General features: G+C 63.6%; 55 protein-coding genes (1 of these 55 running past the window's edge). 26 read left to right on the forward strand and 29 right to left on the reverse strand.

Annotated elements, in window-relative coordinates; all coding sequences use genetic code 11:
• The 12 genes from AC3WRR_RS20900 to AC3WRR_RS20955 all read right to left on the reverse strand — a co-directional run.
• Positions 1-371, reverse strand: a 371-nt coding sequence (locus AC3WRR_RS20900) for a T6SS effector amidase Tae4 family protein (RefSeq protein ID WP_492298012.1), incomplete at its 3' end; no start/stop codon positions are given.
• Between the two features lie 580 nt (positions 372-951).
• Entirely contained in the window at positions 952-1,368 is a 417-nt protein-coding gene (locus AC3WRR_RS20905) for a PAAR domain-containing protein (RefSeq protein WP_492298014.1), read from the reverse strand.
• A gap of 292 nt (positions 1,369-1,660) precedes the next feature.
• A complete protein-coding gene (locus AC3WRR_RS20910; RefSeq protein ID WP_492298070.1) occupies positions 1,661-2,605 on the reverse strand; it encodes a branched-chain amino acid ABC transporter permease in 945 nt (314 codons plus the stop codon).
• A gap of 71 nt (positions 2,606-2,676) precedes the next feature.
• Positions 2,677-3,561, reverse strand: a complete 885-nt coding sequence (locus tag AC3WRR_RS20915) for a branched-chain amino acid ABC transporter permease (protein ID WP_010813253.1) — start codon at positions 3,559-3,561, stop codon at positions 2,677-2,679.
• A gap of 10 nt (positions 3,562-3,571) precedes the next feature.
• Positions 3,572-4,297, reverse strand: a complete 726-nt coding sequence (locus AC3WRR_RS20920) for an ABC transporter ATP-binding protein (RefSeq protein ID WP_492298016.1) — start codon at positions 4,295-4,297, stop codon at positions 3,572-3,574.
• 17 nt (positions 4,298-4,314) lie between these two features.
• Complete coding sequence (locus AC3WRR_RS20925) at positions 4,315-5,088, reverse strand: ABC transporter ATP-binding protein (RefSeq protein ID WP_439672436.1); 774 nt, start codon at positions 5,086-5,088, stop codon at positions 4,315-4,317.
• 49 nt (positions 5,089-5,137) lie between these two features.
• The gene (locus AC3WRR_RS20930; RefSeq protein ID WP_492298017.1) at positions 5,138-5,827 is read right to left on the reverse strand and encodes a DUF2848 domain-containing protein; all 690 of its coding nucleotides are present in this window, start codon (positions 5,825-5,827) and stop codon (positions 5,138-5,140) included.
• A gap of 67 nt (positions 5,828-5,894) precedes the next feature.
• On the reverse strand, positions 5,895-7,121 hold the full coding sequence (locus tag AC3WRR_RS20935) for an ABC transporter substrate-binding protein (protein ID WP_011616637.1): 1,227 nt from the start codon (positions 7,119-7,121) through the stop codon (positions 5,895-5,897).
• Positions 7,122-7,168: 47 nt separating this feature from the next.
• The gene (locus AC3WRR_RS20940; protein WP_010812509.1) at positions 7,169-8,512 is read right to left on the reverse strand and encodes an amidase; all 1,344 of its coding nucleotides are present in this window, start codon (positions 8,510-8,512) and stop codon (positions 7,169-7,171) included.
• 2 nt (positions 8,513-8,514) lie between these two features.
• The gene (locus tag AC3WRR_RS20945; protein ID WP_492298019.1) at positions 8,515-8,895 is read right to left on the reverse strand and encodes a cupin domain-containing protein; all 381 of its coding nucleotides are present in this window, start codon (positions 8,893-8,895) and stop codon (positions 8,515-8,517) included.
• A 45-nt stretch (positions 8,896-8,940) separates the two neighbouring features.
• Positions 8,941-10,425, reverse strand: a complete 1,485-nt coding sequence (locus AC3WRR_RS20950) for a 4-hydroxyphenylacetate 3-hydroxylase family protein (protein WP_010812511.1) — start codon at positions 10,423-10,425, stop codon at positions 8,941-8,943.
• Positions 10,426-10,461: 36 nt separating this feature from the next.
• Positions 10,462-10,995 (reverse strand): flavin reductase family protein, encoded by a 534-nt coding sequence (locus AC3WRR_RS20955; RefSeq protein WP_492298021.1) that lies wholly within the window; start codon positions 10,993-10,995, stop codon positions 10,462-10,464.
• A gap of 369 nt (positions 10,996-11,364) precedes the next feature.
• Here AC3WRR_RS20955 and AC3WRR_RS20960 point away from each other — a divergent pair, with 369 nt between their 5' ends.
• On the forward strand, positions 11,365-12,588 hold the full coding sequence (locus tag AC3WRR_RS20960) for an IscS subfamily cysteine desulfurase (protein WP_492298023.1): 1,224 nt from the start codon (positions 11,365-11,367) through the stop codon (positions 12,586-12,588).
• On the opposite strand, the gene AC3WRR_RS20965 is transcribed toward AC3WRR_RS20960, so the two are convergent.
• Complete coding sequence (locus AC3WRR_RS20965) at positions 12,585-13,127, reverse strand: MarR family winged helix-turn-helix transcriptional regulator (RefSeq protein ID WP_010812514.1); 543 nt, start codon at positions 13,125-13,127, stop codon at positions 12,585-12,587. The two genes, AC3WRR_RS20960 and AC3WRR_RS20965, sit on opposite strands and share 4 nt — an antisense overlap.
• A gap of 108 nt (positions 13,128-13,235) precedes the next feature.
• Here AC3WRR_RS20965 and AC3WRR_RS20970 point away from each other — a divergent pair, with 108 nt between their 5' ends.
• Positions 13,236-13,817 carry a hypothetical protein gene (locus tag AC3WRR_RS20970; RefSeq protein ID WP_492298024.1) on the forward strand — a complete coding sequence of 194 codons (582 nt, stop codon included), beginning with the start codon at positions 13,236-13,238 and terminating at the stop codon, positions 13,815-13,817.
• A gap of 10 nt (positions 13,818-13,827) precedes the next feature.
• On the opposite strand, the gene AC3WRR_RS20975 is transcribed toward AC3WRR_RS20970, so the two are convergent.
• Both AC3WRR_RS20975 and AC3WRR_RS20980 read right to left on the reverse strand, forming a co-directional pair.
• Positions 13,828-15,000: a M20 aminoacylase family protein gene (locus AC3WRR_RS20975; protein WP_492298025.1), complete on the reverse strand. Its 1,173-nt coding sequence runs from the start codon at positions 14,998-15,000 to the stop codon at positions 13,828-13,830.
• A gap of 25 nt (positions 15,001-15,025) precedes the next feature.
• Entirely contained in the window at positions 15,026-16,369 is a 1,344-nt protein-coding gene (locus AC3WRR_RS20980; RefSeq protein WP_010812517.1) for a DUF3100 domain-containing protein, read from the reverse strand.
• 187 nt (positions 16,370-16,556) lie between these two features.
• Between AC3WRR_RS20980 and AC3WRR_RS20985 the strand changes: the two genes are divergently transcribed.
• Positions 16,557-17,477 carry a LysR family transcriptional regulator gene (locus AC3WRR_RS20985; RefSeq protein ID WP_010812518.1) on the forward strand — a complete coding sequence of 307 codons (921 nt, stop codon included), beginning with the start codon at positions 16,557-16,559 and terminating at the stop codon, positions 17,475-17,477.
• 18 nt (positions 17,478-17,495) lie between these two features.
• Here the strand turns inward: AC3WRR_RS20985 and AC3WRR_RS20990 are convergent, their stop codons facing one another.
• The gene (locus tag AC3WRR_RS20990; protein WP_492298027.1) at positions 17,496-18,731 is read right to left on the reverse strand and encodes a CaiB/BaiF CoA transferase family protein; all 1,236 of its coding nucleotides are present in this window, start codon (positions 18,729-18,731) and stop codon (positions 17,496-17,498) included.
• A 125-nt stretch (positions 18,732-18,856) separates the two neighbouring features.
• Between AC3WRR_RS20990 and AC3WRR_RS20995 the strand changes: the two genes are divergently transcribed.
• From AC3WRR_RS20995 to AC3WRR_RS21005, 3 genes are all read left to right on the forward strand, one after another.
• Positions 18,857-19,702 (forward strand): IclR family transcriptional regulator, encoded by an 846-nt coding sequence (locus AC3WRR_RS20995; RefSeq protein ID WP_371258387.1) that lies wholly within the window; start codon positions 18,857-18,859, stop codon positions 19,700-19,702.
• Between the two features lie 122 nt (positions 19,703-19,824).
• The gene (locus AC3WRR_RS21000; protein ID WP_492293976.1) at positions 19,825-20,823 is read left to right on the forward strand and encodes a Bug family tripartite tricarboxylate transporter substrate binding protein; all 999 of its coding nucleotides are present in this window, start codon (positions 19,825-19,827) and stop codon (positions 20,821-20,823) included.
• Positions 20,824-20,858: 35 nt separating this feature from the next.
• On the forward strand, positions 20,859-22,061 hold the full coding sequence (locus AC3WRR_RS21005; RefSeq protein WP_011616631.1) for an acyl-CoA dehydrogenase family protein: 1,203 nt from the start codon (positions 20,859-20,861) through the stop codon (positions 22,059-22,061).
• Between the two features lie 28 nt (positions 22,062-22,089).
• On the opposite strand, the gene AC3WRR_RS21010 is transcribed toward AC3WRR_RS21005, so the two are convergent.
• Positions 22,090-23,001 (reverse strand): LysR family transcriptional regulator, encoded by a 912-nt coding sequence (locus AC3WRR_RS21010; RefSeq protein ID WP_081225793.1) that lies wholly within the window; start codon positions 22,999-23,001, stop codon positions 22,090-22,092.
• A gap of 98 nt (positions 23,002-23,099) precedes the next feature.
• Between AC3WRR_RS21010 and AC3WRR_RS21015 the strand changes: the two genes are divergently transcribed.
• Together AC3WRR_RS21015 and AC3WRR_RS21020 are read left to right on the forward strand one after the other, a co-directional pair.
• Entirely contained in the window at positions 23,100-24,713 is a 1,614-nt protein-coding gene (locus AC3WRR_RS21015) for a sulfatase family protein (RefSeq protein WP_492298028.1), read from the forward strand.
• 62 nt (positions 24,714-24,775) lie between these two features.
• Positions 24,776-25,744, forward strand: coding sequence for a Bug family tripartite tricarboxylate transporter substrate binding protein (locus AC3WRR_RS21020; protein ID WP_052181699.1), 969 nt, complete (start codon positions 24,776-24,778; stop codon positions 25,742-25,744).
• A 17-nt stretch (positions 25,745-25,761) separates the two neighbouring features.
• Here the strand turns inward: AC3WRR_RS21020 and AC3WRR_RS21025 are convergent, their stop codons facing one another.
• The gene (locus AC3WRR_RS21025) at positions 25,762-26,691 is read right to left on the reverse strand and encodes a LysR substrate-binding domain-containing protein (protein ID WP_058698918.1); all 930 of its coding nucleotides are present in this window, start codon (positions 26,689-26,691) and stop codon (positions 25,762-25,764) included.
• Positions 26,692-26,845: 154 nt separating this feature from the next.
• On the opposite strand from AC3WRR_RS21025, the gene AC3WRR_RS21030 reads away from it, so the two are divergent.
• The 14 genes from AC3WRR_RS21030 (at position 26,846) to AC3WRR_RS21095 (ending at position 40,867) form a co-directional block, all read left to right on the forward strand.
• Positions 26,846-27,835, forward strand: a complete 990-nt coding sequence (locus tag AC3WRR_RS21030) for a Bug family tripartite tricarboxylate transporter substrate binding protein (RefSeq protein WP_011616627.1) — start codon at positions 26,846-26,848, stop codon at positions 27,833-27,835.
• A 101-nt stretch (positions 27,836-27,936) separates the two neighbouring features.
• Positions 27,937-29,232 (forward strand): hypothetical protein, encoded by a 1,296-nt coding sequence (locus AC3WRR_RS21035; protein WP_492298029.1) that lies wholly within the window; start codon positions 27,937-27,939, stop codon positions 29,230-29,232.
• A gap of 720 nt (positions 29,233-29,952) precedes the next feature.
• A complete protein-coding gene (gene cqsA / locus AC3WRR_RS21040; RefSeq protein WP_492298030.1) occupies positions 29,953-31,245 on the forward strand; it encodes an alpha-hydroxyketone-type quorum-sensing autoinducer synthase in 1,293 nt (430 codons plus the stop codon).
• Positions 31,246-31,253: 8 nt separating this feature from the next.
• Positions 31,254-32,582: a sensor histidine kinase gene (locus AC3WRR_RS21045; protein WP_010812530.1), complete on the forward strand. Its 1,329-nt coding sequence runs from the start codon at positions 31,254-31,256 to the stop codon at positions 32,580-32,582.
• Between the two features lie 465 nt (positions 32,583-33,047).
• Positions 33,048-34,073, forward strand: a complete 1,026-nt coding sequence (locus tag AC3WRR_RS21050) for an acetamidase/formamidase family protein (RefSeq protein WP_010812531.1) — start codon at positions 33,048-33,050, stop codon at positions 34,071-34,073.
• 32 nt (positions 34,074-34,105) lie between these two features.
• The gene (locus tag AC3WRR_RS21055) at positions 34,106-34,315 is read left to right on the forward strand and encodes a XapX domain-containing protein (protein ID WP_010812532.1); all 210 of its coding nucleotides are present in this window, start codon (positions 34,106-34,108) and stop codon (positions 34,313-34,315) included.
• Between the two features lie 32 nt (positions 34,316-34,347).
• Positions 34,348-34,539, forward strand: coding sequence for a DUF1427 family protein (locus AC3WRR_RS21060; protein WP_010812533.1), 192 nt, complete (start codon positions 34,348-34,350; stop codon positions 34,537-34,539).
• 97 nt (positions 34,540-34,636) lie between these two features.
• The gene (locus AC3WRR_RS21065; RefSeq protein WP_492298031.1) at positions 34,637-37,000 is read left to right on the forward strand and encodes an acetamidase/formamidase family protein; all 2,364 of its coding nucleotides are present in this window, start codon (positions 34,637-34,639) and stop codon (positions 36,998-37,000) included.
• Between the two features lie 284 nt (positions 37,001-37,284).
• Complete coding sequence (locus AC3WRR_RS21070; RefSeq protein WP_492298032.1) at positions 37,285-37,476, forward strand: hypothetical protein; 192 nt, start codon at positions 37,285-37,287, stop codon at positions 37,474-37,476.
• Positions 37,466-38,023, forward strand: a complete 558-nt coding sequence (locus tag AC3WRR_RS21075) for a PAAR domain-containing protein (RefSeq protein WP_492298033.1) — start codon at positions 37,466-37,468, stop codon at positions 38,021-38,023. The genes AC3WRR_RS21070 and AC3WRR_RS21075 overlap by 11 nt, the downstream gene beginning before the upstream one ends.
• A 1-nt stretch (position 38,024) precedes the next feature.
• Positions 38,025-38,912 carry a glycine zipper family protein gene (locus AC3WRR_RS21080; protein ID WP_492298034.1) on the forward strand — a complete coding sequence of 296 codons (888 nt, stop codon included), beginning with the start codon at positions 38,025-38,027 and terminating at the stop codon, positions 38,910-38,912.
• Between the two features lie 5 nt (positions 38,913-38,917).
• Positions 38,918-39,604, forward strand: coding sequence for a hypothetical protein (locus tag AC3WRR_RS21085; RefSeq protein ID WP_492298035.1), 687 nt, complete (start codon positions 38,918-38,920; stop codon positions 39,602-39,604).
• A 232-nt stretch (positions 39,605-39,836) separates the two neighbouring features.
• Positions 39,837-40,334, forward strand: coding sequence for a hypothetical protein (locus AC3WRR_RS21090; protein ID WP_492298037.1), 498 nt, complete (start codon positions 39,837-39,839; stop codon positions 40,332-40,334).
• Positions 40,335-40,645: 311 nt separating this feature from the next.
• Complete coding sequence (locus AC3WRR_RS21095; protein WP_041687977.1) at positions 40,646-40,867, forward strand: DUF1484 family protein; 222 nt, start codon at positions 40,646-40,648, stop codon at positions 40,865-40,867.
• 300 nt (positions 40,868-41,167) lie between these two features.
• Here the strand turns inward: AC3WRR_RS21095 and AC3WRR_RS21100 are convergent, their stop codons facing one another.
• Complete coding sequence (locus AC3WRR_RS21100; protein WP_439669675.1) at positions 41,168-42,847, reverse strand: DUF262 domain-containing protein; 1,680 nt, start codon at positions 42,845-42,847, stop codon at positions 41,168-41,170.
• Between the two features lie 499 nt (positions 42,848-43,346).
• Here AC3WRR_RS21100 and AC3WRR_RS21105 point away from each other — a divergent pair, with 499 nt between their 5' ends.
• Positions 43,347-44,126 (forward strand): hypothetical protein, encoded by a 780-nt coding sequence (locus AC3WRR_RS21105; RefSeq protein WP_439669674.1) that lies wholly within the window; start codon positions 43,347-43,349, stop codon positions 44,124-44,126.
• 130 nt (positions 44,127-44,256) lie between these two features.
• On the opposite strand, the gene AC3WRR_RS21110 is transcribed toward AC3WRR_RS21105, so the two are convergent.
• The 6 genes from AC3WRR_RS21110 to AC3WRR_RS21135 all read right to left on the reverse strand — a co-directional run bounded on the left by AC3WRR_RS21110 (position 44,257) and on the right by AC3WRR_RS21135 (position 49,343).
• Positions 44,257-44,658 carry a YybH family protein gene (locus AC3WRR_RS21110; protein ID WP_492298072.1) on the reverse strand — a complete coding sequence of 134 codons (402 nt, stop codon included), beginning with the start codon at positions 44,656-44,658 and terminating at the stop codon, positions 44,257-44,259.
• Between the two features lie 310 nt (positions 44,659-44,968).
• Positions 44,969-45,925, reverse strand: a complete 957-nt coding sequence (locus AC3WRR_RS21115; RefSeq protein ID WP_492298040.1) for a 2-hydroxyacid dehydrogenase — start codon at positions 45,923-45,925, stop codon at positions 44,969-44,971.
• 78 nt (positions 45,926-46,003) lie between these two features.
• The gene (locus AC3WRR_RS21120; RefSeq protein ID WP_454750891.1) at positions 46,004-46,465 is read right to left on the reverse strand and encodes a type II 3-dehydroquinate dehydratase; all 462 of its coding nucleotides are present in this window, start codon (positions 46,463-46,465) and stop codon (positions 46,004-46,006) included.
• 17 nt (positions 46,466-46,482) lie between these two features.
• Complete coding sequence (locus AC3WRR_RS21125) at positions 46,483-47,103, reverse strand: glutathione S-transferase (RefSeq protein WP_492298042.1); 621 nt, start codon at positions 47,101-47,103, stop codon at positions 46,483-46,485.
• A gap of 20 nt (positions 47,104-47,123) precedes the next feature.
• On the reverse strand, positions 47,124-48,101 hold the full coding sequence (locus AC3WRR_RS21130) for an NAD(P)H-quinone oxidoreductase (protein WP_439669670.1): 978 nt from the start codon (positions 48,099-48,101) through the stop codon (positions 47,124-47,126).
• A 93-nt stretch (positions 48,102-48,194) separates the two neighbouring features.
• Entirely contained in the window at positions 48,195-49,343 is a 1,149-nt protein-coding gene (locus AC3WRR_RS21135) for an ABC transporter ATP-binding protein (protein ID WP_492298074.1), read from the reverse strand.
• Between the two features lie 411 nt (positions 49,344-49,754).
• On the opposite strand from AC3WRR_RS21135, the gene AC3WRR_RS21140 reads away from it, so the two are divergent.
• Both AC3WRR_RS21140 and AC3WRR_RS21145 read left to right on the forward strand, forming a co-directional pair.
• Positions 49,755-51,008 (forward strand): flavin-containing monooxygenase, encoded by a 1,254-nt coding sequence (locus AC3WRR_RS21140; protein WP_439669669.1) that lies wholly within the window; start codon positions 49,755-49,757, stop codon positions 51,006-51,008.
• A 108-nt stretch (positions 51,009-51,116) separates the two neighbouring features.
• Positions 51,117-52,262 (forward strand): alpha-hydroxy acid oxidase, encoded by a 1,146-nt coding sequence (locus AC3WRR_RS21145; RefSeq protein WP_492298044.1) that lies wholly within the window; start codon positions 51,117-51,119, stop codon positions 52,260-52,262.
• A gap of 47 nt (positions 52,263-52,309) precedes the next feature.
• On the opposite strand, the gene argE is transcribed toward AC3WRR_RS21145, so the two are convergent.
• The 4 genes from argE to AC3WRR_RS21165 all read right to left on the reverse strand — a co-directional run bounded on the left by argE (position 52,310) and on the right by AC3WRR_RS21165 (position 55,723).
• Complete coding sequence (gene argE, locus AC3WRR_RS21150; protein ID WP_492298046.1) at positions 52,310-53,485, reverse strand: acetylornithine deacetylase; 1,176 nt, start codon at positions 53,483-53,485, stop codon at positions 52,310-52,312.
• 62 nt (positions 53,486-53,547) lie between these two features.
• On the reverse strand, positions 53,548-54,522 hold the full coding sequence (locus AC3WRR_RS21155; protein WP_354681834.1) for a LysR family transcriptional regulator: 975 nt from the start codon (positions 54,520-54,522) through the stop codon (positions 53,548-53,550).
• 109 nt (positions 54,523-54,631) lie between these two features.
• The gene (locus AC3WRR_RS21160; protein WP_454750895.1) at positions 54,632-55,303 is read right to left on the reverse strand and encodes a DUF1028 domain-containing protein; all 672 of its coding nucleotides are present in this window, start codon (positions 55,301-55,303) and stop codon (positions 54,632-54,634) included.
• Between the two features lie 6 nt (positions 55,304-55,309).
• A complete protein-coding gene (locus tag AC3WRR_RS21165; protein WP_010812548.1) occupies positions 55,310-55,723 on the reverse strand; it encodes a RidA family protein in 414 nt (137 codons plus the stop codon).
• A gap of 390 nt (positions 55,724-56,113) precedes the next feature.
• On the opposite strand from AC3WRR_RS21165, the gene AC3WRR_RS21170 reads away from it, so the two are divergent.
• Positions 56,114-56,555, forward strand: partial view of an ABC transporter substrate-binding protein gene (locus AC3WRR_RS21170; protein WP_037025618.1) — the beginning only. The gene runs 584 nt beyond the window's last position; the window shows 442 of its 1,026 coding nt (coding positions 1-442); it begins with the start codon at positions 56,114-56,116; its stop codon lies off the right edge, out of view.

Genomic DNA, 56,555 nt, shown 5'->3' on the forward strand with positions numbered 1-56,555 from the left:
ACCCAGTCCCACCCTGTAATATTCTCCGCCTTCCCTAGTCCGGCAAAAGGTTGCAACTTCAACCATTCCCCGAGTTCGTTTGCTCGCGTGGCAGTGACCTTCCCGTCTGCGGGAAGAATAATACGCCCGATACTCGGCTGCCCCGACAGCGGCTTCACAAGCTTCGATGAAAAGGACTTCATCTCGATGCCGACTCGATGAAGAGTAACACTCATACGGATCGTGCACTGATCGGAATAGGCCGGATTGTCGTATGGATTACCCGACGGATAATTTTCCCAGAGTTCCTGAAACGTTACCACCTTAAGCTGCACTTCCTTAATGGAGTTCGGTGTCGCGTTTGTTGTCACGATCGTTTTCTTATTGGGCATACCTCATACCTCTGTCTGTTTTGCTAGAGCGTCATCGCCCCAATAAATTGCGTACTCGTTGAGGTTCTTTGTATATATGCGAGGTAACTTGCGGCTTTCGTCTATACACCCGGAGAATGCCCGCCCGTCGGGCGTCGCGATGAAGTAGGGGTAGCCTTCCAAGGGTGTATTACCCGCTCGGACTCGGACTTGCTCGTCGTAGTCACCTGTCGCGGGCGAAGTCAGGTTCGAAGAGGCCAAGGACGCGGACGATGGCGGCGGCGGCGCATTGCGGCCTCCCCGGTTCACCTCAATAATGAAATCCATCCGCGAGTGGATGACAACCGGGTGAGTCGGGCACTTGCAATTGACTCGCGCACCAGTCACCAACATCTGTTTGCCATCTACATCGACGGCCGGATAACAGTCATTCATCACCGGCCCGCCCACCTTGCAGGCGGGGGCAGGTTGCATGGTCGCCTTCGACACCGACTATCAGGTCATGATGGAATATGCTGCGGCCCGTGGCGAAGAGTATGCCGCCCGAGCTTGTCTTGTCTCCGTTCCGGAGTGCGTAGCGAATATCCGGCATGACGGCCTCTTAGGCGCGCACGGAATAGTAGGCGGGATCGAGCAGGCCAAGGATAGACTTGTCTGCCGATTCGTGGAATTCCAGCGCCGTCACGGGACTGAACACAATGGTGTCCCCATTGCTCAGGGGGCTGCCGATGAGGGCCACCGGCACGCCTGCTGACTCGCACGCCTTGCCTGCGCCCGCCATAATCACCGCCGTACTGCCATCCTGGTAGGTCGCCACGTCGCCAACCCGGACGATGCGACGGCCATCGTAGCTTTGATTGCCGGAACCCGTCACGACTTCACCGCCGTTGGCGGTCTTCGCACCTTCGAATGCTGCAACGTAAATCTTCTTGGTTTTCCTGTCTTGCATCATTGATCCTCGGTTGGAAACGGCTGGTTTGCCGAATACCATTGAGCCGAAATCGGCAGTGGGGATCAATCAGACATGGCCTAAATTTGGGGATGATTTTTCAAAGGCTTTGCATGACGGCCGGGCGGTTTGAAGCCTATTGTTCGCGGGACGACCGCGACCGGCCTCCTGGCTGTGGGGCGCTCGGTGCGGCAGCCGCACGCTCGGCCTGCGCCCGCACTACCAGCTCCCCGATCGCCTGCGCGAGCCGCGTGTGGGCTCCCAGCCCCATCTTGTAGGCCGCATTGCGTGAGGGATACCCTCTCCCCGGCCCCTCTCCCGCAAGCGCGAGAGAGGAGAAACTCCTTGGACGGCTTTCACCTCATCCGGGTCCGCGCCCCAAACTCGCCACAATCCCCTTGCGGAAGGTCAGCACACATACGATGAAGATGATGCCCGTCACCATCGACACCGATTCACCGAGCCCGTTGAACCAGTCGATGTCCGTCACCGCCGCAAGGTAGCTGCCCAGTTCGCCCAGCTTGTTCTCCAGCGCGATCACAACAAACGCGCCGACGATCGGGCCGGTGAGTGTGCCGAGCCCCCCCAGCAGGGTCATCAGGATCACCATGCCGGACATCGACCAGTGCACGTCGGTCAGCGTCTCGAAGCCCAGCACCAGCGCCTTGATCGAGCCGGCCAGCCCCGACAGCGCCGCCGACAGCACGAAGGCCGTGAGCTTGAAGCGGTCGACGTCATAGCCCAGCGACACCGCGCGCGGCTCGTTCTCCTTGATCGCCTTCAGGATCTGGCCGAACGGCGAATGCACCGTGCGCACCATCAGCGCAAAGGCGGCCACGATGATCGCCAGCGCCACGTAGTACAGCGTCAGATCGTCCGACAGCGGCAGCACCCCGAACAGCTTGCCGCGCGGGATGCCCTGCAGGCCGTCCTCGCCGCCGGTGAACGGCGCCTGCAGGCAGATAAAGAACAGCATCTGCGCCAGCGCCAGCGTGATCATCGAGAAGTAGATGCCCTGTCGGCGGATGGCCAGCGAGCCCACCACGTAGCCGATCAGAGCGCCCGCACCGGTACCCAGGATCAGGCCGATTTCCGGGGTCACGCCCCAGACCTTCATGGCATGGCCGGCGGCGTAGCCAGCGCCGCCGAAGAAGGCCGCATGGCCGAACGACAGCAGCCCGGTATAGCCGATCAGCAGGTTGAAGGCACACGCAAACAGCGCAAAGCACATCACCTTGAGCACGAACACCGGATACGCACCGGCCAGCGGCGCGGCCAGCAGGCACGCCAGCACCACGCCGTACATCACCTGCTTTGGCAGGCGCCCCGCCGCCTGCTGCTGCCGCATGCCGATTGCGGCGATAGATTGTCCGCTCATCACTTCTCCTTTCCGAACAGCCCTGCCGGGCGCAACAACAGCACCACCACCATGATGACGAAGACAACAGTGGAAGATGCTTCCGGGTACAACACCTTGGCCAGCCCCTCGATCACGCCCAGCCCCAGGCCGGTCAGGATCGCGCCCATGATCGAGCCCATGCCGCCGATCACCACTACCGCGAACACGACGATGATCAGGTTCTGCCCCATCAGCGGCGATACCTGCATGACGGGCGCCGCCAGCACCCCGGCAAACGCGGCCAGCGCCACGCCGAAGCCATAGGTCAGCGTCACCATCCGCGGCACGTTGACGCCGAACGCCTCGACCACCTTGGCGTTCTCGGTGCCGGCGCGCAGGTAGGCGCCCAGCCTGGTCTTCTCGATCACGTACCACGTCGACAGGCAGACCGCCAGCGATGCCCCGACCACCCACACGCGGTAGTTGGGCAAGCGCATGAAGCCGAGGTCGGAGGCGCCCTGCAGCGCCTCGGGCGGTGCATAGGGCAGCCCGGACACGCCATAGACCGAGCGGAAGATGCCTTCGATCACCAGCGTGATGCCTAGCGTCAGCAGCAGGCCGTAGATATGGTCGAGCTTGTAGATCCAGCGCAGCATGGTCTTCTCGATCCCCACGCCCAGCGCGGCAACCGCCAGCGGCGACAACAGCAGCATCACCCAGTAGCTGAGGCCGGCATAGGCCATGCCGGCCCACGCCAGCACCGCACCCAGCATGAAGAGCGCGCCGTGCGCAAAGTTGATGACATTCAGCAGCCCGAAGATGACCGCCAGCCCCAGGCTCAGCATGGCGTAGAAGGCGCCGTTGACGAGCCCGAGCAACAACTGCGACAGCAGCGCCGGGAGCGGGATTTCAAACAGATTCATGAGTCGCTCCTTATACGCCCAGCAGTTCATGCAGCACCGGCATCCTGGCCTGCAGCTCACTGGCCGCGAAGCGCTCGACGATGCTGCCGTGCTCCATCACATAGAAGCGGTCCGCCAGCGGCGCGGCAAAGCGGAAGTTCTGCTCCACCATCACCACCGTGTACCCCTTCTGCTTGAGCATCAGGATCATGCGCGCAAGCGCCTGCACGATCACCGGTGCCAACCCTTCCGAGATTTCATCGAGCAGCAGCAGGTTGGCGCCGGTGCGCAGGATGCGCCCGACCGCCAGCATCTGCTGCTCGCCGCCGGAAAGACGCGTGCCCTGGCTCTGGCGGCGCTCCTTCAGGTTCGGGAACATCTCGTAGATATCGGATTCGCTCATGCCCTTGCTGGTGTCGGCGCCTTTCAGCACCGGCGGCAGCGTCAGGTTCTCTTCGCATGAGAGGCTGGAGAAGATCGCCCGCTCTTCGGGGCAATAGCCAATGCCGTAGTGCGCGATCTTGTGCGTGGGCAGGCTGATGGTCTCGTAGCCATTGACCTTGATCGAGCCCTTGCGCGCGCCGGTCAGTCCCATGATCGCGCGCAGCGTGGTGGTGCGGCCAGCGCCGTTGCGGCCCAGCAGCGTGACCACTTCGCCGTGGTTCACGGTCAGGTCCACGCCGTGAAGGATGTGCGATTCGCCGTACCAGGCGTGCAGGCCCTTGATCTCGAGCGCGGGTGTGTTGGATGTCGTCATATCGTTCCCCGGCCCTCTCAGTGCGCGCCCTGCAGTTCCGCGTCGGCGGTGCCCATGTAGGCCTCCATCACGCGCGGGTCCCTGGACACTTCCGCATACGGGCCTTCGGCCAGGATCGCGCCACGCTGCAGCACCGTGATCTTGTCCGCGATCGACGAGACCACGCTCATGTTGTGCTCCACCATCAGGATGGTGCGGCCCGCCGAGACCTTCTTGATCAGCTGCGTGACGCGGTCCACGTCCTCGTGGCCCATGCCCTGGGTGGGTTCATCGAGCAGCATCAGCTCGGGCTCCATCGCCAGCGTGGTGGCGATCTCCAGCGCGCGCTTGCGCCCGTACGGCAGGTTCACCGTCAGCGTTTGCGCGAACTCGGTCAGACCGACCTGCTCGAGCAGCTCCATGGCGCGGTCGTTGAGCACATCGAGCGAGCGCTCGCTGCGCCAGAACTGGTAGGCCGTGCCCAGCTGCCGCTGCAGCCCGATGCGCACGTTCTCCATCACCGTCAGGTGCGGGAACACCGCCGAGATCTGGAACGAGCGGATCATGCCCCGCCGCGCGATTTGCGCGGGTTTTTCGCGGGTGATGTCGATGCCGTTGAAAAGAATGGTGCCGGTGGTCGGCTCCAGGAACTTGGTGAGCAGGTTGAAGCAAGTCGTCTTGCCTGCGCCGTTGGGGCCGATCAATGCATGGATCGACCCGCGGCGGACTTGCAGGTTGACATCGCTCACCGCGGTAAAGCCGCGGAAGGCCTTGCCGAGGTTGCGGGTCTCTAGTATCAGGTCGTGGTGCATGGCCTTGACTCCGTGGCGCTGCCGTTTCGGTTGGAATCGCGCGGCATGCTTAGCCCGCCACGGGCAGCGCCGCGACCGCGTAGGCGTGGCGCAGCATGCGCCCCAGCACCGGGTCTTCCAGCTCGATCTCGAAGCGCTCGGCCGGGCGGATGCCGCCGATCGCGGGCAGCGTGCCGCACAGCATGGCCGAGCCTTCGCCAAAGTCGCCGCCATGGCCGCTGAAGCGCTGCAGCAGGTCCGCAGGAGAGCGCATGGCGGTCACCGGACCTTCCTGGTACAGCACGCGCTCGCCGTCGATGGTGGCGTAGGAGCGCAGCATCAGCCGGTCCCAGTGGCCTTCCACCTCGGCAAGGCGCCACAAGGCCGGGGCGCAGGGCTTCTCGCACATCTGCTTGGACACGGTGATGCCGTAGGTCTCGGCTTCGCGGTCGGTATGGTCCGAGGCAATGCCCACCAGGATTTCATCGCCGTCCCGGACCAGCAGGAACTCGGCTTCCCCGCTGCTGGCCTCGCCACTGACCTGGATCTCCGGGGCCGGCCCCAGGCGTTGCGCAGCGACGCGATAGAACACCGGCGTATAGGGCGGGCGCTTCACGCCCAACTCCTCCAGTTCGCGGATATGGGCTTCCATGGCTTCGACGTCGCGCCCGGTCCATCCCGCCACGATGAGCTGATGGATGGTGACGGTGCGCTGCGACTTGCCCTGGCAGCTGTCGAGTTCAAAGGTAAGGGTCTGCATGATCGGTTGCTCTCTGCAATGGGGTGGAGTGCCGGCTGGAATGCCGGCCTCGATGAGGGATGTGGGCTTACTTCCTGACCAGCGGGCAAGTGCTTGCGCTGAGCGGGCGGAACGCTTCGCTCGCGGGAATCACGCTCTTGATCTTGTAGTAGTCCCAAGGGCGCTTGGACTCCTGCGGCCGCTTCACTTCGACCAGGTACATGTCGTGCACCATCAGGCCGTCGGCGCGGATCGTGCCGTTCTTCGCAAAGAAGTCATTGACCGGGGTCTCGCGCATGCGGGCCAGCACGGCATCGCTGTCGTCGGTTCGCGCGGCCTGGATCGCCTTCAGGTAATGCGTGGTCGACGAATACACGCCGGCATGCACCAGGGTCGGCATGCGCCCGGTCTTGTCGAAGAAGCGTTGCGACCAGGCGCGCGTGGCGTCGTCGCGATCCCAGTAGAACGATGTGGTCAGCGTCATGCCCTGCGCGGCTTGCAGCCCCAGGCTGTGGATATCGCTGATAAACATGTGCAGCCCGGCCAGCTTCTGCTTGCCCGCGGTGTTGATGCCGAAGTCCGCGGCGGTCTTGATCGCATTGACCGTGTCGGCGCCCGCGTTGGCCAGGCCGATCACCTTCGCGCCCGAGGACTGTCCCTGCAGCAGGTAGGACGACAGGTCGGCGGAGTTGATCGGATGCCTGGCCTTGCCCTTCAGGGTACCGCCGACACTGGACAGCGCCTCGGTGCCGTCCTTCTCCAGCGACGCGCCCAGGGCGTAGTCGACCGTCAGGAAGTACCAGCTGTGGTCGCCGCGCCGGGCCAGTGCCTTGACCGTGTTGGCGGCAAAGGCGTAGGTGTCGTACGAATACTGGATGGTGTAGGGCGAGCAGTCTTCATTGCTCAGGCGCGTGGTGCCGGCACCGCTGGCGATGACGATCTTGTGCTTGAGCTTGCCCAGGTTGGATACCGCCAGCGCGACCGAGGACGGCAGGGCGTCCTGGATCACGTCGACCTTCTGGTTGTCGAACCAGCCGCGCGCCAGCGTGGCGGCGACGTCGGTCTTGTTCTGGTGGTCGGCGCTGACCACCTGGATGGGGGCGCCCAGCACCTTGCCGCCGAAATCGTCCACGGCCATCTGCGCGGCCACCACCGAGCCCTTGCCGCCGATATCGGAAAAGATCGACGACATGTCGGTCAGCACACCGATCTTGACCACGCCGTCGCTGATGGGAGCCGGGTCGGCTGCAGAAGCAGTCGCCGCGAACAGGGTGGCGCAGGCCAGTACGGCGGCGCCGGTACGGATATCAGGCATTGTTGTCTCCACTGTAGTTATGGGTACTTCTGTACTGCTGCGGGGGCTCAACCCCGCTCGTGCCGCAATGCCCCCTCGATGCCCATGCCGATGGCCAGCAGCCTGCGGTCGGACAGGTGGCGCCCGAACAGCATCAGCCCCACCGGTGCGTCGCCCGGGCGATGGCACGGGACCGACAGCGCGCACAGGTCGAGCATGTTGGCGATGGCCGGGTTGCGCAGCAGCAGCCGGTTGGTGCTGAAGAAGGCTTCGTCGTCGTCCAGGTCCGCGATGCGCGGCGCCACGACCGGCACGGTGGGCAGGACCACGGCATCGAATCCCGCCAGCTCGGCATCGGCCTGCCGGCACAGCTCGCCCCGGCGCTGCAGCATGCGCAGGTAGTCGGCGGCACGCTGCCCGTCAGCCAGCCGGATGCGCGACAGCACGCGCGGGTCATATCGATCGGCCTGCTCAGCCAGCAGGCTGCCGTGCCAGGCACTGGCTTCCGCTGCGACCAGGCCGCCGTTCGCGCCGATGCCGGCCAGCTGGTCCCAGCTGTCGAAGCTCACGTCCTGCAGCAGCGCGCCCGCCGCGGACAGCCGGCGCAGCGTGCGGCTGAAGACCTCGGCCACCTCGTCCGACATGCCTTCCAGCACCAGGCCGGTGGGCACCGCCAGGCGTAGCCCTGCCAGCGGCGCCGGCCCCGCGGGCGGCACCTCGCCCGCCATCACGGCATCAACTGCGGCGCAGCACGCCACAGTGTTGGCCAGGCAGCCCACCGAGTCATAGCTGGGCGACAACGGCACCGTGCCCTGCAGCGGCACGCGCCGCGCCGTGGGCTTGAAGCCGGCGATGCCGCACAACGCGGCCGGGATCCGGCACGAACCGCCGGTGTCGGAGCCGATCGCGGCCAGGGCCATGCCGTCGGTCACCGACACCGCAGCCCCCGACGACGAGCCACCGGGAATGCGGCCCGCCTGCCGGTCGTAGGGATTGCGTGGCGTGCCGTAGTGCGGATTGATGCCGACGCCCGAGTAGGCGAACTCGGTCATATTGGTACGCCCGACAAACACCGCCCCCGCCGCACGCAAGCGCGCAATGACCGGCGCGTCGGCACTGGCCGCACGCTCCGGCAGCACACGTGCGCCGGCGCGAGTCACGTCGCCCTGCACGTCGAACAGGTCCTTCACGGACACCGGCACGCCCGCCAGCGGGCCGGCCACGCCCTGCTCGCGCAGCATGTCGCTGGCCTGGGCCTGCTTGCGCGCCGCCATGCTCACGCCATGCGGGAATACGCGCGCGCCCTCGCCGCCTGGATTGCAGATACGTTCGACGCATGACGCCAGCAGGGACAGCGCGTTGGCGCTGCCCGCGGCAAGCTGGCGCTGCGCGGTTGCGATAGTCGCTTCCATGATCAGGCCGGGTCGTAGTAGTGGATCTCCAGCAGCATGCAGCCGCCGTCTGACTTGAACGGGCCATGGAAGGCGCCGGGCGGGCGGCAGGCGTAGGTGTTGGGGACGAAGGCCTCGCCGCCCTTGCCATTGGCGTCGTTGCCGACGGTCAGGTCGCCGCTGAGCAGGTAGACCTCTTCCCAGTACTCATGCACGAAGGGCGAGGTGGTGAACACGCCGGGCTGGAAACGCAGCAGGCGCGTACGGCTGCCGCTGCGGCCGTTCTCGTCCAGCGAGCCGGACAGGATCTTCTGCTGGATACCCGACGGATAGCCGTGGGGGACCTCCCAGCCGGACTCCAGGTCCAGGGGGTGGAACTCGTCGTGAAGTTTGGTGATTGCCATGTCGATCTCAGTGTTCGATGCGGGAATTGGGAAAGGTGCGGAAAGTCAGGCGGCCTGCGGCAGCTTGGCCAGTTCGCTTTCAAGGGAATAGCTGCCGAGCATGTTGTCGACCAGGCCGGATGCGTTCTGCCAGTCGTAGGTGCGATAGGCATGCCCCTTGGTGACAAAGGTGGCGCCGGCATAGAACATCTCGTACTGGTTGTGGCGCGACGCAAACTCGGAGCCGACCGCGTCCCAGGCGAGCTTGAAGAACTTGACGCGCTCTTCCGGGCTGCACACCGGCGACTTCTGCGTCTTGGCGATGATCCCGGCGAGCGACGGATTGGCGAAATCCTCGATGCTCGACGGCAGCATGATCATGCCGCCGCCGGCCAGCTCGCGCAGCGTGGCCAGCACCTTGCCGTAGAGCTGCTGGGTCACCACCTGCGAGCCGTACAGCATGCTGCGGTCCGGCACGAAGTAGCCATGCTTGCCGACCTGGCCCTTGGCCTCCATGCCGTAGACCCAGGCCTCGACCATGCCTGCTTCGGCGGCGAGCTGGCCCAGCATTTCCCTGACCTGCGGGAAGCTGTTGGTGCCGTTGATCTCGGTGATGCGGTGCGCCAGGCCCACCAGGAAACGCAGCTTCACCATCAGCCGCACCTGGCACTGGTAGTTCTGGTAGACGTGCGCCGGCGTGGCGTGGAATTGCCTGGCGCACAAGCCCACGTCGCCCGCGACGAAGATGCGCTCCCACGGCACCTTGACGTCGTCGAAATAGAGCACCGCGTCGTTCTCGTCAAAGCGGCTGGCCAGCGGGTTGTCGAACACCGAGGTGGCATTGGCTTCATACGACTTGCGCGACATCACCTTCAGGCCCTTGGTGTTCATCGGCACCGCGAAGGACAGCGCATACATCTCGTCGCCCTCGCGCAGCGGCTGGATGCAGCTGCAGAAGACCTCGTTGGCCATGATGCCGCTGGTCGCCAGCATCTTGGCGCCGCGCACGGTGATGCCCTCCGCGTCCTGGTCGACGATGCCCACCGCCAGGTACTTGTCTTCCTGCTCGTGCGCGGACTTGGACTGGTTGGCCTGCGGGTTGACGATCACATAGGTGAGGAACAGGTCGTTGTCGCGGGCATAGCGGTAGTAGTCGCGCAGCGCGCCGGCACGTGCCGGATCGGCCTGCTCGAAGACATCGATGCCCATGTACATGCCCGAGATGCAGGAAGCCACGTGGTCGGGCGAGCGGCCCATGAAGCCGTAGTGCAGTTCGGTCCAGGCTTCCAGCATCTGGCGGCGTTCGACCAGTTCGTTGTAGCTGGCCGGCAGCTCCCAGATCCGGCTGACGCGCCGGTCGGTGCCCGCCGGCTGGAAGGTCATCTTGTCGATATTGCCCGGCTGCGCCTGGAAGTCGTAGAGGTTGGCGTAGCTGCGGATCGAATTGCGGAAGGCCGGGTGGCTGGTGACATCTGTCACCCGCTTGCCGTCCAGGTACACCTCGCGGCCATCGCGCAGCATGGCGATGTGCTGGTTACCGGTCTTGATCATGTCGTTCTCCTGTGCTGACTGTCTGTTCTTGTGGATTCAGGCGGCGGCCGGGCTGTCTTCCAGTGCCCGGTACTTGCCGCCAAAGAAGATGAGGGGCCGGCCGTCCTGGCGGGCCTGGTGACGGACCACCCGCCCGATAAAGATCACGTGGTCGCCGCCGTCGTGCATGGCATAGGGCTCGCACTCGAAGGTGGCCAGCGCGTCCGGCAGCAGCACGTGGCTGTCCTCGTTGCGCTTGCTGAAACCGATGCCTTCCCACTTGCCGGAATTGGCCCTGGCGAAGCGGTTCGAGATATCCTGCTGCGCCTCGCCCAGCACGTTGACGGCATAGCGCCGCGCGCTGCGCAGGTCGCCCAGGCTCAGGCAGCGGCGGTCCACCGAGAACAGCACCAGCGGCGGGTCCAGCGATACCGAGTTGAACGACGCCACCGTGATGCCGACCGGCAGCCCTTCTTCGCGCGGCGCGGTAATCACGGCGACGCCTGTTGCAAACATCGCCAACGCATTTCTGAAGCGGCGCTGCGCTTCGGCGTCCACATTGACGCCCTGATCGACAGATGACTCAGCCATCACGACTCCTACGCAAGTGTTGTCACCAAACCTGTTATTTTGTTTATTTACCTTTGTAACTTAGGTTTTATTGAATGCTATAAAACAACGGCATTCAAGTTGGTGGAAACCCTAGAGTGCGGAGCCGGACAGCTCCCGAGGCGACTCAATGAAATCCGGAAACCGTTGCTGGACAAGTTTTTCCGGCTAGCGGACAGGTGGCGCCACGCGGCCTGAACTGCAGCTGTCCGCGCGTCAAGCAACCCTACCGGCAGCATGGCGCTGCCGCGAACGGCCGCTACCCGGTGCTAGACTCGGCCCCACTTTCCTTGACCAGCGGGTACGCTTTGCCCACGGTCGTCCCCACATCCGCCTCCAGGAATGAGCGCCATGCAATCCGAGCCGAACACCCTTCCGATCTACATGGACTACAGCGCGACGACACCGGTCGACACCCGGGTCGTCGAGAAGATGGTTCCCTACCTGCACCAGCAGTTCGGCAACCCCGCATCGCGCAGCCACTACTACGGCTGGCAGGCGGAAGAGGCGGTCGAGACCGCGCGCGCGCATGTGGCGGCGCTGCTGAATGCGGACCCGCGCGAGATCATCTGGACCTCCGGCGCGACCGAGGGCAACAACCTGGCGATCAAGGGCGCGGCGCATTTCTATCGCGGCAAGGGCAACCACATCATCACGGTCAAGACCGAGCACAAGGCGGTGCTCGATACCTGCCGCGAACTGGAGCGGCAGGGCTTTGAGGTGACCTATCTCGACGTCGGCACCGACGGCCTGGTCGACCTTGACGCGCTGCGCGCGGCCATGCGGCCGGACACCATCCTGGTGTCGGTGATGATGGTCAACAATGAGATCGGCGTGATCCACCCGGTCGCGCAGATCGGCGAGCTCTGCCGCGCAGCGGGGGTGGTGTTCCATTGCGATGCGGTGCAGGCCGCCGGCAAGATCGCCATCGACCTGGATACCCTGAAGATCGACCTGCTCACCGTGACGGCGCACAAGGTCTATGGCCCGAAAGGCATCGGCGCGCTCTACGTGCGGCGCAAGCCGCGTATCCGCATCGAAGCGCAGGTCCACGGCGGCGGGCATGAGCGCGGCATGCGCTCAGGCACCCTGCCAACGCACCAGATCGTGGGCATGGGCGAAGCCTTCAGGCTGGCAAAGCTGGAACTTGCGGAGGAAGCGCGCCGCGTGGGCGCGTTGCGCGACCGGTTGCTGGCGGGGCTGTCGCGGCTGGACGAGGTCTACGTCAACGGCAGCCTGGCGCACCGTATCCCGCACAACCTGAACATCAGCTTCAACTATGTCGAAGGCGAGTCCCTGATCATGGGCATCAAGGACGTGGCGGTGTCGTCGGGCTCGGCCTGCACCTCGGCTTCACTGGAGCCCTCGTTCGTGCTGCGGGCGCTGGGCCGCAGCGACGAGCTGGCACATAGCTCGATCCGCTTTACGCTTGGGCGCTACACCACCGAGGCAGAGGTGGACGAGGTCATCCGGCAGGTCAGCGAGACCGTTACCCGCCTGCGTGAACTGAGCCCGCTATGGGAGATGCACCAGGAGGGCATCGATGTCGGCACGGTGCAGTGGGCCGCGCACTAGCCTTTCTGCCGGCGCGCCTGCAGGTGTTCGAGATCCAGCGCGGCGCGATCGCCGTTGGCGACCAGCCGGTCGACCACCGAGCACAGCACCTTGAATTCGGTGCGGGAAACGCCGTCGAACAATACGTCGTTGATCTGCTGCTGCACCGGCAGCAGTTCATTGAGCAGACGGGTCCCGGCGGCGGTGATGGTCAGACGCATCTTGCGCTTGTCTTCGGGATGGGCCTTCTTGTCGATCAGCCCCAGCTTCTTGAGCTTGCCGGTCTCGATGGTGATGAACGGGCCGCTCAGGTGCAGATGGTCGGCGAGCTGGTTGACCGTCACCTCGCCTTGCTGCGACAGGTGCAGGATCGAGCGGATCAGCGAATACTGGACCCCCGTCAGGCCGATCAGGCTGCCAAAGCCGTCGCGCACGGACAGCAGGCGCGCGGCAAACGGCAGCAGGCCATTCACCAGGTGCCGGAATTCACGGTCCGAGCCGTCGACCAGGCACGCCGGATGCGTTACGGTCAGGTTCTTATTTGCAGGAGTCGTTGCCATCGGCGGTATGTCCACTTAGCTTTTGATACAAGCTTTGTGCCAAATTCTAACAAACTCGCCGCAACACCCTGGCCGCCCCGCCTTTCAACCCATACCCCCGAGTCCAGCATGAACACAATCCCGCTCGCCACCGCCAAAGCCCGGCTGGCCCAATACGTCGAGGCCAAGGACAACAACCGCCCGGCGCTGATCCACGAAGCCTTCGCTCCGGATGCGTCGCTGACCTTCTCGATCGATACCGACTCCATCAGCTTTCCGCCCAAGGCCGAAGGCGCGGATGCCATTGCCTCGACGCTGGTCAGCGAGTTTGCGAAGACGTTCGACCGCTGCCGGACCTACTACATCGGCGACGTTGCGGCCGCGCTGGACGGCAACGCCATGACGATCCCCTGGCTGGTGGTGATGCGGGAAACCGCGGCCAGCGCCTTGCGCGTCGGCAAGGGCCATTACCGCTGGGGCTTTGCCGCCGGCGATGACGGCACGTACCGTATCGCCAGCCTGCATATCCATATCGAACGGATGGACACGATCGCCGATCCCGGCGCGGTCACGCTGGCGGCCCTGCAGGCGGCGCTGCCCTATCCCTGGCTGCCGGCGCCGGTGCTGGCTGCCGCCATCGAAGCGCACACCGGCGCGCAGCCCGCGCCGGGCTTCCTGAACGTGTTCGCGCAAGCGGCCCGCAGGTCCTGACGGGCGCGGATCATCTGGCCGGCAATTGCTGCGCGACCAGCGCCACCCAATACGCCGCGCCCAGCGGCAGGATCCTGTCGTTGAAGTCATAGTAGGGATTGTGCAGGGGCGGGTCTTCCGCGCTCTCGCCGGCGCCGATGCCGATATAAGCGCCGGGGCGCTTTTCCAGCATGAAGGCGAAGTCCTCCGATCCCATTGCCGGCTTGATATCGGTCTTCACGTTGTCGGCGCCCACCAGTTGCGCGGCGGCGGCAATGGCGGCGTCGGTCTCGCCGGGGGTGTTGACCACGCCGGGGTAGCCGGGGCGGTAGTCAATCGCGATCCGCGCCTCGTGGGTCGTGCCCACGCCCTCGCAGATCTGCCGCATCGCCGTCTGCGTGCGATCCCGCACGGCGGGGTTCAGCGTGCGGATGGTGCCGCGCAGCACCACCGACTCAGGCAGCACGTTCCAGGTATCGCCGCCGTGGATCTGCGTGATGCTGACCACGACCGAATCGGTGGGATCGGTGCGGCGGCTGGCAATGGTCTGCAGCGCGGTGATCAGGTGCGCGGACACGACCACGGAATCGATGCCGTGGTGCGGCTGGGCGCCATGCGCGCCCTTGCCGGTGATGACGATCTCGAAGTTGTCCAGGAACGCGGTCATGGTGCCGGCGCGGATGGCGAACTTGCCGCGTGGCAACTGGGGGAAGTTGTGCATGCCATAGACGGCATCGGCCGGGAACTGGTCGAACAGGCCCTCTTCCACCATCACGCGGCCGCCGCCTTCATTCTCTTCGGCGGGCTGGAACACGAAATGCACCGTGCCGCGGAAGGCATCGCGGTTGCGCGACAGGTGCGCGGCCGCACCCAGCAGCATGGCGGTATGGCCGTCGTGGCCACAGGCGTGCATCTTGCCCGCGCAGGTGGAAGCGTGGGCGGCCTTGCCCAGCTCCTGCATGTTCAGCGCATCCAGGTCCGCGCGCAGCGCGATGCTGGGGCCGTCGCCGTTGCGCAGCGTGCCGACCACGCCCGTCGTCGCCAGTCCCCGCTGCACTTCGATGTCCATCAAACCCAGCGCCTGCGCCACGATGCCAGCGGTGCGGTGTTCTTCGAATGCGGTTTCCGGAACAGCGTGGATGTCGCGGCGCCAGGCCAGCATGTCCTGGCGGATGTCGTCGGCAATATCGGGGTCGCGGTACATGGGTAATCTCTGCTACGGGTGGGATTCAGTGGAAGAACTCGGCAATCAGCGTGGCGCCGAGGAAGGTGCCGGCCGTGGCCGTCAGCGACACCACCACGATGCGCCAGCCGAGCAGCCGGAACACCGGCAGGTCCTTGGCCACCGAGAAGCCCGCCAGCGCCAGCACCGGCGTGGTGAAGGTCATGAAGTTGAGTTTTTCCGTCATGGCGATGACGGCATCGGAGAACGGGAACATCCCCGGCACGCCGATCAGCGTGACCGCCACCGACATCGTCAGCAGCAGCGGCACGCGCGGGAACACGCGCTTGAGCAGGTCGCAGGCCGCCACAATGGCAATGGCTACCAGGATGCCCTTGAGCGATACCGGCAGCGGCACGTTGTATGACAGCTTGTTGCCGATCAGCACGCCGGCACCAACCAGGAACCAGCCCAGCGCGGCATCCCGCGCCGAGGTGCCATGCGCCAGCGCGCCATCGAGCTTGACGCCCCGCACCTCGCGCATGGCGTCACGGCGCGAGAAGCGGCCCAGTACCGGCTCCAGCTTGCCGTACAGCCACGAACATAGCGGCAGCGACAGGAACAGCGTGAAGTAGAAGCCGGCCACCGAGGTCAGCAGGTTCGACGCCGCGGCAATCGCCATGATCTCGGAAGCCTGCCCGGGGTGCTGCGCGACGATGGCGCCGACGGCTGCCGCCATCAGGCTGCCCGAGCCCACGCCGGCACCCATGGCCAGCGAACGCGGATCGAAGATGCCCAGGCTGCTGACAAACCCCGACAGCACCGCGATGAAGAGCGCGCCCAGCACGGTGCCGGTGATGTACTCGGCCAGCACGCCGCGGCCTTCCGGCGACGCCATGCCGTATTTCTCGCCGATGATGACGATATTGCCCTCGCGCCCGACCGAGAAGGTCGCGCCGACGGCCTCGCGCTTGATGCCCAGCAGCAAGGCCAGCGGCAGGCCCAGCGCCAGTGTCCCGAGCGCGTGCCCGAACTCCTGGAACAACAGCGCCCAGCCTGCGCCCTTGAGCTGCGGCAGCGCGCCGCCCACGGTCAGGCCGAGCTTCACCACGAACAGCAGCAGCCCGGCATTGAGCAGCCCGGTGGCAAGCGATTGCAGCGGCGCGTCGATGCGCACCGCGCGCGGCACGTTCCGGGCCGCGATGCCCCACGCCGCGGCCATCAGCAGCGCCCACAGCATCGGCATCAGCACGACCTTGCCGGGCCCCAGCTTGAACTGCACCGCGCCAATGGTTTCGGCAATCGCCACCACGACCAGCGTGACAACGGCCAGTCGTACCTTGCCACTGCCGGTGACGGCGGCAATCGGGGAAGCGGACGCAAGCGCCGGCTGGGCAATGGGGTTGGTCATCGGGTGTCTCCGCGGGAAGGCTGCTTATGTCGCACAAACGTGCTCTCTTCGGCATTCCGGTTCGATCTTGACCGCTTACCGAAGGATCGGGCTAGTATTCCGGCGCTTGAGCGTTTCATCAATGATCGTGATATGGGAAACTTGTTGCATTCAATGCAACGCTCAACCGGAGTGACACGTGCTTTCGATGGACGACAAACTTGACACGCGGCGCGTGCGTTACTTCATGCAGGTGCTCGACAGCGGCTCGGTCCGCGGCGCCGCCGAAGTCCTCGACATGGACCCCTCAGCCGTCAGCCGGGCCATCGCCGTGCTGGAGAAAGACTGCGGCACGCGCCTGCTGGAGCGGCACGGCCGCGGCGTGGTTGCCACCGAGGCGGGCGATCTGCTGGCCGCCTACGTGCGCAACCAGAACAACCAGAAGCAGCAGTTGCTGGCCGAACTCGACAGCATCCAGAAGGTGGCGCGCGGCCATATCGACATCGTGGCGGGCGAAGGTTTCGTCGAATGGCTGATGCGCCATAGCCTGCGCACCTTCATGCTGGCCCACCCGGGCATCACGGTGGACCTGTCGGTGGGCAGCACCGACGAGATCGTGCAGCGCATTGTCGATGGCAGCGCCCATATCGGGCTGGTGTTCCAGCCCCCCAAGGACGCGCGGCTGCGCTGCCACCACGCCCATCCGATGCCGATCCAGACCCAGGTGCTGGCCTCGCACCCGCTGGCGCAGCTGGGCCGGCCGCTGGACCTGCAGGACCTGCTGCCCTACCCCGGCGCCACCCTGCACCGGACCTTCGGCGTGCGCCAGCACATCGAGGCCGCAGAGATCAGCGAGGGCGTGCGCCTGCAGTCGCTGCTGACCACCTCGTCATTCAATGCGCTGGGGCACTTCGCGGCGGCGGGGCTTGGCTACGTCCTGTGTACGCGCCTGGCCTTGTGGAACCAGCTTAACGAGGCGCCCGTGGTGTCGCTGCCAATGAAAAACCCCCTGCTTTACCAGGGGGAAATCCAGACCGTGTCGCGCCAGGGCCGGGTGTTGTCGCCGCCGGCGGCACGGCTGTTGCGGCAGATCGTGGGGGACTTCTCGGCGCTGATGACTGGGGAGTGAGCCTTCGCGCCCGGTGTGTCAGACCACGCCCTCCGCCCGCAGCCGGACCAGCTCCTCATCCCCGATACCAAGCCGCCCATAGACCTCGGCATTGTGTTCGCCCACATCCGGCCCGGTACGCGGTGACGGCGGCGCATAGCCCGAGAATCGCGGCACCACGCATGGCGCCGGCACCGAGCCCAGGTCCGGATCGGGCAGCCGCACGATGGCCTGGCGAGCCGCCATCTGCGGGTCGTCGACGATATCGGCGATGCTGAATACCTTGCTGAATGGCACCTGGCACTGCTCCAGCCGGGCCGCCACGGCGGCATAGGGCTGCGCGGCAAACCATTCGGCAATGCTGCCGTCCAGCGCTTCGATATTGCGCACGCGCCCGGCGTTGGTGGCGTATTCCGGCGCCTGCGCCAGTTGCGGTGCGCCCATGGCCTCGGCCAGCCGGCGGAAGGTGGCGTCGGAGGAGGCCACTACCGTGACCCAGATCTCGTCCGCGGTGCGATACATATTGGACGGCGCCGCGTAGGTGGTGCGGTTGCCGGCGCGCTGGCGCACATGCCCCAACTGTTCATATTCGATGGCCAGCGGATCCAGCAGGCGGAACAACGCCTCGGTGGCGGCCAGGTCGATCTCGCGGCCGCGCTGGCCGGGCCTGGCGCGCTGCTCTGCCACCGCAGTGGCAATCGCAAACGCGCCGAACAGCCCGGCGATCATGTCCCCCATCGGGTAGTTCATATGCATCGGTCCGCTCTGCGCGGTGCCCGCCAGGTTGGTGAAGCCGCTCCTGGCTTCAAAGATGCGGGCAAAGCCGGGCCGCGCCGCATCGGGCCCGGTCTGGCCGAAGCCGGTCAGCCGCAGCACGATCAGCTTCGGGTTGGCCGCATGGAGGGTGTCGAGATCCAGCCCCCAGCGCGTGAGCGTGCCGGTGCGGAAGTTCTCGACCAGCACATCGAACTGGGGCAGCAAGCGCAGGAAGATCTCGCGGCCGCGCGGCGTGCGCACGTCGAGCGAGATGCCGCGCTTGCCGCGGTTGGTCACCTTCCAGTACAGGGCGTGGTCCTCGGTAACCGGTTCAAGCCCGCGCAGCGGATCGCTGCCGTCGGGCAGCTCCAGCTTGACCACATCGGCGCCCATGTCGGCACACAGCGTGGCGGAAAACGGGCCGGCCACCACGGTGGCCATGTCCAGGATGCGCAGTCCGGCCAGCGGGCCCGTGCAGTGTGCGTCTGGCGATACAGCGTGTGTGTCCTGGTCTTGCATGGCGGGCCTCCGGCGGCATTGGCGTCTGCTGCAAGGTGGCAGGCGGCTTGCCCGGATGCAAGCACGGTTTCGCTGTGCGGAACTGTCGTGCTACAACATTGACGCCCCCATTCCCGGATCCCAGCATGGAACCCAAGCAACCACCGCACAGCATGGACCGCAACCCGGAACACCTGCCCCTGCCCGGCCTGGCCAGCGAGGATGCACTGGCCACCGACCGCCAGTTCGCCACCAACCTGGCGCGCGGGCTGGAGGTGCTGCGTGCCTTCACGCCGTCCAGCCCGGTGCTGGGCAACCAGGACATCGTGGCGCGCACGGGGCTGCCCAAGGCGACGGTGTCGCGGCTGACCTACACGCTGGGGCTGCTCGGCTTCCTGAGCCGCGTGCCCGGCAACCAGAAGTACCGGCTGGGCGCCGGCGTGCTGGCGCTGGCCTACCCGATGCTGGCCGGGCTGGCGATCCGCCAGGTGGCGCGGCCTTATATGGAGGCCATTGCGCGGGAAACCGGCTGCACGGTGAACCTGGGCATGCGCGAGCGGCTGTCGGTGGTGTACGTGGACAGTTGCCGGCTGGATCCCGGCAACCTCTACCAGCCGGACATCGGCAGCACCCGGCCGCTGCTGGCCAGCGCGATCGGCCGCGCGATCTTGCTGGCCTGCAGCGCAGACGAGCGCACGGCGCTGCTGAACCGGCTGCGCGTGGACGATCCGGAGCGCTTCAACGTTGAGCGCCAGATGTGGGCGGACGACCAGAAGCATTTCCGCGCCCACGGCTACTGCCTGAGCCGCGGCGAGTGGCGGCCAGAGATCCACGCGATCGCGGCACCCGTGCGCCAGTCGCTGCACGAAGACCCGTTTGCGCTGAACTGCACCATCGCCGCATCGCGCAACCGCGACAACATGCTGGAGCGCGAGGTGGCGCCAAGGCTGCGCGAGGCGGTGCGGCAGATCGAACTGAGCTGCGCGCGCTAGCCGGCAGGACGCAGCAATGCACTCTGCCGGCGATGTCGCCGGCATGACAAGCGGCCCGCCAGAGGCCCGCATGAAACCGCGCCGCGGGAAATCCCCCGGCGCAGGCAACCCAAGGAGACAAGATGGATGCCATCCAACCGTTGCGCCGGCTCGCTGCCGGCATGCTGGCCTGCGCCGCGCTGATGCCGCTGCCAGTGCTGGCCGCCCCTGACAATGCGGCGCGCTTCCCGGACCACCCGATACGGATCATCGTGCCGTTCTCGGCGGGCGGTGTGGTCGACTCCGTCACCCGCATCACCGCGGAGAACATGGCCAAGGTACTGAAGCAGCCCGTCATCGTCGAGAACAAGACCGGCGCCGGCGGCGCCATCGGCGCGGACTTCGTCGCCCGGTCACCCGCCGACGGCTATACGCTGCTGGCGGTCAGCCCCAGCTATGTGGTCGGGCCGATGCTGAACCCGTCGATCCAGGGCAAGAGCGGCAAGGACTTCCGCGCGGTGGCGGGCATTGGTGCCGTACCCAACGTGATCGTGGTGCCGGCTTCGTCGCCGCTGCGCACACTGCCTGAACTGCTCGACGCCGCGCGCAGCAAGCCCGGCACGCTGACCTACGCCAGCGCGGGCGTCGGCACCTCGAACCATCTGTCGGCCGAACTGCTGGCGCAGATGACGCAAGTGAAGCTCACCCACGTGCCCTACAAGGGCCAGCCCGAGGCCATGAGCGACCTGCTGGGCGCGCGCGTCTCGATGATGGCGCTGACCTCGGCCATTGCCCGCCAGCAGGTGCAAAGCGGCAAGCTGCGCGCGCTGGCGGTGACTTCGGCAAAACGCTCAGCCGTGATGCCCGACGTGCCCACCGTGGCCGAGGCCGCGCGCCTGCCCGGCTATGAAGTGGGCGGGTGGTTCGGCCTGGTCGCGCCGCAGGGCACGCCGGACGCGGTGGTGCGCAAGCTGGCCGAGGCCGCCGCGCAGGCCACCGCGGACCCCGCCACGGCACGCCGCCTGGCCGAACTCGGCATGGACCTGGCACCGCAATCCACCGCCGCATTCGACCGCTTCCTGGACACGGAAACCAAGAAATGGACCGGCGTGCTGAAGACCGCCGGCATCACGGCACAGTAGCCGCACACGCTCATCCAACCTACCGGAAACATTCCATGATCCGCGACTCCGCCCGCCAGCAAGCGCTGCTTGCCGATATCCGCCGCTTCGTGCTCGAAACCTGCATCCCGCTAGAGGCGGAGATCGACCGCACCGATGTCATCCCCGAGCCCGTGGTCGAACAGATGCGCCGCCTCGGCCTGTTCGGCCACAGCATCCCCGAAGCGTACGGTGGCGCAGGGCTGACCACCGAGGAGCTGGCGTTGGTGAACATCGAGGTCTCGCAGGCCGCCACCGTGTTCCGTGCCCGCTTCGGCGGTAATACCGGGATCGCCTCCGAATCGCTGGTGGCCGACGGCACCGAAGCGCAGCGGCAGCGCTACCTGCCGCAACTGGCCTCCGGCAAGGTGACCGGCTGCTTTGCGCTGACCGAACCGGAAGCCGGCTCCGATGCGACATCACTGCAAACCACCGCAAGGCAAGACGGCGATCACTACGTGCTGAACGGCAGCAAGTGCTTTATCACCAATGCGCCGATCGCCGACCTGTTCACCGTGTTCGCCCGCACCAATCCCGATACACCGGGAGCCCATGGCATCAGCGCCTTCCTGATCGAGCGCGGCACCCCGGGCCTCAGCACCAGCGAACCGGAACGCAAGATGGGACAGCACGGCTCGCCGGTGGGCGATGTCTACCTGAAGGACTGCCGCGTGCCGGCCAGCGCCATCGTCGGCGGCAAACCCAATGTCGGCTTCAAGACGGCGATGAAGGCGCTCAACAAGCAGCGCATCAACCTGGCCGGCCTGTGCGTGGGGCCCGCCATCCGGCTGGTCGACGAGATGGTCCGCTACGCGGCGCAGCGCCGGCAGTTCGGCAAGCCGATCGCGGACTACCAGCTGGTGCAGCAGATGATCGCCGACAGCAATACGGAACTGCACGCCGCCCGCGCACTGGTGCTCGACACCGCGCGCAAGCGCGACGCCGGCGAGGACGTGACCATGGAGGCGTCGATGTGCAAGCTGTTCGCCTCCGAAATGTCCGGCCGCGTGGCCGACCGCGCGGTGCAGGTGTTCGGCGGCAGCGGGTATATGGCACGCACCGTGGCCGAGCGCTTCTATCGCGATGTGCGGTTGTTCCGGCTGTATGAAGGCACGACGCAGATCCACCAGCTCAATATTGCGCGCAGGACGATGGAGGCGCGTGGGGCGGCGCTGGAGGGGAGTGGGCCTGAGCCAGATGCGAGGCAACCGGCGCGGTAGCCGGATTGCGTCCTTGCTGACTATCTGACTATCCGTGCGCGCTGGCAGCCAGCGCGTCCATGAACGCCTGCCGCAGCGGCGTCTGCTCGGTGTCCCGGCGCCGGAGCACGCCGACCATGCCCTCGCGCCGGTATGGCAGCCGCAATATCGCCACCTGCCCCAGGCGACTGAAGAACGCTGCCATCCGGCCTGACATCACGGCCAGCAGTTCTCCCTGCTGCAGCAGCGACACGTTGGCAAGCAACGTCGCGCTCTCGATCCGCACGCATGGGGCGGGTTCGCCGGCCAGTGCCAGTTCGTAGTCCAGCTCGCGCCGGATCTGGCTGGTCACGGGCGGCCCCACCCAGGTATAGGCGCGCGTATCCGCCCACCCGACCTTGCGCTTGCGCGCGAGCGGATGCGTGGGGCCGGCGATCACGCGGATGGTCTCCGGATATAGCAGGTCGCAGCGCAGCTCGCCGTCGATGCCCTGCACTTCGGTACGCCCCATGACGAAGTCCAGCCGTCCTTCGCGCAGGGCCGGCAGCATGTCTTCGACGGTGCCCTCTGCCAGCGTCAGGTGGGCATCGGGAAAGCGCTCGCGGAACCGGCTGATCGCCGACGGCAGCAGGTCGACCGATACGGTTGGCGTCGCGCCGATCGCCAGTTGCCCAGCCGCGCCTTCTGCCATCACGCGAATGGTGGCCTGGGTGCGTTCGATCTCATTGAGGATGGTGCGGGCATGTACGACCAGCGCTTCGCAGAAGCGGGTCGGCACCAGGCCGCGCGAATGCCGCTCGAACAGCGCCACCCCCAGTTCACTCTCCAGCTCGGCCAGCCAGCGCGACAGGGCTGGCTGGGTCATGTTCAGGCGCGCAGCGGTACGGCTGACATTGCGGGTTTCATGTAGCGCCACCAGCACATGCAGCTGGCGGATACGCATCCGTTGGGTCCAGTCCATGGTATGAGTTTCAGGTTATAGCAGAGGTCATATTAATCATTTCAATGGAATCGCGGACGATGCAATAATTTTTCCATCCCCCGCAAGCCGCCATTGCCATGCCCCCGTCCAGCATTCCCGCCAGCGCCCGCCCCAATTTCCTGCTGTTCATCACCGACCAGCATCGCGCCGACCATCTCGGCATCTATGGCAACGCCGTGGTGCAGACGCCCAATATCGACCGGCTCGGCAGCCACGGCTGGGTGGCAGAGCGCTGCTATGTGGCCTCGCCGATCTGCATGCCGAACCGCGCATCGCTGATGACCGGGCGCATGCCGTCGGTACACGGCGCGCGCCACAATGGCATTCCCTTGCCGCTGTCACAGACGACGTTTGTCGAGCGGTTGCGCGATGCCGGCTATCGCACGGGGCTGGTCGGCAAATCGCATCTGCAGAACATGACCGGCCTTGCGCCCGTCTGGCCACGTCCCGGCGATCCGCGCACGGAGGGCGAAGCGCGCCGGCCTGAAAGCGGGCGCTTCGACCAGGAATGGGGACCGGCCTGGCGCGACGATCCTGACTTCGCCATGTCCCTGCCGTATTACGGCTTTGCCGACGTGCAGCTGGTGACCGACCATGGCGACACGGCCGGCGGGCATTACCGGCGCTGGCTGGAGCAGCGCCATCCCGAAGTAGCGCGCGCCTGCGGCCAGGAGCATGCCATCCCGACGCCTGGCTATGTGTTGGCCGAAGCGCGGCAGGCCTGGCGCACGCGCGTACCGGAAACGCTGTCGACCACGGCATGGATCGGCGATCGCACCATTGACCTGCTCGGGCAATACGCGCAGGAGGACGCCCCCTTCATGATCCAGTGTTCGTTTCCGGATCCCCATCACCCGTTCACGCCACCCGGCCGCTTCTGGGACATGTACCGGCCCGAGGACATGACCCTGCCGCCCTCGTTCGACGCCGATCCGGCGCTGGCGCCGCCGCATCTGCGCTGGATGCACGCGCAGCGCGACGCCGGCCGCGCCGTCAAGCATACGCCGGCGATGTTCGCCTGCACGGCGCGCGAGGCCCGCGAAGCGCTGGCGCTGAACTATGGCTCGATCGCGCATATCGACGACACCATCGGCCGCGTGATGGCGCACCTGGCCGCGCTCGGCCTGGATCGCAACACTGTGGTCCTGTTCACCAGCGACCATGGCGACTTCTTCGGCGATCACCAGTTGCTCTGGAAAGGACCGCTGCACTACCAGGGCCTGATCCGCACGCCGCTGATCTGGTCGGAACCCGCAGCGCGCACAGCCACCGATGCCCGCGCCGCGCGCAGCCAGGCACTGTGCTCGAGCATCGATATCGCGCCGTCGATCCTCGCGCGCGCGGGCTGCGCGCCCTACAACGGCATGCAAGGCCTGTCGCTGCTGCCCGCCATCGCCGGCGAGGCATTGCCGCGGGAAGCCCTGCTGATCGAGGAAGAGAACCAGCGCACCATGTTCGGCTTCCCGATGCGCACGCGCATGCGGACGCTGCAAACCGCGCGCTATCGGCTCAGTGTGTACGAAGGCGCGCCGTGGGGCGAACTCTACGACCTTGAAACCGACCCAACCGAATCGCACAACCTGTGGGATGCGCCAGCGCTGGCAAGCACGCGCCAGGCGCTGCTGCACCAGCTGCTGGTCACGATGATCTCGCACAGCGACGCCAGCCCCAATCCGACCGCGCTTGCCTGAATCGGGTCCGCCCGCGCCACCAGCGGCAGCACCCCATGACAACAATATCCACGGAGACAACCATGACACGCCGTCCCTTCAGAATACTGATCGCCGCAGCCATGCTGGCGGCCGCGGTCCCCGCCTGCGCGCAGGATGCCTACCCGGCCAAGCCGGTCCGCCTGATCGTCAACTTTCCTGCAGGTGGCCCGCTCGACACCGTGGCACGGCTCATTGCCGAGCGTGCCGGGCGCGACCTGAAGCAGCCGGTCGTGGTGGAGAACCGCTCCGGCGCCGGCGGCAACATCGGTGCCGAAGCCGTCGCGCATGCGACGCCGGACGGCTACACGTTGCTGATGTCGACTGACACCGTTGTCACCGTCAATCCGTTCGCCTATCGCAAGATGTCGTTCGACCCGGTCCGCGACCTGGAGCCGGTTGGCCTGGCCGGCACCTTCAATCAGGTGCTGGTCACGCATCCCGGCCTGAAAATCCGCGACCTGAAGCAGTTCCTGGCTGCCGGCAAGGACAAAGACCTGTCCTATGCATCGGCTGGCGTAGCATCGCCGGGCCATATTGTGTTCGAGATGCTGAAGGCACGCACGCAGATCCGGGGCACCCATGTCCCCTACAAGGGCAATGCGCCAGCGCTGAGCGACGTGCTCGCGGGTCAGGTACCGGCAGGATTCCTGGCCACGCCGACCGCCGTGCAATACATCAAGGGCGGCAAGCTGGTCGCGCTTGCGGTGTCCGGCCTCAAGCGCGACCCCTTGCTCCCGGACGTGCCGACGGTGGCAGAGACCGGCATCGCCAACTTCGATGCCGAGTTCGCCTTCGTCATGTTCCTGCCCTCAGGCACGCCCGCGGCCATCCGTGCGCGCTGGGAGCAGCAGCTCAAGACCGTCTTCGCGGACGCGGATTTCCAGAAGAAGCTGCTGGCACAGGGCGTGCGGCCGCAGACGAGCAACGGCGCGGCGGCAGCGCAATGGCTGGCCGCGGGGCGTACGCGCTGGGGCGAACTGATCCGCAAGCTCGGCGTGTCGCTGGACTGAGCGACTGCCCGGGGCCTTCAGCCCCGCCCCCGCCCCGCCTTCTCCGCCAGCGGCGAGCGCACGCGAAAATGCGCCGCCAGCAGCGCCGCGAATTCCTCCGCGATCTCCGATGGCGCGGAATGCCCGGAGAACGCCATGCGCACCTCCACCGGGCAGCGCGGTGCGAGCGGCACCACCCGCAAGCCGTGTCCGAATACAGCCGCGACATAGGGATTGACGATCCCTATGCCCGCCCCTTCGGCCGCCATCGTGCAGATCGTGCCTGAGTAAGTGGTCTCGATGGTCGCCGACGGCTCGACGCCGGCTTTTTGCATGAGCCGCTGCACCGCCAGGTGCAGCGCATCGTCTGCGTTCAGCAGGATCAGGAACTGCCCGCGCAAGTCGCGCACGCGAAGGGTGTCGCGCGCCGCCAGCGCGTGTTCCGGGTGCATGACGCACACCGCCCCCGACTGATGCACCACGTTGACATCCAGGTGCGGATGATCGATCTCGCTGGTGGTCAGCACCAGGTCGTACAGTCCATGCAGCAACCCTTCGCGCAACTGGTGCCCGCCGACCGTTTGCAGGCTGATATGCACGTCCGGGTGGCGCTCGGTGAACGGCCGGATCACCTTGGGCATCACCCCCAGCCCGAGTGAAGGCGTGCAACCGATACGCAGCACGCCGGTGCCGGACTTGCGCAGCACCGCCACGTCCTGTTCGATCCGCGCCAGCCCCTGGAAGTGGTTCTGCACCGTGTCGAACAGGCGCCGCGCTTCCTGCGTCGGCCGCAGCCGGCCCTTCTGGATATCGAACAGCTTCAGTTCAGTCGCCGCCTGCATCTGGGCCAGCAATCGGCTCACCGACGGCTGGGTCGTATGCAGCATGGCAGCGGCCGCGGTCGTGGTTCCGGTCAGCATGACCGCGCGGAACGCCTCGATCTGGCGGAAATTCAGGGGACGGGACATGGCATCGGCAAGGGACGGGCGCGTCGGGCAATGTATATCAAATCTGCATAGGGTGCATTGAACAAAGAATTATTCAGAATGCCAACCCCTCCTCTACACTCGCTTCGCATTGCCGCTTCCAAGACGGCAGGACCAGAACCCAAGGAGAAAGTTGATGAAGCGGCATTCACCCCGGAATGTTTGGAAACGCGCGATCGTTGCGGCCGTGCTGGCCATCGCCGGCACGGGCAGCGCGCTCGCCCAGCCGGGCTATCCGGACCACACGATCCGGATCATCGTGCCGTTCAGCGCCGGGGGCAGCTCGGACCTGCAGGCACGCATGCTGGCCGACCGGCTGGGCAAGCTCTACAAGCAATCGGTGGTGGTCGAGAACCGGCCCGGCGCCGGCGGCCATATCGGGGGCAAGGCCGTGGTCGATGCGGCGCCCGACGGCTACACGCTGCTGCTGGGCTCGCTGGGCCTGCATGCCACTTATGCCACCTTCAAGAAGCTGAACTACAACCCCGCCACCGACCTCAAGGTCGTGACGGTGCTGGCCGAGATGCCGCACGTGGTGGTGGTCAACCCGAAGCTGGCGGTGAACAACCTGCAGCAACTGGCCAGCCTGGCGCGCCAGCAGCCAGACACGCGGACCTTCGGCTCGGCCGGCGTCGGTTCCTCGGTGCACATGATGGGCGAGCTGTTCCGGCTCAATGCCAATGCCCCGATCACGCACGTGCCATACAAGGGCAGCTCCGCGGCCATGACGGATCTTCTCGGCGGCCAGATCGACATGATGTTCGAGAATCCGCCCACCACGCTGGCCTATATCCGCTCCGGCAAGCTCAAGGCGCTGGCGGTGACCGGCAAGACCCGCTCGGCCGCGCTGCCCGATGTGCCCACTGCCAGCGAAGCCGGCTACCCGTCGTTCGTGGCGACTTCCTGGACCACGGTTGCGGTTGGCGCCAGGGTGCCCGATGCGATCGCGGACAAGCTCAACGCCGATATCCGCCAGATCGTGGCCACGCCGGAGTTCCGGCAGGGACTGCAAGAGCAGGGCATGACCCCGGTGGCCAATACGCGCGATGCCGCGCAGAAGTTCGTCGCCGCGGAGAAAGTGCGCTGGGACCAGGTGATCCTGAAGGGCAGGATCAGCGCCGAATAAGCGGCTTCCATCCGCGCACGGACACGCCCCCTTCATGGCTGGCCGCGCGGCCAGCCATTGCCCCTTCCAGACTTCAGCTTCAACACGGACACACACGCTTCATGTCAACGGAACGCATCATTGCCAAGCCGCTGCCCTGCCGCCGCGTCGGCGCGGGCGAGCCTCATCACTTCTTCGGCTACTACAACAAGACCAACTGGGACCGCAGCGGCCGCTACCTGCTGGCGCAGCGCGTGCCGATGGCCGATGCCGACCTGACCCCCGACCTGGTTGCCGAGATCGGCTACTTCGACCTGCAGGACAACGACCGCTTCCATCGCGTGGGGGTAACTACCGCCTGGAACTGGCAGATGGGCTCGCAGCTGCAATGGCTGGATGGCGAAGCACAGCGCCAGCTTGTCTACAACTGCCGCACCCAGGACGCGAAGGCCTTCTATCCCAATCTGGGCGCCACCATCTTCAACCTCGACACCGGTGAAGCGCGCCAGTTGCCGATGCCGGTCTATGTGGTCGCGCCGGACAGCCGCTATGCACTGTGCGTGGACTACCGCCGCCTCTACGTCACGCACCAGACCATCGGCTACAGCGACCACGGCACCCAGCCCGCGCTGGACAATGCGCCCGCCGACGACGGCATCCACTACATGGACCTGCGCACCGGCCAGACGCGCCTGGTCGTGAGCTACGCTGATCTGCGCAACTTCAATCCGCGCGCCTCGATGGACAAGGCCATCCACTGGGTCAGCCACATCGAAATTAACCCGTCCTCATCGCGTGTGCTGCTGCTGCACCGCTGGACCGAACGGGTCGAGGACGAAACCTGCTTCCTGCACCGGCTGATCACGGTCAATCCGGACGGCAGCGACATGCGCTTGCTCGAATGCTCCGACCATCCGCTGCCGCAGCTTGCCGAAGATTTCGATCCGAACGCGGTCGGCACCTTCGACTATGAGAAGTCCGAGTACCAGATCTCCCATCCGCTCTGGCAAGACGATAGCAATATCATCGTGTGGGGACCGCACGCGGGCAGCATCCACTACCACCTCTACCACGACAGCCCCGGCGGCAAGGTTGAAGTCATCGGCGACGGCATCCTGACCGAGAACGGTCACATGACCTTCTCGCCCACCAACAAGCGCTGGCTGCTCAGCGACACCTATCCCGACGCGCACACCAACGAGCGCGTGCTGTTTCTCTTCGACATGGCGCAGGGCGTGCGCCATGACCTGGGCAGTTACTACACCAGCCCGGTCCTGAAGAAGGAAAACCGCTGCGACCTGCATCCACGCTGGAGCCGCGACGGGCGGCACGTGTGCATCGATTCGATCCACGACTCCGAGCGGCAGATGTATATCGTCGACGTTTCCGCGCTGATCGACGAGGCAGGCCAGGCGTAAGGCGCCCCCGACACAAGCGTCGCAGCACGCTGCTGCCCTGTACCCCTGCGCCAAAGGCACCAGCCTGGAAGCGCCATGGGCAGCGCCCTCTCTCCGAAGCCCCCCTCCCCCACACGCCGCCAGCCAGGTCACGCTGGCGGCAATTTCCGCCGGCCGCAACCTGCGTACCTGGCAGTCCCCTTGTCTCCCGCCCTCGGTGCCAAGTCCCATGTTGCCCCGCTTCCTGGCTATGGCGCGCTGCCGCAGCCGCCTGCCTGTAAACAGGGCGTGCAAAAAGGGCATTCTTCACCAAAACTGATGATGAGCATTCGGCAGTCCCGGGCCTGACAAGGTCCCGCCAAGCGCGAGTCACGCCCGGTCCGGCTTCAAGGACCGGCGCAACAGGTAGCGCAAGCATCACATAAGTGATGCTAAAGGCATTTTACAGTGAGAAATCGGCCTATCGGCCGGCGAAGGTGCGGCCACGACGCGGCTGTCTCAACCCGGCACCCCCCACTCCAAACGGACGTTGGATTGGTGGAAGTCCGGTCACAATCGCTGATTAAGGCTGGCACAGTGGTCGCTACGTCAACAGGACTCCCCCGACTTGTCAGCAATGGCACCTCGCCGGAAGGACTGGGTGCGGCCGCGTCGCGCGCGGACGGCAGCTTTTTGCCGCAACCGCCATGCAGAGCCTTGCCACCGATCTCACTGATTACCCGACCTGTAGAAGGAAAGCCGATGTTCTCCGAAGCCGAGCCTCCGCACTCGATGCGCCACGCCTCTCGCGCCAAAGCCCCCACTCTGCCGCCATGGATCACGGCGCGGATGGCACAACATTTCGACGAGCGGATGGGCAAGCTCTGGGGCGGCGATCATCTGCTTCACGGACGCACTCCCGGGCCCGATGCACTGCACCTGAGCAGCAACGACTATCTCTGCCTGCTCGGCGAGACCTCTCTGGTACAGGCGCAGGCGCGGGCCTTCCTCAATGAAGAGCCGGAGTTGCTGATGTCGTCCGTGTTCCAGCACGGCGACACCCCGCAGCGGCGCGTCGAGCGCAAGATCGCAGACCTGATGCAGGCCGAGGACGGGCTGATCGCCCAGTCCGGCTGGGCCGCCAACGTCGGCCTGGTGCAGTGCATTGCCGGCCCCGGCATTCCGGTCTATATCGACATGAACGGGCATGCCTCCCTGTGGGAGGGCATCATCGCCGCGGGCGCGCAGGCCGTGCCGGTGCGCCACAACGATTGCGAGCACGTGCGCCGCCAGCTTGAGCGCTTCGGCCCGGGCGTGATCATGGTGGACTCGGTCTACAGCACCACCGGCAGCGTGGCGCCGCTGGAGGACTATGTCGACCTGGCGGAGGCGTCTGGCTGCGTGCTGGTGGTGGACGAGTCGCACTCGCTCGGCACCCATGGGCCGTCTGGCGGCGGCCTGGTGCGCGCGCTCGGGCTGTCCGAGCGCGTACACTTCCGCACGGCCTCGCTGGCCAAGGCGTTTGCCGGCCGCGCCGGCTATGTTGCCTGTTCGACCGACTTCAAGGACTTCTTCGCGGTTGAGTCCCGGCCGGCCATTTTCAGTTCCGGGCTGCTGCGCCATGAGGTTGCGTGGTTCGATGCCGTGACGGATTTCGTCGCCACGGCGGATGAGCGCCGTGCGCGCCTGCACGCCATCACTCGCGACACCCGGGCTGCGATTGCCGAACTGGGCTACAACATCAGCGAAGGCTCCGAGCAGATCATCGGCCTGGAGGCGGGAAGCGAGCCGCAAGTCAAGGTGCTGCGCGATGCGCTGCAGAGCCGCGGGATCTTCGGCGCGGTATTCTGTGCGCCGGCAACACCGAAGAATCGGGCATTGATGCGACTTACGCTGCATGCGAAACTTGCCGCCAATGAAATCGACCGCCTGGTCGGCGTGCTCGCCAGCATCCGCGACGAAGTCCGGCTGGATGAATGGTCCTCGACGCGCCGGGCCCGGCGCAAGTCTCAAAATCCCACAAGCGGGCCGCTGGCAGGCTCCCGCGAGGAGTAGTCCTGGAGATGGATGCAAAGGTAGCGCAAGCGGAAGACGGCCGCACCTCACTTGCCGGCGTCGCCCGCGATGCGTGGCAGACCGTGTTCGAGACCGCCGCGCGGGCCACCCTGCTGGACGAGGAAAGCGTCATCCGGCTGCGCCGGATCCAGATGGTGGGGGCGCTGGGCGTGATCGGACACCCGCTGTACTACGTGATCTGGTCCTACATCTTCCCGCAGCCCTATGAAAACCTCTGGCTGCGCCTGGTCTGCACCGCGCTGTTCGTGCCGCTGCTGTTCGCCTCCGCCTTCTCGGACCGGCGCTGGCTGCCGCCCTATGCGCTCTTTGCCATTACCATAGGCCTGCCGTTCGCCTTTATCTTCTTCTACCTGGAGAATGGCGGCTCCATGGTGTGGGCCGAATCGGTCATCATCGCGGTGGTGATCCTGTATCACTTCAACACCGCGTTCGCGACCATTGCCTTGTTCTCAGGGGCCGCGGCAGCCATTGCGCTGTTCGTGCTGGCGGGCAACTCCATGGGCGGAATCCCGTGGGAGCCGGTACTGCTGCAGCTGCCGGTGATCGGCTTTGTCATCGCGGTGCTGGTGGTGATCAAGATGGACCGCCAGCTGCTGGCCGAACAGAAGCGGCGCGGGATGGCCGCCGCGCTGGCCACCGTCGCGCACGAACTGCGCACGCCGCTGACCAGCCTGGCCATGACTGCCAGGGGCCTCAAGGCGCGGCTGCCGGCGGCCCTGGACCAGGACACGCCGCAGCGCGACGGCCTGATGCAGGCCGTGGCCCGGATGGAATCAGACCTGGCCCATATCAGCAACAGCATTGAACTGCTGGTCGCCAACTCCAAGAACCCGGACAACGCCACGCAGGAGCTGTTCGAACTGGGCGGTGTGATCCGCGACGCTGTCGGCCGGTTTCCGTTCGAGCACAGCGACCTGGATCTGGTCACCGTCGACCTGCCTGGCCCCGCCTACGTGATGGGCAACGCCCAGTTGTTCGGGCTGGTCACGACCAACTTGCTGAAGAACGCGCTGGAAGCGACCAAGCGGGCCGGCAAGGGCACCATCCATATCCGCTGCGAGGTCCGGCCCGACGCCGTCCATGTGGTGTTCCGCGACACCGCCACGGGCGTGCCGCCGCAAGTGCTGGCCCGGATGTTCCAGCCCTTCTTCTCTTACCCGGCACATCGCGGCACCGGCATCGGACTGGCGTTTTGCCAGAAGGTGCTGAACAGCTGGGGGGCAAGCATCAGCTGCCGCTCCGAGGAGCACGTGTTCACCGAGTTCGATATGCGCTTTCCCCGCAAGGGGAAATGGCCCGAGGCGCCATCGCAATAGCAATAGCAGGCGCCGGCATTGCGCCGGCGCCGCACAGCGACTTACACCCCCCCCCGGCGGCCTTCAGCCCCGCAACCTGCGCGGCATCCATGCCCAGGGCCCCTGCCATCCTCAGCATCAGCCCCTGGCTCTGCCGGGCTTCCGCACTGTCAAGGCGTTGTCGACAATTCCATAGATCGTTGACACGATGTCAACCAGGAATTAACAGCCCGCCGCGACCCGGCATCGTGCAGCGGGTTTACCTTAGTACGCAGCAACACAAGAGTTTGGGGTGAATCGCCCTACTGCCCCGCAACGCCCTGTCCCTAGTATTGACTCACCGCGCGGCGCCTGCAGGACTGCCGCGCGGTACCAGGCATACCCCGCCTGCCACGCATAGCCAGTGTCCCTGATTACCTCATCGAATCCAGCCGCTCACCGGGTGAACGGCTGCGGACACGGCTGCAAGAAAACATAGGAGACAACATGCTGCACGACCTGCCCGCCCGCCCCGAGACCGTCCACTGGGGCTACTTCGATGCCGCCAAGGCGCCCGCCCTGACCGTGAAAAGCGGCGACCTCATCCGCGCCGAAGCGGTAACCCACCATGCCGGCGATGCCCCCGACCTGATGATGGACGACGCCATTCGCGAGATCTTCCGGGCGATTCCCCACGACGACCGCAACCCCGGCGTGCACATCATGACCGGCCCTATCTATGTCGAAGACGCCAAGCCCGGCGACGTGCTGGAGGTGCGCTACCTGCAGATGATTCCGCGCTTCCGTTTCGGGGCGAATGCCGCGGCGCACTGGGGCCAGCTGTACAAAGAGTTCGAGAAGGAGCGGGTCACCATCTATGAGCTGGACCAGCGCTCCAACACCGCGCATGCCCTGTACGCCTTCGACTACCCCGGCAAGATGACCATCCCCGGCAAGCTCGTGGATGAGCGGGAATGCTGCCGGCAGCCGGCGCTGGCCGGTGTGCGGGTTCCCGTGCGCCCGCACCTGGGCACCGCTGGCGTCGCGCCCGACGCGCGCGGCCGCGTCACCACCGTCGAGCCCGGCCTGCATGGCGGCAATATCGACAACTGGCGCATCGGCGCGGGCGCCACCATGTACTACCCGGTCCAGGTCGACGGCGCGCTGTTCTCGATCGGCGACCCGCATATCTCGCAAGGCGACGGCGAGATCAGCGGCACCGCCATCGAGGCCTCATTGAACGTCCTGTTCCAGGTCGTCCTGCGCAAGGACTTTCACTTCCCGTCGCCGCTGCTGGAAACGCCGGATTGCTGGGTCGTCCATGGCTTCCATGAAGACCTGGATGAAGCCGGCAAGAACGCGGCCCGCGACATGATCCACCTGCTGACCGAGCAACAGGGACTCTCGCGCGACGATGCCTATTCGCTCATGAGCGTCTCGGCTGACTTCGGCGTGACGCAGGTCGTCGATGGCACCCAGGGCATCCATTGCACCATGCCGCGCTCGATCTTCCCGCCCAAGGACAAGGGCTGAGCCGTCAACTCAATACAAAGGGAGAGCGCCACATGCAATACGTCTACATCGGACGCAACGAGCTGGTTGCACTGATTGTCGGCCTGGTCACCGGCACGCTGTATTCCTGGCTGAACCTGCCGATCCCCGCGCCAAACGTCACCGGCGGGATCTGCGCCATCCTCTTCACCTACATCGGCTATCTGATCGTGCACGCATGGCGCAGGACCATCGCCTTCGGGCGGCCGCCGGAAAGCCGCTGAATCACGCGCAACTCATGAGATTGGGGAATGACATGGTGGAAATTGCATTGGGCAGCACCGAGCTGCAGGCCGCAGCCGTTGGCTTGGTGACCGGCGTTATCTACACTGCGGTACGTGCACCGATACCGGCCCCGAACGTGCTCGGCGGGATCTTCGCCATCTTTGGCACGTTCGCGGGATTCGTACTGGTGGCCGCGATGCGGGGGCAGTTGCTGTTCGGCTAGCGGAGGGCCTGGCCTTCGCAGGAAATGCTTTGGATGCGCGGCGGACAGCAATGTCCGCCCGTTTTCGCTGTTGCAGCGTGATGCCAGGGAGGTTCAATTGCACCTTTTGCGTTTTTCCACCGAAGCCTATCCACACAACCGGCGCGGCGCAGCCTGGCGTGACGAACTCCGCGCCGCACGCCTGCATTGCGAAAGCCTGTGCGCCGATCACACCCTGCACGGCACGATCGAGTCGCGGACCACCCCCGCGGGCATCGAGCTGACCTGCATTGCATCGGTCCCCCAGACGCTGGCCATCACCAGCGGCGACGGCCGCGGCCTGATGCTGCTGATGCTGACCGAAGGCGAAGCGCACCTCGCTGCGCCGGAACTGCGTGAACCGCTGCGGCCGGGGCAGGTGGTCTGCGTGCCGGAACACGCCGCCCGCAGGCTGGCCCTGGCCACCAGCTTCCGCATGCTGATCGTGCATATCGGCCAGGCCTTGCTCAGCGCACGCATCACGGCCCCCTTGCCTCGCTCCGCGCTGGTGCTGAGCGGCGACTCGGCGGAACTGTTTGCCCGCCTGCTCCAGTCCATGGCGGCCAGCTTCGACACCATCGTGTCCGCAAACGCCAAGGCCATCCAGCCCTTCGACAACACCATCACCGCCTGCCTTGACGCCGCGCTGGCCGACAGCCAGCCCAGCGCACCGCCGGACATGACGCCCTCGCGCGCGGCCGTCTTTGCGCGCGTCTGCAGCCGCATCGACGCACGCCTTGCCGAGCCGGAACTCAGCCTCGCCGCCATCGCCGCGGACGAGCGCATGTCGGCCCGCTACCTGCAGAAGCTCTTCGAGAAATCCGGCAGCAGCTTTTCCGCCTACCTGCGCACCAGCCGGCTCGAGCGATGCCGGGCCGACTTGGCGAACCACCAGTACGACAAGCTCTCGGTCTCCGACATCTGCTATCGCTGGGGCTTCAACGACCCTTCGCACTTCAGCCACGCGTTTCGCGAACAGTTCGGGATCTCGCCCCGCGCCTACCGTGAGCAGACGGCGAACACGCCCGAGCATCGCCCACCGCAGAATGTCTCCCGCGGGCTTCCGGCCCATGCGAAACGTGCTCCCACCAGTCCTGGCGCGCCCGCGAACGATGGCTCTGCTGCGCGCCTGCAACCGGCGCCCACCATCGTCTCCATCACCCAGGCCCGCTCGCACGCCGCGCGCCCGGAAGGCCGGCACCACTGGCTGCAGGCCACGGACAAGACCGTGCACTGGGGCTATCTCAGCCACGACCTGCCGCCCGTGCTCGAGGTCATGCCCGGCGACACCGTCACCATCGAAACCCTGACGCAGCACGCCTCTGACGACCGGGAACGCATGATCGACGGCGACGCCGGCGCCGAAAGCGTCTTTCACTGGACCGCAGAGCAGAAGAACATCAACCGGCGCGGCGCAGGCCCCATCGACGCCTCGGTCTATGGCCGCGGCGCCGGCGAAGGCTTTGGCGTGCATATCTGCACCGGCCCGGTCGCGGTGCGCGGCGCCATGCCCGGCGATGTGCTGGAGGTGCGCATCCTGGACGTGCGCCCGCGCCCGTGCTGCAACCCGCGCTTTGCCGGCAGGGCCTTCGGCAGCAACGCCGCGACCTGGTGGGGCTTTCATTACCGCGACATGCTGACCGAGCCGCGCGAGCGCGAAGTGGTCACCGTCTTCGAGATCGATTGCGAACGCGCCGACAGCCGTGCGCGCGCGGTCTACAATTTCCGCTGGACGCCGCAGCGCGATCCGTTCGGCGTGCTGCACCCGACCATCGACTATCCCGGCGTGCCGGTCGACCACGACACCATCGCCAAGAACTACGACGTGCTGCGCGATATCGAGATACCGGTCCGCCCCCACTTCGGCGTCATCGCCGTGGCGCCGGCGCAGGACGGCCTGATCGACTCCATCCCGCCCTCCAGCTTCGCCGGCAACCTGGACAACTGGCGCGTCACCCGGGGCGCCAGCGTCTACCTCAGGGTAGCCGTGCCGGGCGCCCTGCTGTCGATTGGCGATCCCCATGCCTCGCAGGGAGACTCCGAGCTGTGCGGCACGGCCATCGAATGCTCGCTCACCGGTGACTTCCAGCTCATCCTGCACAAGAGCACCATGATCGATCGCGACGCTCCCTTCGCCGACCTGAGCTACCCGCTGGTGGAAACCGCCGACGAATGGATCCTGCATGGCTTCAGCTCACCCAACCACCTGGCTGAACTGGGCCAGATGGCGCAGAGCCATATCTACCTGAAGTCCACCCTGGACGACGCCATGCGCGACGCCTTCCGCAAGACACGCCGCTTCCTTATGTCGGTCAAGGGGCTGAGTGAAGACGAGGCGGTTGCGCTGATCTCTGTTGCAGTGGATTTTGGTATCACGCAGGTGGTGAATGGCAACTGGGGTGTGCATGCGATTATCAGGAAGTCGATGTTCAGCCGGAACTAGCAGGCTGTCGCTCGGCGCAAGACCTATATGCGTCTCCGACGCTGGCCGCGAGCGGCACCCTGCTGGGCTGTCCCGTGATCGACAGCGCAAGCGCCCCTGTTAACGCCGGCTCGCCGCCGATCATGTCTATTGCCTGCCCGCGCGAGAGATAGCCCCGGCCAGCGCACCGCCCAATCTGCAAATTCTTGCAAACATCGTCGCAAACTCAGAAGAGTCCGATTGATTTCCGTTTTTGTTTCTGATTCATTGGTACTCGGCAAAAAACCGATTTATCAGAAGGAAAAATGATGCAAGACGCAAAGACGAAAAAGATTTATGTCGCAGCATTTGAAGGCACCAAGAAAGCAGACGGCGGCGAAGTTCTTCACTGCTCCGGCCATTTCGCCTATGAGAGACGCACGCTGGTGCGGGCCGGCGACGTAGCGGCTTATCTGGATGGCAGCACGGCCTGCTTGAGGGGCTGCTATGCCAGATAATCGCTACGCGCTTCGAAACGGGGACAAGACCAGCACGGATGGCGTACTTATCGCCACAGGGCGCAGCGCATTCCACCATGCCACTACGATAGGTGTCGAGGGGGACTATGCAACCTGCCCGGCCTGCAAAGCTGGCGGGCCTGTGATGAATGACTGTTACCCGGCTTTCGACGTTGACGGGAAGCAGGTATTGGTTAGCGGTGCGCGCGTCCACTGCAAGTGCCCAACGAAACCAATCGTCCTGCCATCGCAAACAGACTTCATCATCGAAGTGAACGGGGGTGGCGGCGGAGGTAATGCACGATCCGAAGGATTTTCGCACACCAATAACTTCACGGAACGAGGAAGTTACGATGAGCAGTTCCGAATTGTGGACGAGGACGGGCGTCCTATCCCGGGCGTGCCGTACTACATCAAGGACCAGTCTGGTAACGAGTACAAGGGCGTATCCGATGAAGATGGTGATTGCCCTCGCGTCTACACGAACCGGCAGGAAGCCCTCCTTGTTGTAGTAGGAATTTCGGCTTTGGAACGCTGGGAAAAATAATATGCCATATCAGTATCAACACAACACCAATAGAAACGATGGCTCCCGCGTTGATGTGCTGGGCCATTACATGCCTGCCCGCGCATTCTTTTTCGCTGTCGTGGAGGAGCCTGGGAAAGATGGCTTCCTCGTCAGAAAAATATACGCATCAGCGGATGACAGATTCATTCAGAAGCTGAATCTGAGCGAGCAGCAAATAAAGGCCGAACTAGCCCCGGAAAAGTATGGAATTAGCGCGAGGTATCCGGAATCCAAGATTTCCGTGCCCCAGCATGTTCTTGGGATGAATAATTCAAAGTACATTTCGGCCAGCGCAAGCACGCTCTTCCCGGAAGGGTCTCCGCGGATGAGTGGTCGAAGTATCTTCATTGATGTTAATAGAGCGGTGAAGGCCGGCGCGCGAATCGTTGAGACGCACGAAATAATGGCGCTGCTTGAGGCATATGAGCTAAAGCATCCTCATCTTGCCGAGAAGATCGCGCTTTATGGCAGCTGGGCAAGAGACATTGACAAAGAGGTGCTGCTGCATGGCCGCCCCGTGCCGGCAAGCGCAGTATTTAACGAATCATCTCTCCGTTTCACTCTGGGGTTGACCAAAACGGCCAGAGTCGTTCAAGTGGTTGGAATATTCTTTACTGCGTATGATCTGACCGCAGCAGCACAGCAATCCGTGGAGGTCAAAAGTGCCAGACCCATTACGAAAGAAGTCATTCGACAAGCAGGCGGCTGGGGCGCAGCATGGGCCGGTGCGAAGATTGGAACTGCGGCTGGAGCTGCGGTAGGCATTGAGACAGGGCCAGGAGCCATAGTCACGGGGCTCGTCGGCGGCATCATCGGCGGAAGCCTGGGTTATTGGGGCGCGGATTGGGCTGTCGATCAAATGGAGTGAGAAAAGTGCTCAAAAAATTGCGCGACAAGTTGACTCACAGGCGTATCGCCGAGGAGCGGAATCGAGCCCTCCGAGCACGCTTCGGCCGCTCGCTGGAAGAATTGCAACGTTTATTTTCTCGTCCGCTAGATGCGATGCAAATACCAGTGACTGAAAAGAGGCCATCTAAGTACCCTGAAATTTCCAGCTTATTACCCGGAGCGGGCATAAATGCCTTTTACGCTCACTTTCAGCTGGAGTCGGATAAAGTGCATGGGTTTATCGAAGGCATAAAAACTGGATTCGATAAAATTGATGAGCACCTGTACACGAGACGCAGCGGCAATGAGGTTGGAGACTTTTTCATTTCCATTGCGCTCAACGATGAGTTTTCGGGATCGATAGTATCAATGATGACCAACGATGTTTCAGTATTTGGTCGCATAGCAGTGGCCAACTCCGGTCCACCGCCTCCGTGGGTCGCCTTTCCAGAGATTAGCGAACCGCTTAAGCTGGGATTCCTGCAAGGCGATATTGAATATTGGTGGGATAACTATTGGTCTCCATTCTGGGAATCCTTAACCGCCGAAGAGCGCGAGGCATATTTAGGAAGACGCGGAGCCACCGAAGAATGGAAGCGTTGCATTTGGCTTCATGGAAGGGAGGCACGTGAGCTACTGGAAAGCGCGCTGTCCGAGAAGGATCAGGGATAGCATGACCTTCCGGCATGTTCCTGAAGGTGCGTCCGCAATGCGAGCATTGCTCCCTGAATTTCATCAACCGATGACTGTCGAGCGCTTGATAAAGGGATTCATTTGAGAGGGGAGCAACCCCGCCGCCGGCCGGTCTTTCAGCAACCTGCCAGGCGCCCACACGCACGGCCGAACGCTGCCTGTCGGCCCCTATAGTATCCTCGCGGGTTCCCCGACCCGTACCACGAGATTGATGCACCACACCGACGACGCCCTTCCCGAGCACGAATCCACCGCCATCCACGAGCCCCGCCTCTGGCGCGACAAGGGCTGGACCGCCCGCGTCATCAAGAACGAGGACGGCGACGGCTGGGCAGTCGAAATGATCCGCGACGGCAGCGCCGAGCCCGCGCTGGTCGGTCCCTGGACCATGGGGCGAAACAAGGTCGATCCCAAGCCGCTGGATGCCACTGCGCACCAGACGCTGGTCAAGACGGCTTCAGAGGTTATCCGGCGGCATGAGCAGCAATTGCATGCGCAGCTCAACAAGCAGGTCAGCATCGAGTCTGAATCCGGCACTGTGATTGTGAAGCTCGCCATTACGCCGGATGAATTCGAGCCCTTTGGCACGCTCACGGCTGAGGATTCCTTCGGCGATGTGCTGGCGACTGTGAAGGTGCGGCCCGACTTTCGGCTGACGCGGGACAGCGCAGAGCGTTGGGCTGCTGGTGGGTTCGACAGGATTCGCTAGGCAACTGCCTGACAGCGAAGCGCCGGAAGATTGCGAATCGTCTGATCGCCACAGACGACAGAGATGGGAACACTAGAGCCATCACCGAGACAACGGTGATCGGGCGTACCAACCCGGATCTTTACAGACGGCCGTCTCATACGGCCAAGTTCGCGCGTCCACGTCTCCTCAGTTTTTGGCGGGCCGGGCGGGGCAGCCGAAAGGCTGGCCGGATTACTCTGTGAAGACCGGTTTGGTACCCCCGCTGTCTGGCCCGCCACCCTTCATTTTTATCCATCAGGCGGGTCTTCCAACTTTGATAGGAGTTCGCAATGGAAGAGCAAACCGCGTCGAAACAACAAACCGTCTTGATCGCCAATCCGGAAGATTGTCGCGAATCGCTGAATTGCATCAGTGCTGGATTGGACAGGGTGCTAGTGCTGTTGGAAGTGGAAAGCGAATGTTCGGATGCTTGCTTTGGTATCCGGTGTCTGGTGGCGATGATTAAGGCGAAGTTTGACCGGACGGCGGGGGAGATTTGTCCGGTGGAGTGATTAGTGGTGCTGATGTGGCCGGGGGTGTTGCTCCGGCGGGATGGGATAACCGCAGCTTCGGCTGCGGTTATTTTTCCAGGGATGGTACTTGGTCTGCTGCTTGGACTGAGGCATATCGGCCACCAGGCGGCATCCGGCAGCCCTGTCTGCGCAGGCAGTTTACGGACCATTGCAGGACACTCAGCGAGCGCGCGGCGATCGACTGTTCTGCGACCAAAGACAGTCGGCTTTTGCCGGATCGCAGTGCACTCGATCCGGACAGCGATATTCTCTAGGCTGTCTCCGTCCGCAAAACGAACTTTACTTCTTGACCGACCATACTTTCGCTGCAATCTCTGCCATCTGCGATTGCCTGTCCTCAATCGCAGACTGGTCCCATTTCTTATAAAGAGCTATCATTTTCGTAAAATGAAAATTAGACTTATCAAGTTCAGCTTTTTTTGTCTCGAAGCTCTCGTTCCCAATTGTACTGTTGATTTTTGACGACATAATCGCCAAATTACCGAGGCGGCGATGGTATGCCTTTGCATCATCAACGTTCCAATGCTTCAGCCATCCAGCCGACGGCGTAACCGGCAGCACATGTTCAAGGTTGACACGTGCAGTGTCTGTATTCGGCGTCAACTCTCCCGAAGAATTCTGGGAAGCGGTCTCAATTGCACGTAGATAATATCGAGCTAAAGCCTGTTTCGAAATGGATGTCACTTTGAACGCCGAAATAAAGGCAGAGTCAGTCGGCAACGTAGTGAACGTTCTTAATATTTCATCGATGGATGTTAGCTTGCCGTCTGCTACACCTTTCGCAGCATCGCTGTAAATACGCTCCAATGTACCACCACCAGCGCCCCCAACAATCTGAAATCTTACTGCCACAGCGACCAATCGCTTAAACGCCGCAGCAACCTTCTTCTTTTCGAATTTGTCCAGGATGGCCAGAAGAAGCGGACGAACTTGAACCATCCCAAGAAGATTTAGAGTGTGAACCGCATCTCTGGTTGCACTATCGTATCCAGACCATGATTCATGATCCGTATTGATCAACGCCGCATAAGTGCGAGCAGTATTACTCAAATCTGTTGAGAACTGAAGAGCAAGCTTTTTGCTTGTAATTCGCCTCTTAATAATACCAAATAAATCCTTTTCCCGGACCAGGCCGTACTTCGACATCGCAAAATGCCTGAGATAGGTAACGATTAGCGGATCCTCGGACGCACTTTCCAATACTGCTACCATCGATAGCCAGCGATTCTTTGTCTCCTCAATCTTATCTCCAGACCGATGAAAAAGATAATTCTTAAGCAGATCCGAAATTGCGAGTTCGAGCCCGCGATCATTAAGCGTCTCGAAGATCACGAACGCATTACTATCATCTGGCGCAGTCACCAAAATAACCTTCAGGTTTGCTTCCAGATAATCTAGCCACTCGTGCAGAGTTTCCTCGGAGTCCTTTGAGGATTGGCATAGATCGTCCACATACTGGTGCATGCATGCTGCTGCGGAGAGTAGCCGCTTATGAGACTGCCGCGGGAACCTCTCGGCCTCGATTGCCGAACGATCTTCAATTAGTTCTTGGTAGAGCTCGTTGTCCACCTCATTGAGAACAAGGCGCGGTTCTCGTTCCTTCGTCTTACGGTCCACACTGGCCAAGAAGTCGTTTCTAATGGACGTTTCGGCCTCGGTGTCATTATCTTGTCTAAATCTGTCGCGAATTGCTGAGATCAAAAGGCTCACTGTGGTTAGTCGCTGCTGACCATCAACCACTTCGAATCGACGGTCCACTGGACCGGTGACAACAATCGAGCCTAGAAAGTACTCTTTCTCGTCGCCTCTGATTGCCTCGCTAATGTCTGTGAGTAGCGCCTCAACATGTTCAGCCTCCCATGCGTAAGAACGCTGATATGCAGGCACGCGGAACCTGCGCGTTTTCAGTACATTACTAATTCCGTCAAGCTGGATACTGATTTCTTGGACTTGCGACATTTGCCCCCCCAGGTATCTTAAAGAAGATACGACGAACGAATGGTGCCTGATAGGGAGCAACTGACGCACCCCGACTTTCGTAGGGGGTCCTGCCGCCTGTGGGGCTGACGGCCCCCGCACAGAACAATAATGCCGCACATCGATCACGACCCAGTACCGTCCTGGCCTTAGAAAAGAAGCCTTCGCACTCAGAACTGCTTCGCTTGATCTAGCACACGCGTTGCGATATCTTGGTCCGCCGAATGACCACAACCATCAGGGCCCATGTATGCCGACGCCACAGTACATTGAGTTCGAAAGAAAAAGGCTGAAGATAACCGAAAATTCTGCGTGCTCGTTCCAAGGCAGAGACACCGCAAACCGTCTGTTACATGAGCAAGGGACTTCGGCATGGCATACGAGCGGATTCCCGAACAGGTTGCCCCCGTGGCCAGAGGCCTACAATCGGATGCGACTAGACATTCCGACAGTTAGAGTAATCTCTGACTCGCTTGAAGCAATGGGTGCACCCATATTACTTTCGGATGAGCACATCGCAGCAGCAAAGGCATTTGTACAGGAACTCTTTGACGAAGGCATGGATGGAGTGGCCGTCAAAGTCAGTCAATTCAATCATAGCGATGATGTCGAAGCCTTCTATCTCGCTTGTGACGTTGAGGACGGAGCGGTCTTTCTTCCGAAGTTCTTTCCTACTCCTGTAGAGCTAATTTCTCATGAGCTTGGGCATGCTGTACATCATATGCTTCGGAGGAGGAGTAACCCAACGGATCCCGCATTCTGGACAGGAGGACAGATCGAAGGTGAACTTTGTGCTTATTACACCCAAATAAACTACATTCTAGAACATGGTACTAGGACCCAGTTCTATCAGGCGCTTGGTGCGCTTGCTACTTTCGCGGCGGAGCTCGTGATAGATCGAGCGACATCCTCCCGGCTCTCGCTCTCTGATTTTCTCTGCGATGAGGACTTTGCTCCGTACGCGGGAGTATCAGCGCGAGACTTTGTCATACGCATGTTCTGTGCATTAGATCGAAATTTCGATAAGAACGGCGCAAAGCTTTTCGAACTGCGATCATCCTTCCCAAGGGGATTTGGCTTTGCTCTTGCACTGAAACTGATCGACGAACGAGAATCAATGCGAAACTTTATGGCGATTGATTCGTGCTCCGTTCCATTAGATCAGAAGTTGTCAATGGCATTTCCTCATCGTCGCAACCTTGATAAGCTTGATGATCTTCCCCATGTAATAGCCCGTCTCGCGGAACGATTATCCGACTAGGGCGCTCACCAGAGAGCTCCTTGCGACTGATGCGATAGACTGCATGGCCAACGGATACACGTAGCAGCGGCGCCTGTAGCTTTTACCCTTGTAAGGGTCAGAAATAAGGCCGGCTCGCGACTAACAGAGGTCACTTGCCAGCCAGCACCAGACGATTCAGATCGGTCCCGTACGAATTATCGATCGCACAGAGCCTATTGCCTTCTGCCCTCTTCCTAAAAACGTACGTCGCACGTCTGGTCGTTGCGACGGCAGAACCCGCTGCATCGAGCGAGTTGAGTACGGTCTCCAGGATCACAAGAGCCGTATCACCGTTCTCCAGTACGACCGTCTCGCCCTGACTGACGTTCATGCTGTGATTGAAGGGCTCGGCGATCGCTACGAATGCGCGGCGAATTCGCTCCTTGCCGTTTGCCACCATGCCCGGCTTGACAACGAGCATCGCGTCGTCGGCATAGATTGCCACTAACGCATCAAAATCCTCGGCAGTGATTTCCGGGAGGGCACTGCATGCGGACCCAAGAACAAGCACAAGGGAGAAGACACCGGACCATGAGAACAATAATAATGATGCGATCCGTCAGATGCGCCCTGACACTGACGTTCGCGGCGGGCAGGTGGCAGGGACGTCGATCTTCGCTGCCGCGGAGAACGCAGACGTGATTCATCTCAACGGCAAGGTACTGACGGTGGACGCACAGCGGCATGCCGCATTGGAACAACTCGGCTCGCGACCCGAGTCCCCTGCTTCGCCCCCTAGCCAGAACCGCTTCGCTCCACTTTGATCGCGTCTCTCGTCCCTTCCACACGTCCGGCGCATTGCGCCGGACGTAGCCCATCCCTCAATACCCGCGTGCTGGATCAATGATGTTGTCCGGCGCTTCACCAGCGGAAACCCGAATAATATTCTCCGCAATCTGCCTCGCCGCAGACGACGGAATCGCCACCGAAGCCAGATGGGGTGTGATCAGCACATTAGGCATGCTCCACAGCGGATCCCCGGCAGGCAAAGGTTCCCGCTCGAAAACGTCCAGGGTTGCCCCGCCGATGTGGCCGCTTTGGAGCAGGTCCGTAAGCGCCGCCTGATCGGCCAGTGCGCCCCGCGCAACGTTGATGAAGGCCGCGCCTCGCGGCAGCCGCTCGAGTCGCGCGCGATCCAGGATGCCAGCCGTCTGCGGCGTGAGCGGCAGCATCACGACGACAATGTCCGCCTGTCCGAGCACGGTGTCGAGCGTTTCCAGTCCGGCAAAGCATTCCACGCCTTCGATTTGCGCCGGGCTGCGCGACCAGCCGATCACCTTGAACCCCTGGCGCTGCAGTTCGTGGGCCGCTTTCGCGCCCAGCTGACCGAGCCCCAGAACCGCCACGCGGATGTCTTCCGGAGAACGGGGATGACGGTAGGCCCACTCGCCCCGCCGCTGCGCCTGCTCGAAGTACGGGATGTCCCGGGCGTGCCGCAGCACGGAGAACAGCACGTATCCCGCCATCATGCGCGCCATCTGCGGATCCGTGAGCCGTGTGATCGGAATGCCTTGGGGAAGATCCTGCCGCTGAACCAGTGAATCAACCCCCGCCCCCAGATTGACGATCAGGCGCAGGTTCGTCATTTCGGCAAAGAAATTTTCCGGCGGTTTCCAGGCGAGCGCGTAGTGAATGTCGGCCGGCCGGGTGATTTCGCTGGAGTGAATGACTTTCAGATTCGGGAGCTGGGCCTGGAGCGCGCGCTTCCACGTGTCGAAATCGTCGAAGGCGCTGTAGAAAGCCAGCGCGCCCGAGGGGGTGTCTTCAGAAATTGGCATCTTGGCAACTGCCTTGAGAATAATGGCAAGGACGGCAGCGAGAGTACATCCTGCTGCCGTTCCGCGTGCGCATGGAAATCAAACCGCTGCTCTGCCCTTCTGCACCAGCCGCGTGACGGCCTCGATGGCGAATTCGTAGCCGTCGCCGCCCAGCCCGGCGATCACGCCATCCGCCACCTTTGAGATGTAGGAGTGGTGGCGGAACGGCTCGCGCTTCCAGATATTGCTCATATGGGTTTCGATGATCTTGCCGGGGAAAGACAGCAAGGCATCGAGGATCGGAATCGACGAGTAGGTCAGGCCGGCCGCATTGATGATGATGCCGTCCGCCACGCCGCGCGCTTCCTGGATCCAGTCGACCAGCTGTCCCTCGTAGTTCGACTGCAAGAAGCGCAGGTCGGCATTCAGCGACGCGGCCTTTTGCTCGCATCGTGACTGCAGCACCGGAAAGCTGTCGCTGCCGTAGGTCTTGTTGGCGTCCAGGCCATAAAGATTGGCGTTGGGGCCGTTCAGGAACCAGATGGTGATTCTCTCGCTCATGTTCTGACCTCTGTATCTCAACCTTCGTGGGGGCGCGTGGCCAGCATGGCGGGCAGGCTTTGGAAAGCCTCATTCCAGCGTGCCGCGTTGCCGTATCGGGCGCGCCAATCGAGTTCGGGAAACCGGAAGTCCAGATATCCCAGCGCGCAGCCAATGGTGATTTCACCGATGGTGGGCTGTTCTTCCACCAGGTCCGGTGCGATAGCGTCGATTGACTCGAGGCAGGCGCTGACTTTCGTCAGCAGCGCTTCGCGCCACGTGGGCCACTGGACTTCCTCGGGGCGCGCGGTCCGTTCGTAGCGCGCGAGCAGCGCGGCGTCGAGCAGGCCATCGCCGAGCGCCTGGCGGGTCAGGGCCGTCCACCGCGCGGGGCCGGAGGCGGGAAAGATGTCCGCGGCGTCTGCCCGGCTGGCCAGGTACTCGCAAATCACCCGGCTGTCATAGATGGCCTGGCCATTTTCGAGGAGCAGCGTCGGGACTTTGGCGAGGGGGTTGTGGGCCGCGATGCGCGGGTCGCGCCGCACCGGATGGGCGGCGCTGTCCAGCAACTCGATGGATCCGGCCTGCCCCGTCAGGTGTGCGCAGACCATGACCTTGCGCACGAATGGCGAGGTCGGAGCGAAAAGAAGTTTCAGCATGCTTGATTGGATGACAGGCTCTAGGGGATCAGGACCAGCTTGCCGAAGACCTTGCCGCTTTCCAGCATCTGGTGGGACGCGACCGCCTCCGCGAGCGGGAAGGTGGCGTGGATGCGCGGCTTGACCCGTCCGTTTTTCAGCAGCGGGATGACATGGCGGGCAAGGCTCTGGGCCATCCGGGTCTTTTCGTAATGGCTCTGGGGGCGCATGGTGGACGAGTGCAGGCTCACCTGGCGCTGCATCAGCGTCAGCAGTTCGACATTGACCGCCGAGCCTTGCATGAAGGACAGGCTGACATGGCGGCCGCCGAAGGCCATGGCGGCAAGATTGCGGCGGACATAGTCGCCGCCGACGATGTCGATGACCACGTCGACCCCGCGCCCATCGGTGTACTCCAGGCAGGCCTTGGTGAAATCGGTGGTGGGCCAGCAGATCGTCGCGTCGGCGCCCATGGCGCGCAGTTCCGGAAAACGGCTTTCGTCGTTGTCCGTGGCGATGACGGTTGCGCCGGCGGCATGCGCCATCCGGATCGCGAGCGTGCCGATACCGCCGGCTGCGCCGTGGATCAGGACGGTTTCACCCATGGTCAGGCGGCCCAGCTCGAACAGGTTGTGCCACACGGTGAACAGCCCCTCGGGCAAGGCGGCTGCCTCGGCATCGGAAAGCGTGCCGGGCACGATGAAGGACTGATCGACCGGCGCCGTACACCACGGCGCATAGCCGCCGCCGGGTACCAGGCTCATCAGCCGCTGGCCCATCAGCTGACTGTCCACACCGGGGCCGCAGGCCACCACTTCGCCGCAGACTTCCAGGCCGAGCACGTCGGTGATTCCGGGCGCGGGCTTCGCGATACCTTGACGCTGCATGATGTCGGGCCGGTTGACGCCGGCGGCAAGCACGCGCAGCAGGACTTCGCCAGCACCGGGCTCGGGCATGGGGCGCTCGGCCAGCGTTAGCACACCGGCGTCGCCGGGTTCACGGGCGATGATGGCTTGCATGGAGCGGGGAAGACTGGTCATGTGTGTGTTCTCTCAGGCGGCGTTGTCTGACGCGTTGTGTCATGCCTTCGCGATGCGAGCTTGCATCTGTTCTTACGTCCGCTTCTGCGGACTGAAAATGCTGACGCCCTCATCGGGCAGCGCAAGTCCCGCGACCGAGCCGATGGGCCATTGCTGCATGGCGCCCAGGCCTGCACTGCGCACCGTGACGACCTGACGGGCCGTCATCGGAATGTCCACGTCGATGAACGTATTGATGTGATCGCCCTGGTAGACGTGATTGATCACCGTGCCACTCAACACCGATTCGGCATGCAGATGCTCAAGCTTGATGTGCTCCGGGCGCACGTACACGTCCAGCCTTTCCCCGTCGTGCGATGCGTCGGCCAGGCGGGCATGCGGGAAGCTGATGAGCCCCGAGCCCAGGCGCAGTTGCACATCCGTTGCCGTCTGGCCGTGATAATGCGCCGGCAGGATGTTCACGTCGCCCAGGAAGGACGCCACGAACGGGTCTTGCGGGTTCTGATACAGATCGGCCGGCGACGCGATCTGCCGAATGATGCCGTTCGACATCACCGCGATCCGGTCGGACATGGCCAGCGCCTCGCCCTGGTCGTGGGTGACGAATACCGTGGTCAGGCGCAAGCGGCGCTGGATTTCCCGGATCTCTACCTGCATGGAGCCGCGCAGGTTCTTGTCCAAGGCCGAGAAGGGCTCGTCCAGCAGCAGTACCTTGGGCTGGATCACCAGCGCCCGCGCCAGCGCCACGCGCTGCTGCTGGCCGCCCGAGAGTTCGCGCGGCTTGCGGTGCCCGAGGCCGTCCAGCTTCACCAGGTCCATCACCTGCTTCACGCGCTGTGCGATTTCGTCCTTGCCCACGCCCCGCATGCGCAGGCCATAGCCGATATTGCGCTCGACGGTCATGTGGGGAAAGAGCGCGTAGTTCTGGAAGACGATGCCGATCTGCCGCTTGTGCGGCGGCTCGCAGGTCACCGGCTGGCCATCGATGAAAATCTCGCCGGTGTCGGCTTCCGCAAAGCCGGCGATGAGGTTGAGGAGCGTCGTCTTGCCGCAGCCGGACGGGCCCAGCAGGGTGAGGAATTCCCCGCGTCGTATCTTCAGCGAGAGCTCGTGCAGCACGGTGTGGTCGTGATACTTCTTGACCACCTTTTCCAGGCTGACTGCGGTATCGGGCTGTGCGTGGGGTTGCTGTGCGGCAGGCTCGGAGTTGGCTACGTTCATAGGTGTACAGAGATTGAGGAGTATGCCGTGCTCCAGGCTTGGGCCCAATGACATCGAGGCCGAGCTGGTACTGGCAAGCAGGATAAGTCAAACAGCCAGTATCGGGACTTTGCCGAAACTGATGCGGTCCCTCGGAAAAAACGAAATGCCCGTTTTCAGGCGCAGGCGGCGCGGATGCGATGGCCGGGAACGCCTTGTGGTGCGCGGGTGCGGGGGGCAGTGCCGAGCCCTTCGGCCCGCGCTTTACTTTTTCCTAAGTGCTGAGTTTGAAAAACGTGATTTTCAAACGAGGTGGGCTTCATCAAACTGGCCACCATCGATGAGCGATGTCCCCAGGGCGCCAGTACGCCTTGCCGTCGAAGCTTCCGTGCCGGGGCGACTGACCGGGGCGATCATTCTTAGGAAATTCAAATGTCAGTGGAAAAAATCAACACCGTGGTGGTCGGTGCTGGCCAAGCGGGCATCGCGATGAGCGAGCATCTCGCGCACATGGGTGTGCAGCATGTCGTGCTGGAACGCAGCCGAATCGCAGAACGCTGGCGCTCGGAACGTTGGGATTCTCTGGTCGCGAATGGACCGGCCTGGCATGACCGTTTTCCCGGGATGAAATTCGAGGGCATCTCGCCGGAGACCTTTCCGTCGAAAGAGCGCATGGCGCAGTATTTCGAGAGCTATGCCGCCATGCTGAAGGCGCCGGTCCGTACCGGCGTGGAAGTCAGGCAGGTGGAACGGCATCAAGGGCGTCCCGGATTCAGGGTGACGACTTCCGACGGCATCATCGAGGCAGACAACGTGGTTGCCGCAACCGGCCCGTTCCAGAAGCCAGCCTATCCGAAGATCGTGCCTGAGAGCGAAAAAATCCGGCAGCTGCATTCCTCGGCCTACAAGAATCCGGGCCAGTTGGCGGAAGGCGGGGTGCTCGTGGTGGGCGCGGGCGCTTCCGGCTCACAGATCGCCGAAGAGCTGCGCCAGGCCGGCAAGACGGTTTATCTCTCGGTCGGCGAGCATTACCGCCCGCCGCGCGCGTACCGTGGCCGTGACTACTGCTGGTGGCTGGGCGCCCTCGGCCTGTGGGATGAAGTGAGGATCCGGCCCAAGAAGGCGCACGTCGCTTTCGCCGTGAGCGGCTATGAAGGCGGCAAGACCGTCGATTTCCGGCGCCTGGCGCACGCGGGCATCAACCTGGTCGGCCTGACCCAATCCTACAAGGATGGCGTCATGACATTCGAGCCAGGCCTGCCCGAGAACATCGCCGAAGGCGACCGCGCCTACTTCGACGTGCTGCGCGAAGCGGATGCCTATATCGAAGAGAATGGCCTGCCGTTTCCGCCGGAACCTGACGCCTGGGAGCTGCTGCCGGACCCGGAGTGCCTCAAGCACCCGATCCTCAACCTCGACCTGGCTGAAGCCGGCATCACCACGATCCTCTGGGCGACCGGTTTCAAGTTTGATTTCAACTGGCTGAACGTGAAGAATGCCTTCGACGAGAAGGGCGATCCGTTCCACAAGCGCGGCATCTCCGCGGAAAGCGGCATCTATTTCCTGGGCCTGCCGAATCTGGTCAACCGGGCGTCGTCCTTCATCTATGGCGTCTGGCACGATGCGAAATACATCGCTGACCATATCGTGCTCCAGAACGGATATATGACGTATGAGCGGTCTTGAGCCTGTTCCTGAGGCTGCACGGTGACCTGTCATTGGTAACGAGGTTGCACGCACGAGCTGCCGGATCGGGCGATCCGGCAGCTTTTTGTTTTTTTCAAGGGAGTTCCCATGGCCGAGATGACGTGCATTGAAGACCTGCGCAGCCTGGCGAAAAAGCGCGTGCCGCGCATGTTCTATGACTATGTCGACGGCGGTTCGTGGACCGAATATACCTACCGTGCCAACGAGGCGGATTTTCAGCGTATCGAATTCCGCCAGCGGGTGGCGGTGGACATTACCGAGCGCAGCACCACCAGCACCATGGTGGGCCAGCCGGTCAGCATGCCGGTGGCGATCGCGCCCACCGGGTTGACCGGCATGCAGCACGCCGATGGAGAAATCCTGGCCGCGCGCGCGGCGAAGCGGCACGGCATTCCGTTCACCTTGTCCACCATGAGCATCTGCCCGATCGAGGCGGTGGCGGAAGCGACCGGGCGCCATCCGTTCTGGTTCCAGCTGTACGTGCTGCGCGACCGGACCTTTGTCGAAAGCCTGATCGACCGTGCCAGGAATGCCAATTGTTCGGCGCTGGTGGTCACGATGGACCTGCAGGTCTTCGGCCAGCGGCACAAGGACAAGAAGAACGGTCTGTCCACGCCGCCCAAGCCGACCCTGCGCAACCTTGTGAACATGGCGAGCAAGCCGCGCTGGTGCATGGGCATGCTGGGTACCAGACATCGTCAGTTCGGCAATATCGTCGGGCATGCCAGGGGCGTCGACAATATCGGGTCGCTGGTGGAGTGGACTCAGGAGCAGTTCGATCCGCGTCTGTCCTGGCACGATATTGAATGGATCAAGAAGCGGTGGGATGGGAAGCTGATCGTCAAGGGCATCCAGGACCCCGAGGATGCGCGGCTGGCGCTGGCAAGCGGCGCCGATGCCATCATTGTGTCGAACCATGGTGGGCGCCAGCTGGACGGTGCCGCGTCATCGATCTCCACATTGCCGCGCATCGTGGAAGCCGTCGGGGATCGGGTGGAAGTCCATATGGATGGCGGCATCCGCTCGGGCCAGGATGTGCTCAAGGCGATCGCGCTCGGGGCGCGTGGCACGTATATCGGCCGCGCCATGATGTATGGCCTGGGCGCCCTCGGCGAGCTAGGCGTGACCACGGCCTTGAGCATCATTCAGAACGAGCTCGATCTCTCCATGGCGTTTTGCGGCAAGACGGATATCCAGTCGGTCGATCGCAGCATCCTGCTGACTTCATTTTGATAGCGTCCGTGAGGCGTCCGGGCCAAAGCTGGCCAGGATGCCAGGACTTATCGACATAGAAATTCGACGAGGCCGGCCAGCATGCGGTCGCAGGCTTCGATCTGCGCCAGCTCCACATACTCGTCGGCCTTGTGTGCGACTTCAATGCTCCCGGGGCCGCAGATCAGCACTGGCGTTTCGTTCCAGCTCTGCTGGAACAATCCACCCTCGCTGCCATAGTCCACCCTGGCGCATGGGGTGCCCGCGGGGAGCAGCGAGGCGAGCAGGCCGACAGCAGGCGAATCCTCGCGCGTGTTCAGGCTGGGATAGCTGTTCGTCATCTGGATGTCTGGCAACGGCGCCGCAGGATCCAGCGCCTCTTTTTTGACGCGCTCGGCCAGGCGTTCCAGGACGCGCCTCAGGATCTGCTCGGGTTTATCTTCCGAGACGTTGCGAATCTCGAAGCTGACTTCGCATTCGCTGGGCACGATGTTCAAGGCGCGGCCGCCGTGGATGACGCCGGCGTGGACCGTGCTGTAGGGCACGCCGTAGCCCTCCTCGCGCGGGCCGCTTTGCGCCAGTTCACGCTGCACGTCCCGCAGGGATGCGACGAGGTCGCTGGCCATGTGGATGGCGTTGAAGAACCTGGGCGCCAGGCCTGAGTGGCCGGCCTGGCCGCAGCAGACCGCCCGGTAGGCAGCCTTGCCCTTGTGACCGGTGCCGATCCGCATCAGGGTCGGCTCGCCGACAATGCACAGATAGGGTGCGGGGAGGCTGTGCTCCAGGCGGCGCAGCAGGTGGCGCACACCTACGCAGCCGATTTCCTCATCGAAGGACAGCGCCAGCTGCAAGGGGCGCCGGAGCGGCTGCCGGGCGGCCGCCACCATGGCGGTGACGGCGCAGGCCACGAAGCCTTTCATGTCGGCTGTGCCGCGTCCGTAGATGCGGCCATCCCGGTGCGTTGCCTCAAACGGGGGCGAAGTCCAGGGCTGGCCTTCCACCGGCACCACATCGGTATGGCCGGAGAGCAGGACGCCCGGAACGCCCACCGGACCGACCGTCGCAAACAGATTGGAGCGGCTGGGGTCTTGCGGGTCGGGCGCGAGCATCGATTCGATGCCGGCTTCCGCCAGGATGTCCTGGACCTTGTGGATGAGCGCGATGTTTGGCGTCAGGGAAACCGATGCGAAAGAAATGAGCGTTTCCAGGAGAGAGACGCTTGCGGAGGAGGCTTGATTTTCCATCTCTGGCCCTTCTTGAGGGGGCATTGCCGAAACACGGCATGACCGATGCGGCTGGCGGCGCTTCAGGACGCCGATTTCAGCGGCGCTGCTATATGGGGATCGAAGAAACTTGGAGCGCTCATTCCGGGGATGTATTGGTCGGAGATATAAGCGCGGCAGCGTTCCATGAAGATTCTCGTCAATCTTGACTGTTTCATCGGCTTGTAAGTCGCCAGGCCGAGCAGCATGGGCCGATGGGTACCGGCAAGGCGGACCCGCACCATGCGCTTTCCATCGAGCGACTGATCGGATTTGGGGCGCACGTTGAAGAGTGCGTAGCCAATGCCGTTGGCGACCATGGACCGGACCACTTCCGTGGACTGCGAACGCGCCGCGATGTTCGGCGTCACGCCTGCCTTTTCAAACAGGGAGGTGAAATAGTCCCGGCTCATCGGCATATCGAGCAGGACGTAGGGTTCGGGCGCCAGCTCTTCGAAGGAGACGACCTTCTGCTGCGCCAGCGGATGGACCTCGCTCACCAGGACATAGGGCGGCATCGTCGCCAGGCTCTCGAACTGGATGTCGTCCTCAAGGTGCAGGTCGTAGGTGATCGCCACGTCGATCTCAAGCGCATGGAGCTTGTTCATCAAGACTTCCTGATCGCCTTCGACCATCTGCAGCTCGATTTTATTGAAGGCGCGCGAAAAGCCGAAGATGACCTCGGGCGCAATCATTGCCGTGAGCGACTGGAAGCTTCCCACCCGCAAGGTGCCCTGGATGACGTCGCTCGAATCGGAGGCGATTTCATAGAGTCGGGACGACCGTCCGAGCATATCTTCGCAGTGATGCAGAACCAGCTTGCCGATGGTGGTCAGGCCAATGCCCTTGGAAGAATGGCGCACGAACAGCTGCACGCCCAGTTCGGCCTCGATATGGGCGATCGCTGCGGAGATCGAGGGAGAGGAGATATGGATTTGCGTCGACGCAGCGGCGATGCTGCCATGCTTCGCCGTTGCGACGAAATACTCCATCTGGCGCAGGGAAATGCGATTGAGCATGTCGAGATCAGGAAAAGGGGAACGATCCAGTGTACTGGAGAAGGTTTGCCCTTTCGAGTGCCGGCTGCCTAACCGGCGCTGTCACGCTTCATTCGATGCGTCGGACTGGTCACAGGTTTCCGGGAACGCCAAAGCTGGGCGCCGCGCGGGGATCGAGCGCTCGCTTGACATAGTCCTTCAGTTGCGGCGCGTAAACCTGCCAGGCGGCATGGAGGGCCTCGACCGGGTCGTTTTCTACCCAGTCCAGGCGCAGATCCACGACAGGCCAGTTTTGCGCATCGTACACCAGCAGGCCTGCCGAGTGCACCGGACCTTCCTCGCCGCCGGCGGCCTGGCCGGCGAGCATGGCCTGCATCAGCCGTTCCGCGAGCGCGCCTTCGGTCTGCTCGAAGGCCGACAGCATGGCCTGGGGCACTTCACGCGTCGCCAGCATGTTGCCCGCGCATGCGGCATGGGTGCCGACCACGCTTGCCAGGGTGCCGAGCGCCCTGGCACCCGTGAAAACCACTGGCGGGTTGTGCGCGTCGATGGCCATGAGCTGGCGATACTCGATATGGGGGCGCTTCTGCAGTTCCGCGAGGGCGCGTTCCGGCGTCAGGCCGCTGGCCATCAGGTCCAGGGCGAGGGGCCCCAGATCCGGGTCGGTAATGTTCTGGCTCGCGGCTGCACCGACCCCTTTGCGGCCGCGGATGCAGCGCGAGGCAACCGCCGGTGACGAGGACGCCACGGCGGCGCCGAACTGGCCGCTGGCGGGGCACCGTGCAATGATGGAAAAGGTCATGGCAGCTCAGTCGGGGATGACAGCGGTGGCGTCGATCTCTACCAGCCACTCGGGGCGGGCCAGGGCCGATACGACGATGCCGGTCGAGACCGGGAAGACACCCTTCAGCCAGCGGCCCACGACGCGATACACCGCCTCGCGGTAGCGAGGGTCGATGATGTAGATCGTGATCTTGCAGATGTCCTCGAGCTCGCCGCCGGCTTCCTTGAGCAGCATCGCGATATTGGCCATGGCCTGCTCCGCCTGTCCGGCGACGTCCCCGATGCACACGCTCTCCGAGGTGTCGAGGTTCTGGCCGATCTGCCCTCGCAGAAAAACGGTACGGCCTCGCGCGACAACGGCCTGGCAAAGGTCGTTGTCCAGATTCTGTTCCGGGTAGGTGACTTTGGTGTTGAAGGTGCGGATGCGGGTATGCTTCATGGTCGATTCGGATCGATTCGGCAGGTGGCGGGAGATTGGGGGCGATGCACCCGACTGCATGGTCATGTGCAGCCGCTGGCGGCGCCATTTGTATTTTCCTGCCGGCCGTTTAGGAATTTCCGAATACCACCGAACCTCACACGACCGCTAACCTGCTCCAGACGGCGGAACCATCCACAACCCCATCGGGAAATGTGAGGCACCCCTACGAAAAAGCCGACTTGGCCGCCTGGTACGACTTTCACATCATAGGCTCCGTAATTCGAAGTCATTGCGTCAACGTCGTTGCGTCAGCAACGCGTCGCTGCTTGTGATTGCATTTCCCGGTGGCACGTTCAAGCGTATTTCCAGTTCTATCAGATGTTTATCTTTTCGATTGGGGGTTAGTAAATGACGATTCGCAAGCTTTTGGCACTTTGCGCGCTCTCCGCCACGCTTGGCAGTACGGCGGCATGGGCCCAGGAAGCCTTGGTGGTGAGCACCTGGGGCGGCAGTTTCCGCGACCTCATCGATGAAAGCATCGGCAAGGAATTCACGCGGCAAACCGGCGTGCCGGTCAAGTACATCACGGGCGGCACCATCGACCGCCTGAACAAGGCGAAGCTTGCCTCCAAGCCCGAGAGCGACGTTACCTTCACGACTTCCCACGTCGGCTGGCTCTACGCCAACGGCAATCTCTTTGAAAAGCTGGATACGAGCAAGATTCCGAATTACAAGCATCTTGTCGAGCGCGCCAGGATCAGCCCGTATCACATCGGCAGCTGGGCCTATGTCTATACCATCGGTTATCGCGCCGACCTGGTGCCGCCCAGCGTCAAGTTCGAGAGCTGGA

It is taken from the genome of Cupriavidus sp. FW305-3-2-15-C-LB2, from assembly GCF_058787575.1.

Coding starts and splice junctions, on each gene's coding strand:
- AC3WRR_RS20910 (WP_492298070.1), bottom strand. CDS start 2,605: ATGTACGGCGTGGTGCTGGCGTGCCTGCTGGCCGCGCCGCTGGCCGGT.
- AC3WRR_RS20915 (WP_010813253.1), bottom strand. CDS start 3,561: ATGAATCTGTTTGAAATCCCGCTCCCGGCGCTGCTGTCGCAGTTGTTG.
- AC3WRR_RS20920 (WP_492298016.1), bottom strand. CDS start 4,297: ATGACGACATCCAACACACCCGCGCTCGAGATCAAGGGCCTGCACGCC.
- AC3WRR_RS20925 (WP_439672436.1), bottom strand. CDS start 5,088: ATGCACCACGACCTGATACTAGAGACCCGCAACCTCGGCAAGGCCTTC.
- AC3WRR_RS20930 (WP_492298017.1), bottom strand. CDS start 5,827: ATGCAGACCCTTACCTTTGAACTCGACAGCTGCCAGGGCAAGTCGCAG.
- AC3WRR_RS20935 (WP_011616637.1), bottom strand. CDS start 7,121: ATGCCTGATATCCGTACCGGCGCCGCCGTACTGGCCTGCGCCACCCTG.
- AC3WRR_RS20940 (WP_010812509.1), bottom strand. CDS start 8,512: ATGGAAGCGACTATCGCAACCGCGCAGCGCCAGCTTGCCGCGGGCAGC.
- AC3WRR_RS20945 (WP_492298019.1), bottom strand. CDS start 8,895: ATGGCAATCACCAAACTTCACGACGAGTTCCACCCCCTGGACCTGGAG.
- AC3WRR_RS20950 (WP_010812511.1), bottom strand. CDS start 10,425: ATGATCAAGACCGGTAACCAGCACATCGCCATGCTGCGCGATGGCCGC.
- AC3WRR_RS20955 (WP_492298021.1), bottom strand. CDS start 10,995: ATGGCTGAGTCATCTGTCGATCAGGGCGTCAATGTGGACGCCGAAGCG.
- AC3WRR_RS20960 (WP_492298023.1), top strand. CDS start 11,365: ATGCAATCCGAGCCGAACACCCTTCCGATCTACATGGACTACAGCGCG.
- AC3WRR_RS20965 (WP_010812514.1), bottom strand. CDS start 13,127: ATGGCAACGACTCCTGCAAATAAGAACCTGACCGTAACGCATCCGGCG.
- AC3WRR_RS20970 (WP_492298024.1), top strand. CDS start 13,236: ATGAACACAATCCCGCTCGCCACCGCCAAAGCCCGGCTGGCCCAATAC.
- AC3WRR_RS20975 (WP_492298025.1), bottom strand. CDS start 15,000: ATGTACCGCGACCCCGATATTGCCGACGACATCCGCCAGGACATGCTG.
- AC3WRR_RS20980 (WP_010812517.1), bottom strand. CDS start 16,369: ATGACCAACCCCATTGCCCAGCCGGCGCTTGCGTCCGCTTCCCCGATT.
- AC3WRR_RS20985 (WP_010812518.1), top strand. CDS start 16,557: ATGGACGACAAACTTGACACGCGGCGCGTGCGTTACTTCATGCAGGTG.
- AC3WRR_RS20990 (WP_492298027.1), bottom strand. CDS start 18,731: ATGCAAGACCAGGACACACACGCTGTATCGCCAGACGCACACTGCACG.
- AC3WRR_RS20995 (WP_371258387.1), top strand. CDS start 18,857: ATGGAACCCAAGCAACCACCGCACAGCATGGACCGCAACCCGGAACAC.
- AC3WRR_RS21000 (WP_492293976.1), top strand. CDS start 19,825: ATGGATGCCATCCAACCGTTGCGCCGGCTCGCTGCCGGCATGCTGGCC.
- AC3WRR_RS21005 (WP_011616631.1), top strand. CDS start 20,859: ATGATCCGCGACTCCGCCCGCCAGCAAGCGCTGCTTGCCGATATCCGC.
- AC3WRR_RS21010 (WP_081225793.1), bottom strand. CDS start 23,001: ATGGACTGGACCCAACGGATGCGTATCCGCCAGCTGCATGTGCTGGTG.
- AC3WRR_RS21015 (WP_492298028.1), top strand. CDS start 23,100: ATGCCCCCGTCCAGCATTCCCGCCAGCGCCCGCCCCAATTTCCTGCTG.
- AC3WRR_RS21020 (WP_052181699.1), top strand. CDS start 24,776: ATGACACGCCGTCCCTTCAGAATACTGATCGCCGCAGCCATGCTGGCG.
- AC3WRR_RS21025 (WP_058698918.1), bottom strand. CDS start 26,691: ATGTCCCGTCCCCTGAATTTCCGCCAGATCGAGGCGTTCCGCGCGGTC.
- AC3WRR_RS21030 (WP_011616627.1), top strand. CDS start 26,846: ATGAAGCGGCATTCACCCCGGAATGTTTGGAAACGCGCGATCGTTGCG.
- AC3WRR_RS21035 (WP_492298029.1), top strand. CDS start 27,937: ATGTCAACGGAACGCATCATTGCCAAGCCGCTGCCCTGCCGCCGCGTC.
- cqsA (WP_492298030.1), top strand. CDS start 29,953: ATGTTCTCCGAAGCCGAGCCTCCGCACTCGATGCGCCACGCCTCTCGC.
- AC3WRR_RS21045 (WP_010812530.1), top strand. CDS start 31,254: ATGGATGCAAAGGTAGCGCAAGCGGAAGACGGCCGCACCTCACTTGCC.
- AC3WRR_RS21050 (WP_010812531.1), top strand. CDS start 33,048: ATGCTGCACGACCTGCCCGCCCGCCCCGAGACCGTCCACTGGGGCTAC.
- AC3WRR_RS21055 (WP_010812532.1), top strand. CDS start 34,106: ATGCAATACGTCTACATCGGACGCAACGAGCTGGTTGCACTGATTGTC.
- AC3WRR_RS21060 (WP_010812533.1), top strand. CDS start 34,348: ATGGTGGAAATTGCATTGGGCAGCACCGAGCTGCAGGCCGCAGCCGTT.
- AC3WRR_RS21070 (WP_492298032.1), top strand. CDS start 37,285: ATGATGCAAGACGCAAAGACGAAAAAGATTTATGTCGCAGCATTTGAA.
- AC3WRR_RS21075 (WP_492298033.1), top strand. CDS start 37,466: ATGCCAGATAATCGCTACGCGCTTCGAAACGGGGACAAGACCAGCACG.
- AC3WRR_RS21080 (WP_492298034.1), top strand. CDS start 38,025: ATGCCATATCAGTATCAACACAACACCAATAGAAACGATGGCTCCCGC.
- AC3WRR_RS21090 (WP_492298037.1), top strand. CDS start 39,837: ATGCACCACACCGACGACGCCCTTCCCGAGCACGAATCCACCGCCATC.
- AC3WRR_RS21095 (WP_041687977.1), top strand. CDS start 40,646: ATGGAAGAGCAAACCGCGTCGAAACAACAAACCGTCTTGATCGCCAAT.
- AC3WRR_RS21100 (WP_439669675.1), bottom strand. CDS start 42,847: ATGTCGCAAGTCCAAGAAATCAGTATCCAGCTTGACGGAATTAGTAAT.
- AC3WRR_RS21105 (WP_439669674.1), top strand. CDS start 43,347: ATGGGTGCACCCATATTACTTTCGGATGAGCACATCGCAGCAGCAAAG.
- AC3WRR_RS21115 (WP_492298040.1), bottom strand. CDS start 45,925: ATGCCAATTTCTGAAGACACCCCCTCGGGCGCGCTGGCTTTCTACAGC.
- AC3WRR_RS21120 (WP_454750891.1), bottom strand. CDS start 46,465: ATGAGCGAGAGAATCACCATCTGGTTCCTGAACGGCCCCAACGCCAAT.
- AC3WRR_RS21125 (WP_492298042.1), bottom strand. CDS start 47,103: ATGCTGAAACTTCTTTTCGCTCCGACCTCGCCATTCGTGCGCAAGGTC.
- AC3WRR_RS21130 (WP_439669670.1), bottom strand. CDS start 48,101: ATGCAAGCCATCATCGCCCGTGAACCCGGCGACGCCGGTGTGCTAACG.
- AC3WRR_RS21135 (WP_492298074.1), bottom strand. CDS start 49,343: ATGAACGTAGCCAACTCCGAGCCTGCCGCACAGCAACCCCACGCACAG.
- AC3WRR_RS21140 (WP_439669669.1), top strand. CDS start 49,755: ATGTCAGTGGAAAAAATCAACACCGTGGTGGTCGGTGCTGGCCAAGCG.
- AC3WRR_RS21145 (WP_492298044.1), top strand. CDS start 51,117: ATGGCCGAGATGACGTGCATTGAAGACCTGCGCAGCCTGGCGAAAAAG.
- argE (WP_492298046.1), bottom strand. CDS start 53,485: ATGGAAAATCAAGCCTCCTCCGCAAGCGTCTCTCTCCTGGAAACGCTC.
- AC3WRR_RS21155 (WP_354681834.1), bottom strand. CDS start 54,522: ATGCTCAATCGCATTTCCCTGCGCCAGATGGAGTATTTCGTCGCAACG.
- AC3WRR_RS21160 (WP_454750895.1), bottom strand. CDS start 55,303: ATGACCTTTTCCATCATTGCACGGTGCCCCGCCAGCGGCCAGTTCGGC.
- AC3WRR_RS21165 (WP_010812548.1), bottom strand. CDS start 55,723: ATGAAGCATACCCGCATCCGCACCTTCAACACCAAAGTCACCTACCCG.